The following is a 57,176-nucleotide window of genomic DNA, read 5'->3' as shown; positions in this document are numbered from 1 at the left end:
TGACCGGCAGCCGGCACCTCAAGGCAGCGTTCGGCTATTCGCTGAATGGTGCCTTGAGGTTGCTGCGCGAAACCGCATTCCGCCACGAAATCATTGCCGGCGTGGCAATATTCGCGGCTTTTGCCGCGGTCGGTGCGCGCTTCTCCGATTACGTGATGATGGCAATCGTCATGCTGGGCCTTTTTGCAGCGGAAGCGCTCAACACGGCCATTGAAGAGATCATCGACCGCATCTCGCCCGAATGGTCCGAAACCGGCCGGCATGCCAAGGATCTCGGCTCTTTTGCCGTATTCTGCCTGCTTGTCGTGAACGGTCTGACCGCCGCTTTCGTCATAATCCCGAAACTCATATTGCTATGATGCCGGAGGCAGCTCCTTCCCCTCTCGAATTTTATCCCCCTCCTCTGCTAAACGGTGGGTATAAGATAATATCGCGATGGGACGGAGCAGGCAGTTTGAGGGTTCTTCTGGTTGAAGATGATGCAACGCTTGGAGAAGCGGTCCGCGATCATGTTGCAAGTGGCGATCATGCCGTCGATTGGATGAAGACGATCGACACGGCGACAAGCGCGCTTGCAACGACGAGCTATGGCTTGATCCTGCTTGACCTTCGCCTGCCCGACGGCAGCGGGATTGCTCTTCTGAAGGAATTCCGCGCCCGAGGCGTTACCACGCCGGTGATCATTCTGACGGCGCATGACCAGATATCTGACCGTATCGAAGGCTTGAATAGCGGCGCAGACGACTATCTGGTGAAGCCGTTCAATCTCGGTGAACTGACGGCGCGGATGCTGGCGGTGAGCCGCCGTTACAGCGGCCGGCCGGTGTCTCTGGTGCGCATCGGAGACATAGAAATAGACGCCGCAACCCGCCGGGTGACAGTTGGAGGCGAGGTCATTGATCTATCCAGCCGCGAATGGGCGGTGCTGGACAGCCTTTCGGCGCGCCCGGGGGCCGTGGTATCGAAGCCTCAGATCGAGGAAGCCCTTTACGCCTTCGGTTCCGAAATCGAAAGCAACACCGTCGAGGTCTATGTCAGCCGGCTGCGCAAAAAGCTCGGTCGGGATCACATCGCCACGCTGCGCGGTATCGGCTACCGGCTGGGACGCGAACAATGAGCCTTTTCAGCCGGGCGACCGGCCCGTCCATGACCCGGCGGCTGATCCTGTCGCTGACATTTGCCATGACCTTCCTCTGGCTGCTGGCGGTCGGACTAGGCCTGGTGGTGATGGAAGAAGAGCTTGCCGAAATTTTTGACGGCACGCTTCAGGATACCGCAGAACGGCTCGTGCCGCTGGTCGTCGACGACCTCGAACATCGCGGTATGGCGGGCGGCCCTTCCGACAGCGCCCAAAGTGCAGCACCACAACAACTGCAGACAGCCAGCTCGAGCGGAGATCATGAATATCTGATCTACCAGGTACGCGATCCTTCCGGCCGTGTGTTGATCCGATCTCATGACGCGCCCGAACGGGCATTCGAAACACCGTTAAAAGCAGGTTTCTGGAAAGACCCAACCTATCAGTTCTACACCGCGACAAGCGAGGATCGTAAAATCTTCGTTCAGGTTGCAGATGCCTTCGAGAACCGCGAAGAGGCCGTTAGAGAGGGTGCAATCGCTCTGTTTCTTCCTCTGATACTGCTGATTCCGGTCAGTGGGATGATGATCTGGCTGGTGGTTCGCCGGGCCGTGAAACCGGTCAGCGAACTGCGCCGCGAAATCGAGACCAAGGATGGCGGCAATATGGAGCCGATCGATGCGTCCATCCTGCCGCGCGAACTGCAGCCGATCGCAGTTTCCGTCAACCTGCTGATGATGCGGCTCAGAACAGCACTCGATGCCGAGCGGGAGTTCACCTCCAACAGCGCGCACGAGTTGCGCACGCCGATCGCCGGCGCTCTGGCGCAAACGCAGATGCTGATCGCCGAATTGACCGACAGTTCCAGCCGTCATCGTGCAAGCCAGATCGAGGCATCGCTGACACGTCTCAGCCACCTTGCCGAAAAGCTGCTTCAGCTGTCGCGTGCCGAGGCGGGTATAGGCATTGCCGACAAACCGGCTGATCTCGGTCGCATATTGGAAATGGTTTTGACCGATTTCTGGCGCGGCATGGCCAACCCTTCGCGCCTGATATTCCATCGCGCACCCGATGCGCAGCTGACAGGTCCGTTCAGCGAAGACGCCTTTGCCATTGTCCTGCGAAACCTGATCGAAAACGCGCTGGTACATGGCAGACCGGAAGAACCGGTCGAAGTGTTTCTCGAAGACGGCGGGCCTGTGCGCATCGTCAATGCTGCACCTGCAATGACGGAAACCGAACTTGCCTCGATCCGCAGGCGCTTCAGCCGCGGCAAGACGGAAGCCGCAGGGTCAGGGCTTGGCCTCTCGATTGTCGAAAGATTGCTCGGGCAGATGAACGGCCATCTCGTGCTGCTATCACCCGCGAGTGGCAGGGATGACGGATTCGAGGCAAGGATCGTTCTGTCGTAAAACGACAAGCGCGACCGGATATTCGGCCGGTCGCGCCATTTTCAGCTCAACATGTGAGGCTGTGATTACTTCTTGATGGCTTCGACGTCGATATCGAGCGCGATTTCCGGACCGATACCGAAATCGGTCATCTTGGTGATACCGAAGTCGACGCCGTTAAACGAACCGGTCGCGGAAAAGCCGGTCTTGATCGTGTTTGCATCCCAAGGCAGCGGGGATTCCCCATTCCAGGTAACGTCGAGAACTACCGACTTGGACGTGCCGAGCAGGGTCAGGTCACCGGTTACCTTTGCGGTCTTGTCGCCGGTCTTTTCAATCGAGGTGCTCTTGAAGGTGACCTGTGGGAATTCTTCGGCGTTGAGGAAGTCCGGGCTCTTCAGGTGCGTGTTACGCTTCTCGTCATTTGTGTCGATGCTTGCAGCTTCGAGAGCGATTTCAACCGTGCTCTTGGTGACATCATCCTTGTCGAAGGAGATGGTGCCGGAAACAGCCTTGAATGCGCCGTGGGCCTTTGCCCAGCCGGCATGGCTCGTCTTGAAGCCGACCCATGCATGCGTCGGATCGACTTCATAGCTGTCAGCTGCGAATACCGCACCGGTCATGAACATGCCGGCAAGGGCAGTGGTGAGAATTAGGCGTTTCATGGTTTTTCCTTACATATGTTGATGGTGTTCGTGATGGGATGGTGTCCGGCAAGCCGGATTGGTGAAACTTTGAGCTCAACCGCCGGCAAGCATGGCGACAAGGATGGCAGCGATTGCAGGAATTGCGGTCAGAGCGCCGATGATCAGCGGCTGTAGGAACCGCGCGCGGTTCACAAAACCAAATTCTCGCCAGTTGAGAACCGCGAAGATGGCGACAGGCAGAACCGAAAGAACAAGCGCAGTCGGCGCAGCGCTCGGCGACAGCAGCACAGTCATCGTAGCGCCCATAGCAGCGGTCCAGATGAAGGAAAGTGCTGCAAATTTCCCAAGAACGAAGGCTGCATCATCGCCTCGGATATAGGAAATGTAGCGAACCAGCAGCCAGCCACCGAACAGGGCGGCCAGCGCGCCGTTCATCTGCGCCATGCCGATATAGCCGCCCATGATCGCGGTGAGCGCCGTTCCAATCGCGGTTGCGAGCAGCGCAGCCGGCAAGGCGGCTGGAGAAGACCGCTTGGCCTGCCGCCCCGACACGGCTGCAATCTCGATCGCGACGATGACGAGCACGATGGCGAGCGTCGCCGCTTTCGTCGCATTGGCCGCGAGAACGTTCTTGCCGAGCCACCATGCCGGAGCTGCAAGCGAGACGACGCCGACCAGCGCCACGATCCATCGGTTCACGAATTGTCGCAACAGAACGCCAAGCACTGCAAAGACAACGCCACCGATAACCAGCAACAAGGGCAGCTTCTGTTTCGCCGCAATCGGCGGGAATGGCGGAAGGCCTTCGATCGAAACGCTCGCGATGGCAGCGGCAACTGGTATCAGCAGTGCCGTCAGCAGAACGGCTCGAGAAGTTGCACCCTTGCCGGCCAGTGCAATCACCGCACCGAGAACAAGCGGCAACAGGACGGAAGTCAGAAGAATTTGGGTCAGCATGCGTATCGATCCCGAATATTTGCCGATTTCAGAGAATGTCTTGAGCGGTTTGCCTAGATCGCAGCTGGTAGCCAAGGCAGCAGATCCGCGAACTCCAGAGCCGGGCCAACGGGTATGATCCCGTTCGGATTAAGGCTTTCGATCGAGTAATAGCCACGTTTGATGTGATCGATGCTGACCGTCTCCGCGATGCCCGGAACGGATAGGATGCGGCGCAGATAGTGGCTGAGGTTAGAATAATCCGAGATACGCCGCAGATTGCATTTGAACTGCCCGTGATAGGCGGCGTCAAAGCGCACGAGCGTAACAAAGAGGCGAATATCGGACTCGGTCAGGCGCTCGCCGACGAGGAAGGTCTTCGCCGACAGCAGCCTCTCCAATTCGTCAAGCATGCCGAATACGTCATGAAAAGCCTCTTCATAGGCTTCCTGCGTGGTGGCGAAGCCCGCGCGATAAACGCCATTGTTGAGGCGCGGATAAATGCGCTCGTTCAGGGCATCTATCTCATGGCGAAGAGCTTCCGGATAAAGATCGACACTCTCGTCGGCCAGAGAGCCGAAACCGCTGTTGAACATCCGCACGATGTCGGCCGATTCATTGTTGACGATCGTGCCTGTCTTCTTGTCCCATAGAACGGGAACCGTCGCGCGGCCGGTAATATGCGGATCCACCCGTGTGTAGAGTTCGTGCATATAACGGGCGCCGTTCACCGTATCCTCGGTAGAGCCGGGATAGGTGCCGAACTGCCAGCCTTCCTTTGTCAGCGCCGGCTTCACTACCGAGACGGAGACGAGGTCATCGAGCTTCTTGAGCTTGCGGGCGATCAACGTTCGCGAAGCCCAGGGGCAGATCAGTGCGACATAGAGATGATAGCGGCCTGCTTCAGCTGTGAATCCGCCCGCTCCGGTCGGCCCGGCCGATCCATCCGGCGTGATCCAGTTCCGGAAGCTGGATGTCTGGCGTACGAATCCGCCTTTCGCATCCTTGGCCTGTACCGGTTGCCAGTCAGCAGTCCATTTGCCATCTACGAGCACGGTCTTTTCCCAACGTAGTTACACCGACGGCGCGAAGCCATCACCGGCCACACTATGCATTCGCTCCAGTAACATGATAATCAACTATCCGAGCATTACAGCTCACACCTTGAGAGTGAGATAATCATGCTGGATCGCATCGCCGGAATGGAGGTTTTCGCCAGGATCGCCGCAATCGGCAGCCTGTCCGGAGCCGCAAGAGCGCTCGGCATGTCGCCAACCATGGCCACCAAGCACATGGCAGCGCTCGAAGATCGACTCGGCGTAAAACTTCTGCATCGCACCACCCGCAAGATAACCCTGAACGAAGCCGGGCGGCGCTATCTGGAAAGTGTCGAGCGTATTCTCTCCGAACTTTCGGAAGCCGATGCAACGGCAGCTGCGGAGCGAATGGAAGTCAGCGGAACGCTTCGCGTCAATGTGCCGGTTTCATTCGGCGTTCGGGAAATCGTACCGTTATTGGCGGAGTTCGCCGAACTGCACCCGGCATTGAGTGTCGATCTGGGCCTGAGCGATCGTACCGTCGATCTCGTCGAAGAAGGTTGGGACGTCGCCATCCGTATCGGCAGGATCGAAGACCAGAGCCTGATAGCCCGCAAGATCGCACGCTGTCGCATGCTCGTCGCCGCATCTCCCGCCTATCTTGCGAGGCGATCGATCCCCACATCGGTATCGGAACTGGGATCGCATAACTGCCTCGGTTACACCCTGTCCAGCTCGGTTGGTCCCGATCGTTGGCGATTTGGCCTCGATGGCTCAATCATCGTTCCGGTTACGGGAAACCTCCATGCCAATAACGGTGACGCCCTGGTGGCGGCCGCTTTGGCGGGTCAGGGCATGATCTACCAGCCGACCTTTCTGGTCGGCGATGATATCCGCGCCGGCCGGCTGGTGTCGGTCACGCTCGACGAACCTCTGATGGAATTGCCTGGCGTGTTCGCCATCTATGCAAGCAACCGGCGACCGCCGGCAAAGGTGCGCGCCTTCATCGATTTCCTGGCCGGCAAATTCGCACCTGCACCCCGCTGGGATCGCGATCTTCCAACTTCGGCCGAATAGATTTTAAGCAACCGGTAAAACTCGGCAGTTCGGCAGCGGCCGCCTACCATGCGTTGATGGCGAATGCGTCAAGCGGGATTTTCAGGTAGCTCGTGCCATTGGCTTCGGGAACCGGCATCCGCCCGGCATTAAGGTTGATCTGCAAGGCATGCAGCATCAGGCGCGGAAATGGCAAGGTCGCATCCCGCCCCTCGCGCAGTCGGATAAATGCCTCCCGCCCTTCACCAACATGCGGGTTTTCCGCCTTCTGCTGGCCAACCGTGCTCTCCCACAGGGCCTCGCGTCCGCCCGGACGGTAGTCGTGCCCGGTGAACAGCCGCGTATCGTCGGGAAGAGCAAGAATCGCGTCGACCGAAGACCAAAGACTTGCGGCACTGCCGCCGGGAAAATCTGCACGGGCACTGCCGCTATCCGGCATGAACAAAGTGTCGTGAATAAAAGCCGCATCGCCGACGACATAGGTCACCGATGCCAGCGTGTGGCCCGGCGAATGGATGACCCTACAGACCATGTTGCCGATCCGGAAGTTCTCGCCATCGGCGAAAAGCCGATCCCATTGCGATCCATCCGTCTTCATTTCCGGCATGTTGTAGATTTTCTGCCAGAGTTTTTGAATATCGACCACTTTGGCGCCGATCGCGGTCGGGGCGCCCGTCTTTGTCTTCAAATAGGTCGCCGCGGAAAAATGATCCGCATGAGGATGCGTATCCAGTATCCATTGCGCCGTAAGCTGCTCACCTTCGACATAGGCGAGGATCGCATCCGCGCTCGATGTCTTCGTGCTCCCCGATTTCTCATCGTAATCGAGCACCGGGTCGATGATCGCGCAATCTCTCGTTTCCGGATCGCTCACCACATACTGAATGCTGCCGGTGCGCTCGTCGTAGAAACCTTTGACCAGAGGATTGGCGTTCATTACATGAGTTCCGGACGGTTGAAAAAATCAGTTTCGATATGCCCATTCTTTCGACGACTTTTCCATGCCGAACAAGGCCGGCTTATCTACTCTGCTTCTCGTTTTCACTGTCGTCTGGAAGAGCTGTCAGCGCTTTTATCCCTTCGATGACTGAGCGGAGATAAACGCGTCATACTGCTGAATGAGGGTCTTCATGGCAGCATCGACGAACCCACGATCGATCCCCGCTGCAAACTCGATCCGGCTTTTCTTGCCATCGGTATGTAGCTGCGCGAAAATCTTTCCCTTGTTGTCCTTCAACAGCACAGGCTCTGCAGGCTGGCGTTTTTCGGGCTGGGAGAGATGATTGAAGACGAGCTGGAACCGGTCATCGCTCACGGATGACTGGAAATCGGCACCGGATATCTCGGCCACAGCCGAAGCCTGAGCTGCCTTCGAGGAGAGAAGTTCACCAAGTTTCATCCAGCGATCACGGCCAGCCTTCGGAGCTGCGCCAATCGCCCGAATGAGCGTATCCGGCACAGCCTCGACCACCTGCAGCAGCCGCGACAACTCGCTTTTCTGAACCGACAGTGCTTCACCGATCACCTTCCGGTCAAAACCGCCGGCGAGAAGGTTTTTGGCAAACACAGCGCGCTCGATGAAGGAGAGGTTGCGGCGCTCGGCATTTTCCTTGCCCTGAGCCAAAACCAATTCGTCATCGGACAACGACCGAACGATTGCCTTGACCTCGATCCCGAGGCGCGAAGCAGCGCGAATGCGGCGATGACCATAGGCCGTCTGGTATCGGCCTGGCCTTTCCGGATGATTGCGCAACAGCACAGGCACCTGCTGTCCGCTCTCGCGCATGCTTTCGATAAGGGTCGCGAGGTCCTCGTCGTCCTGATCGTCCAGTCGCAACCGGTCTTCGACGAAGGACGAATCGATCTTCTCAGGATGGATCGAGACGACCCGCTCGCCTTCGCTGAGCGCTTGGCGCAGCAGGCGAGCTTCTTCGGCTTCACGGGTCATGGCATTGAGCGAAAGGCCCATTGCCTTTACCGCGCCGGCGGCGCTACGTCCCGTCGGATTGGCCGCGGGAGCAGGCACTTCAATCGCCGGCTTCGGTGCCGATTGCGCCTCGGGCGCAGGTGCAGCACCGGGCGCAAGCCCGCCTCCGAACAGCGCTCTCAATTCGTTTTTCCGGCTACCTACCATGATCTGAAACCTTTCCTTCTGTCCTAGCGGCCCCAGGCCACGTGGATCAGAGCCTCCACCTCGCTGTTGACGGCATTCATAGCCTCTACTGCGCGGTCATAGGTTGAACGTGTAAAGTTCTCGCGTCCGACCTCATAAAGGGTCTGCTTGGTCAGACCGGCATCGGAAACCGCGGTGGATTTCAACATCGGCGCGGTCAGAACTCGATCCCCGAAGAGCGAGCGCATGAAACCGACGATCTGCGCCTGAGGCCCGTCATTCGGCTCATAACGGGTCACGAGATACCGCAGGAAATCGAAATTGAGCGTGCCGCCTGCCTCGCGGACAACCGACAGAAGATCAGACGTCATGAAAAGGAATTGATTCATGGACGCGACGTCCAGCATCTGCGGATGCACTGTCACGACAACCGACGTTGATGCACAAAGAGCCGACAAGGTCAGGTAACCGAGTTGCGGCGGGCAATCGATGACAACGACATCGTAATCCTGCTCCACGGTCGTCAGTACGGCCTGAATCCGCGCGAAAAACAGCGGACCGCTATCCTTGCCGCTCTGGCGGTTCGCCAGCGCCTGCGGGGTAACGTGCTCGAATTCCTGCAACTCTATATTCCCGGGAACGAGATCCAGACCCGGAAAATATGTTCCGCGAATGACCTCCGAAAGCGGGCGCTGTTCGTCGTCGTACCGGATGGCGCCATAGAGCGTGTCATTCCCGGTAAGGTCCAGTTCCGGCTGGTAACCGAAAAGCGCCGAAAGCGAAGCCTGCGGGTCGAGATCGATCGCAAGCACCCGATGCCCCGTCAGGGCCAGATACTGGGCGAGATGCGCCGCAGAGGTGGTTTTGCCTGAACCACCCTTGAAATTCGTGACAGAGATGACCTGCAGATGCTCGTTCTGCGCCGCATCCCGGCGCGGCAGGTAGGACTTCGCCTTGGCGACATTGCCCTTGGCTACCGCCTGTTCTGCAAGATGACTGCGCAAGGCATTGATGTCCGAGAGCGAGTAGAATCGGCGTCCGCCCGCACCCGTGTCGGGCTGCGGCCCTTCGCCTGCCAGGGACAGCTGGCGCAGATAACCATCGGACACACCAATGAGCTTGGCGGCCTCGCCGGAAGAGAAGCTACGCAGCGTCTTGCTTGCGAGCGGCGGAAAAAGCCGCTCACGCATCGCCTTGAGCTGCTCGGAAAGCGCGCGCGCATCGTTTGCGATGGCCTCGTCGGCAAGCTCTCGCGTTTCCCGCGCGAGATCGCCTTTCGAGTTCCGAATTTTTTCAGCCGATCCGGCCATCCTCAAACTCTCCCTGATGCTGCCTACGGGAGCGACATTCACGGTTACGGTCAACCGCGAATACAACTCGGCTCGGCAGCTCAATACGCCTTTTCGTCAAATCTACACCAAACACCGACAGTTACGCCGAATATCGGAAAATTCTGAAGGCACCGTTACAAGGTGCTTGCATGAGTGATTCGCGTCAAGGAATTTCTACTAAAGGAACAACCGGCGTCCTTTGCCGAAAGAGTGCGTATAAAATGATCTGATTCGGTCAATCGCGATTGGAGACAAGCAATGAAGCCTATCTGGGCGGTCGGACTGATGACCGGAACGGTACTCGACGGCAATATCGACGTCGCGCTCATCAAGACGGACGGAGAAAGCGTCGAAACCTTCGGCGCCTACACGCTTGCGCCCTATGCGGAAGATACCCGCCTTTTGCTCGAAGAAACATTGCGTCAGGCGCGAGGCTGGAATTTTGAAGGTCCGGAACCTCTGATTTTCAAGGATGCGGAAGCAGCGCTGACGCGCGCCCAGTCCACCGCCGTTCACGAGCTTGTCAAAGGCGCCGGACTGACCATAGAGGAGATCGGTGCCGTCGGTTTCCATGGGCAGACCGTGCTGCATCGCGCTCCGACCAAGGCGCGCCTGGGCGATACCCGACAGCTCGGCGACGGCCAGATGATGGCCGATTTTCTCGGAACAAAAGTCGTTTATGATTTCCGGACAGCCGATGTGCGAGCCGGCGGCCAAGGCGCTCCGCTGGCCGCCATTTATCACACCGCTCTATTGCGTGAGGTCGATCGAAGCGGCGACACCGCCATCCTCAATCTCGGCGGCGTCGGCAATATAACTTGGTGGGATGGCGAGGAACTTGTGGTCGCTTTCGACACCGGGCCGGCCAATGCGCCGCTCAACGATTTCATCAAGGGGCTTAGTCTTGGCGAGATGGATCGCGACGGCGCGCTCGGCGCATCAGGCACGGTGGACGAAGTGCGGCTCGAACGCCTTCTGCAGCATCCATATCTGACCGCAGCCTACCCGAAATCGCTGGACCGGTTCGATTTTACCGCCGCCATGGCAGATGGTCTGAACCCTGCCGATGGCGCGGCCACCCTTTCCGCCTTCACCGCATCCGCCGTCGGCAAGGCGCTCGACCTTCTGCCGCACAGGCCCAAGCGCCTGATCGTCAGCGGCGGCGGGCGGCGCAACCCCACGATCATGTCGATGATCGAAGAGAGGGCAAAGGTTCAGGCTGTTTCAGCCGATGGTTTCGGCTGGCGTGGTGATGCCGTCGAGGCCGAATGTTTTGCATTCCTCGCCGTGCGCGCTTTGCGTGGCCTGCCGATCAGCTTCCCGACAACGACCGGCGTTCCAGAAGCGCAGACCGGCGGCCGGATCGCCAATCCTTGAAGATTCTACACCAGTTTTTCTTATCCTGCCGAAAACGTGACCATAGCCAAAAATAAATCGATTTAAATAGCTTGAGGCCTGCGACACATAGTCCTAGTTATCCTGACGATTCTAAAACTGCATCGAGAGGCTTACACATGCAGATCGGAATGATGGGACTGGGCCGCATGGGCGGCAACATGGCAAGGCGCCTGATGCGTGCGGGCCATGAATGCGTCGCATACGACGTCAACCCGGCGGCAGTCGAGGCGCTTGTCGGCGAGGGCGCTATCGGCATCTCGTCCATCGAACAGTTCCTCGAAAAATTGACGCCCCCGCGTGCCGTATGGATCATGCTTCCGGCAGCGATCACGCCCGGCATCGTCGACAAGCTGGCAGCCTTCATGCAGCCCGGCGACATGATCATCGACGGCGGCAATTCCAACTACCGTGACGCGGTCGATCAGAGCGCCAAGCTTGCCGAGAAGGGTATTTCCTACATCGACGTCGGAACGAGCGGCGGCGTCTGGGGTCTTGAGCGCGGCTTTTGCCTGATGATCGGCGGCCCGGACGAGGCGGTCAAACATCTGGACCCGATCTTCGCGACGCTTGCGCCGGGAGCGGATCTGGATCCGTTGCTTCGTCCTGCGGAGCGCGGTTATCTGCATTGCGGCCCGAGCGGCGCCGGCCATTTCGTCAAAATGGTCCATAACGGCATCGAATACGGAATGATGCAGGCCTATGCCGAAGGCTTCAATGTGCTGAAACAGGCAAATGTCGGCAACGCCCATCGCGAGGCGGATGCGGAAACGACGCCGCTACCGGACAAGCAATATTACCAGTTCGACATGGATATCGAGGCGATCAGCGAAGTCTGGCGCCACGGCAGCGTTATCGGCTCGTGGCTGCTCGACCTCACGGCGGACGCTCTGAAGGTGGACCCGTCGCTCAGCAGCTTCGGTGGACGCGTTTCGGATTCCGGCGAAGGACGCTGGACGATGAAGGCCGCGATCGACATGGGCGTTCCGGTGCCGGTTCTGTCTGCCGCCGTGTTCAGCCGTTTCGACAGCCAGGGTAATGCCGAATACGCCAACAAGATGCTGTCGCTGATGCGCAAGTCCTTTGGCGGCCACGTCGAAAAGCCGCATGGCAAGTAAGACTCCCAATAAACAGACCTAAAACATCTGTTGACACGATAAACAATTGTCTGCATGGGTTTCGCAAGGAGCCCATGCAATGACCCATCCGCTTGCACCACAGGAAAGCGCCGTTCTGGCCTTGATCCGCGAAAACCCTTTCGTCGGACAGCAGGAAATTGCCACCGCTCTGGGGCTGGCCCGCTCGACGGTTGCCGCTCATATCGTTCAATTGATGAACAAGGGATATATCCTTGGACGGGGTTATGTTCTTTCGTCCGAAGTCCGCGCTTTCTGCATCGGCGGCGCCGTGCTGGACCGCAAATATCACGCCCGCACCAAGATCGTTCTGGAAACATCCAATCCCGTCGAAAGTACCCGTAGCCTCGGCGGCGTTGCCCGCAATGTTGCGGAAAATCTTGCCCGGCTCGGTTCCGCGACCGGCTTCATATCGATCGTCGGTGATGATGACGGCGGGCAGGCCCTGCTCAAATATATGCGCGAAATCGGGATCGACGTCAGTCAGGTCGTTACGACCAACGAACGCCCGACGGCCGAATATGCGGCAATTCTTGATGCAGCCGGAGACTTGGTTCTCGGCATAGCCGACATGAACATTTTTGACCTGTTCCAGCCGGATCATATCGAGCGTGCCTGGCCTCATCTCGCAGCCTCGAACTGGGTATTTGCAGACTGCAATCTTCCCGCTGAAGCGCTTTTCGCGCTGATAGACCGTTGCAAAAATGCGTCCTGTCATCTGGCGATCGATGCGGTGTCGACCCACAAGGTCATGCGCCTGCCGAAAGACCTGAACGGGATCGATCTCCTGTTCATGAATATCGACGAGGCGAACGCCATCCTCGGCCAGACGAACCCGCACACCTCCGAAGGCGCGAAACAGTCCGCATTGGCGCTGCAAAAAGCAGGCGCCGGCATGGCCGTGGTCAGCGCCGGGGCTCAGGGCATGGCGGTTGCCGGACGGGAAACCGTGGACTTCGTCAATGCCGTCAGGGCTGCCCCCGTCGACATGACCGGCGCGGGCGATGCGATGATCGCCGCGACACTTCATCGGCTGCTCGAAGGCGACGAGATTTTCGATGCGGCCCGCACCGGGGCGCTTGCCGCCACACTCACCACCGAATGTAATGCCAGCGTGCTCCCCGACCTGTCTGCCGAGCTTATCGAAGCCAATCGGCACAGGCTGACGAACTGAAAGGACAAGACGACATGCAACTGCTGAAGCCTAAGCTCAACAAGGAAGTCGCCGACGCGATTGCGAAGGGTGGACCGGTCGTGGCGCTCGAATCCACCATCATCACCCATGGCATGCCCTACCCGGCCAATCTCGAAACCGCCAAGGCGGTCGAGGATGTCGTGCGTGCCAACGGCGCCGTCCCGGCAACGATCGCCGTCATCGATGGCGAGCTGCGCGCCGGTATCGACGCCGACGAACTCGAAAAACTCGCCCAGGCCAAGGATGTCGTAAAGGCCTCCGGCCGCGACCTTGCCGTCGCCATGGTACGCAAGCAGACGGCCGGCACGACCGTTTCCGCAACGATGCTGCTGGCTGATCTCGCCGGCATCGAGATCTTTGCCACCGGCGGCGTCGGCGGCGTCCACCGCGGTGCCGAGCAGACCTTCGACATCTCTGCCGACCTGACCGAGCTCGGCCGCACGAAAACCGCCGTCGTCTGCGCCGGCGTCAAGTCGATCCTCGATATCGCCAAGACGCTTGAATATCTGGAAACCCAGCGTGTTCCCGTCATTGCCTATGGAACCGACGAATTCCCGGCCTTCTTCACCCGCAAGAGCGGCTACAAGGCCGATCACAAGCTGGACAGCGCCGCCGAGATCGCCAAGGCGATGTGGCTGCATCACCAGCTCGGAACCGGCACCGGTCTTCTGATCGCCAACCCGATCCCGGAAGCGGCGGCTCTCACGCCGAAATTCATCGACGGGACGATTGCCGACGCGGTTCGCGAAGCCGATGAACGCGGTATCGGCCGCAAGGAACTGACACCCTTCCTGCTTGCCCGCATCAACGAACTTTCCAAGGGCGAAAGCCTGAAGGCCAATATCGAGCTGGTGAAAAACAACGCGACGCTCGCAGCCAAGATGGCCGTCGCCTATTCGGCCTTCAAGAAGGGCTGACCGTCCGATGCATACGGCTGGGTCTCAACCCAGCCGTATATACGCAACCTCGCCCCGCTCGGCTGCCTCGATCGCATCCTCATAACCTGCGTCGGCATACCGGATGATGCCGAGCGACGTATCGTTGGTAATCGACATGTCGAGCCGCTCTGCCGCAGATTCCGTCCCGTCGGCCACGATCGTCACCCCGGCGCTGGTCATGTAACCGGCATAACCGCCGCCTCCGGAATGGATGACGACGAGATCGGCCATCGACGAGCAAAGCGTCATGGCGTTGATCAGCGGCCAGTCGGCAATCGCATCCGAGCCATCCTTCATGTTCTCGGTCATTATGTTCGGATGCGCCATCGCCCCGGCATCGAGATGGTCCCGCGAGAAGGCAATCGGCCCTTTCAGCTCGCCTTTCCCAACCAGTTCATTGACCGCCAGCGCCAGTTTCGTGCGTTCGCCATGACCAAGCCAGGCAATCCGTGCCGGAAGCCCCTCGAACGGCACATTTTCGCGCGCCAGCCTGATCCAGTTGGTGACGATATGATTGTCCGGGAATAGCTCCAGAACGAGATCGTCGATACGCGCGATATCGCTCTCTTCACCGGATAGCGCCATCCAGCGGAAGGGACCGATTGCGCGGCAGAAAAGCGGCCTCAGATAGGCCTCGGTAAAGATCGGGATATCGAAGGCGTTTTCGACGCCGCCCTCTCTGGCTTGGGTGCGAATGAGGTTACCATTGTCGAAAACCTCCGCCCCTCTTTCCTGCAGGGTCAGCATGGCGCGGACATGATCGGCGATCGAGGCACGGCTCGCCGCCATCAGTTGCCCCTGCCCTTCCTTTCGAAGCCGTCGTACTTCCTCGAGGCTCATGCCTTTCGGAACATAGCCATAGACGAGATCATGTGCGGAAGTCTGGTCGGAGACAACGTCCGGCACGATCCCGCGCTTGACGATCTGCGGATAGATATCAGCCGCATTGCCGACGAGGCCGATCGACACTGCTTGCTTTTCATTCACCGCCGCATCGATCATCGCCAGCGCGGTATCGAGATCGGACGCGACCTCATCGAGAAAACCGATAGCCTTGCGCTTGGCGACACGTTCGGGATCGATATCGACGACCAGGATCGCCGCCCCCGCCATGCGGCCGGCAAGTGGCTGCGCACCGCCCATGCCGCCCAGCCCGGCAGTCAGCACGAACCGCCCTGCAAGCGTACCGCCGAAGCGCTTTTCGGCGATCCGCATGAAGATCTCATAGGTCCCCTGGATCACGCCCTGGCTGCCGATATACTGCCAGGCGCCGGCCGTCAGCCCGCCCCAGCAGATCAGCCCCTTTTTCTGCAGCTGGTAGAAATATTCCGCCTTCGCCCATTGGCCGACGATATTGCAGTTCGCCATGATCACCAGTGGCGCCTTTGCATGTGTCTTCAGCAACCCGACCGGCTTGCCGGACTGGATGATCAGCGTCTGATCCTCGTCCATCTCCTTCAAGGCCCTGACAATCGCATCATGCGCGGCCCAGTTACGCGCAGCCTTCCCGAGCGCCGCATAAACGATGAGATTGTCGGGATCCTCGCCAACCGAGAGAACGTTTTCAAGAAGCCTCAGCAACGCCTCCTGCCGCCAGCCTTTGGCGCGCAGCTTCGGTCCGCCGGGGATCGGAAATTTCGGATGGCGCGGGTTCGGCTTAGACACGGTGTTCTCCTCACCCCAATGCGTAATCGGCGATGCTGATCCCGAGCGCCTTCTCGACGGTCGGGTAGACTGACGGATCCTTGACGCTCGACGAAAGCGGAATGATCGTCTTCGGCACATGCAGCAGAAACACCGGCATTCCGACCTGCAACTGTCCAACGCTCATTGGCTCGCCTTCCGGCGACAAGGTCGAGATGATGTCCGGAAAAGTTGCGAGCCGGTTGCCGCCGGCATCATCCACCGCCATGTATTCGTTCATCACATGCAGCGTCACGGCCTTGTCGCCGCGACCGACCGTGATCGTGCCGACATCGAAAGCCTCGTTCGTATAGACAACCGATTTTGAGCTGACCTCGCCCTCGGCGATGATCGACCCGCCTGTCGTCTTGACGATCGCGTCAATGATCGCATGCCCTCCCCTGGCATCCGCCTCGATGATCGCTTCGCCGAGCTTCAACGCGAGACTGATACCGCCAAGCGCCGCATTGCGGCGAACATAAGAGGCCCGCAGCGGATTGCGGCAGGAGGCGATAAATCCGCCCGACATGTCGGATGCCGTGCGAAGCACCGGCGAGACCTTGGCGGTCGCGCCGCGAATAACCAGTTCGATATAGCGGTTCTCGGCACGATTGCCGCCAACTGCTGTCTGGATCATTTGTTCCGGCGAATTGGCCATGCCGATCGACCCCATGTCGCCGGTCGGATGGGCACGCACGTCACCGACAGCATCGAGCACCTTGGTGCCAAGAATTGCGGACGGAAGCCAACCGTTCAGCGTCGATGACTTGCCGTTCTGGCCGATCATCAGGGCCGAAATCTTTTCTCCCAACGCATCCTGCAGAAGCTGAACGGCCTTGACGTAATCGACACCCTGCATTTCCCATGCGGTCGTGGAAGCGGGTGCACCGATGGCCGCCGCCGTTGCCACCCAGTCGTCATCATCCAGTTCGTCGATCGTGATCAGTTCCGGCTTGCCGATGCTGACCGCGACATAGCCCAGCATGCGGCCATGATCGGACCAGCCGCCGCCGCCGGCCGCATAAACGGAACCGCCGCGAACGGCCGCCTCGACATCCTTCTCCGTCAGTATGCGCCCCATGCCGTCTCCCTATCTTTTATCCAGATCCAGAATTGCCTCGTAAAGAACGGCCGCACCGAGAGTGATCGCATCATTTTCCGACCATTCTTCCGCAGCATGGCTGCGCCCGTCCTTGCTGGCGATGAAGATCATCGCAGCAGGCGCCACCTTTGAAAGGAAGGCGGCGTCATGGCCGGCGCCAGACACCATCGGCCGGGTGGTAGCGCCGATCCGCGCAGCGCTCGAGGCCAGAACATCCGTCACCATCCCGGACATAGGTGTCGGGGCCGCATTGGAAACCCTGCGCGGTTCCGCAATCTTCACATTCCGTTTCGCAGCCGTCTGCGCACAAAGCGCAGACAAGGCCGCTACGAATTCGTCCATGAGAGCAGGATCGACGGCCCGGGCATCGATCAGCATCCGAACATGGGATGGAATGACATTCGCGGCATTCGGCTCCATCGAAAACTCACCAACGGTGCCTGCAAAATAACTCGATCCGAGAGCCAACTCGTTGGCGATACGTTCAATGCCGAGCACAAGGTAGGATGCGGCCCCCAAGGCGTCGTAACGCGCATTCATCGGTGTGGTGCCAGCATGGTCGGCACGGCCTTCGACCAGGATCTCGAAGCGGGAAATCCCGGTAATCGCCCCGACGATACCGATATCGATTCCCTCCCGCTCAAGCACTGTACCCTGCTCGATATGCAATTCCAGAAAGGCCCTGATATCATCGCGCCCGCCGATTTGCGCCGGGTCGCCACCGACCTCGCGAATCCCTTCGGCCAGATCTATACGCCTTCCCTCGGCCTCGGCCGCGCGCTCCAGCCACTCGCCAGGACGAACACCGGTCATGCCTCGGCTGCCGATGCAGGAGACGCCGAAAATCGAGACTTCTTCCGCCAGAAAATCGACGATTTCCAGATCGTGTTCCAGTTCGATCCCCGCATCGCTGAGCGCGCGCGCCACTTCAAGCGCCGCAATCACGCCGGCGATCCCGTCGAAACGACCGCCATTTGGCACCGTATCCGTATGCGAGCCCAGCATCAGCGTGCCGCCACCCGTCTTTCCTTTTCGACGACCAATCAGGTTACCGGCAGCATCGATACGCGTCTCAAGACCCGCATCACGAAATGCCTTTTCCACATAGGCGCGTCCCTTGAGGAACATCGGCGTGAATGCGCGACGCGTCCATGGTCTGTCGGGTTCGGTGATATTGGCCAGAGCGTCGATATCTGCCGCGATACGGCCGGCATTGACGACGAGATTGGAAGTCATATGGCATGATCCTAAAATGAAATGCTGGCCGTAGATCGGGCGAAGCATCCGCGCCGACTCGGCACCTGGCTTCGCTCATCTCCTCGATGAGTATCCAGAGAAGATAGGTTTACGAAACCACGCAAGGCAAGCTGATTTGATCGGAAATCGGCCTACCGATTGCGGCGATCATCAGCCCCGACGCGACACGTGGGAAAGCCCGATTGAAGCCGTTGACGGCTCCGAAAACATCGGTCATTTGTATAGGCAATAAAAAGAACAGCGATAAAATTCGCTGTCACACGGTGGGAACAGCCGAACTGCGGTCCTTAAGGTAGAACAACGCGGAGAAATCACCAATGCTCAAAAGACAAATGATGAAGGCTGTCGCCGCTGGCGCCCTTCTGCTTGCCACGTCGTTTTCGGCCCATGCTGAAGACGTGCTGGCCAAGGCCAAGGCCGCAGGCGTGTTGAAAGTCGGCACGGAAACAGCATTCGCTCCCTTCGACTTCATCGACGCCGGCGAACACAAGGGCCTGAACGTCGATTTCTTCGAGGCGCTCGGAAAGGACCTTGGCGTCAAGATCGAATGGGTCGAACTGCCCTGGGATAGCGTTCTGCCAAGCCTTGAAGCCGGCAAGTTCGATGTCGTTGCCGGTCCAGCAACCATCACCAAGGCCCGTATCGCCCGCTACCGCATGAGCGCCCCGGTCGCCGAAGCTTCCGTCGCGATCCTCAAGAAGGCAGGTGACACCTCGATCACCAAGCCGGCCGACATTGCAGGCAAGGCCGTCGGCGTCGGCAAGGCGACCGCACAGCTGGCACAGTTGCAGGAATATTCCGCAACGCTTCCAGAAAAGGTCAACGTTCGCGAATATGTCTCGTTCAACGACGCTTATGCCGACCTTGCCACCGGCCGTGTCGTTGCTGTCGCGAACTCCCTTCCGAACATCGCCTTCGTTGCCAAGCAGCGCAACGGCGCATTCGAAGTTGTGACCCCGGCTTTCGGCAAGAAGACCTATTTCGGCTTCATCGGCACCAAGGATGACGACCACAAGTCGCTGCTCGATTACATCGACACCGAAATTCTTGCGATGAAGAAGGACGGCCGCCTGGGCAAGCTGCAGGAAAAGTGGTTCGGCACGACGTTCGATACGCCGGACTCGGTGCCTGAGCCGGCATTCTGATCCTCAGTCGATTACGGGGATGTGCTTAGCGCGTCCCCTGATCCCTCGTTCCTTCCGTTTCGCCCTGCGCACCGCGCCGGCGACCAACGAAGCGTAGCCGATGACGCCAAAACTTTTCACGCTGCTTCTGGAGGCGGCTCTCTCGACCCTTGGCATCAGCCTGGTGTCGATCGCGATCGGGTTCGTGATCGCCATGCTGCTCTCTGCCGCGCTGCTGTCGGGCAAGTCGATCTATATCCTGCCGGCAAGGCTGTTCATCAGCTTTTTCCGCGGCGTGCCGCTGCTGGTCCAGCTTCTGCTCATCTATACGCTGTTGCCGGTGATCGGCATCAATGTTCCCGGAATTGTCGCCGCGATCGTCGGCCTGTCACTCTGCACGGCTGCCTATCAGGCTGAAAACCTGCGTGGCGGATTTGCCAGCGTTCCGCCTGGTCTGATTGAAGCCGCCGATGTCGCAGGCTTTACTGGTGCCCAGACATTCATCCGCATCCGCGCGCCCATCGCTCTTAGGCTAACATTTCCGGCACTGGTGAATGAGGCGATCATGATCCTCAAATCCTCCTCGCTCGTGTCGGTGGTGGGGATTATCGAGATCACCAAGATGGCTCAGGATCTTGCCTCCAGCACCTATCAGCCGATCCCGATCTTTGCTTCCGCGGCGCTCATCTATTTCGTCATCAACTCCGCAATCGCGCTTCTTGGCCGCTATGCCGAACGCTCTCTGAAGGGAGCTTCGGCATGATGTTCGACCCGCAAGTCATTATCGAAAAACTGCCGGAAATCGGCAGCGGGCTGTTCGTCACCCTTTGGCTCTGGATCGCCGGCGTGCTCGGCGGGGTCGTGGCAGGCTTCATCGTCGCCACTGCGCGACGCTTCGGCGGCAAGATCGTCAATGCCGTGCTCGGCACGATCGTGGAAGTGCTGCGCGGCACCCCGTTCCTGATCCAGATTTTTCTTCTCTATTACGGCGGCCCGTTCGTCGGCCTGATGCTCGATCCCATCCCCTGCGGATTGATCGGGCTTACCGTCTATAGCGCGGCCTATTACAGCGAGGTGTTCCGCGCCGGTTATGCTTCGGTCCCGGTCGGCCATGTCGAAGCCGCAGCCTGCCTGGGCATGACGCGGTTCCAGACGATCAGCCGGATCCAGGTGCCGGAAATGGCGCTGATAGTTCTGCCGCCCGCCATCAACCTCGCGATCATCCTGCTCAAGGAGTCCGCCGTCTTGTCGATCATCACGGTGCCGGAACTGACCGCCACCGTCAGCGCCATCGGCTCGCAGCAATACGCCTTCCTCGAAGCGATCTTCATCCTGGCGATCGTCTACTGGATCATCGTTGAACTCACAGACCGGCTCGGCCGCGTGGCCGAAAATCGTCTCTCCCGACTGAGGTTTTCGAAAGCATGAGTGTACCAGCCATCGCCATCCGCAAACTCGTAAAGCGGTTCGGAGAAACCACCGTGCTGCAGGACATCGATCTGGAAATCCCGGAAGGCAAGGTTTCCTGCCTCATCGGTCCGTCTGGTTCAGGCAAGAGCACATTGCTGCGCTGCCTCGCTTTTCTGGAAGAAGCAACCAGCGGCATGATCACCATCAACGGAGAGGCCCTGGGCTTTTTCGAGGACGCCAATGGCCGCCGCGAGCGCCTGCCCGCCAACCAGATCCGTGCGGTTCGCACGAAGACAGGCATGGTCTTCCAGCAATTCAATCTCTGGCCGCATATGACCGCGCTCGGCAATGTTAGCGAAGCCCTGAAGCTCGTCCGCAAGGTGCCGAAAGCTGAGGCGGAGGAACGCGCCATGGTGCAGTTGCGCAAGGTCGGGCTGGAAAACCGCGCCGGACATTACCCGTCGCAGCTTTCCGGCGGCCAGCAGCAACGCGTGGCGATTGCCCGGGCGCTCGCGCTGGAACCGAAAATCATGCTGTTCGACGAGCCGACCTCCGCGCTCGACCCGGAATTGACCGGTGAAGTGCTCAACGTTATGCGAGACTTGGCGAGCGAGGGCATGACGATGGTTGTCGTCACCCACGAGATCGGCTTTGCCGCCAGCGTCGGCCAGCAGATCAGCTTTCTCGATCACGGAAGGCTGTTGTTCTCAGGACCGCCAGCGGAAATCTTTGCCAAGCCGCGCCACCCACGACTGGAGCAATTTCTCGACACCTATCTCGATCGCGGCGCCAGCATGCTCGCATGATTGACGCGGATATTACTGCCGACACTATTTCCGAGACGCCGCTTTCGCTTCATCAGCGAATACTTCTCGATATCGAGCAGAATATCCTAACTGGCCGCTGGCAACCCGGCTTCAAGATCGCATCGGAACAGCAACTGGCCTTGCAATACGGCTGTTCGCGCATGACCGTGAACAAGGTCGTGACACAGCTGGCACGCGCCGGGCTGATACAGCGGAAGCGCAAGGTCGGCAGTGTCGTTCTCCCCCAGAAGGCGCAAAGCGCAATTCTCGAAATCTACGACATTCGCGAAGAGGTGAAGGCGAAAGGTGAAATCTATAGCCACCGGATTCTGAGCCGCACGGTAAGGCCGGCGAACAGTGAGGAGGCCGAGCGCCTCGACATCCCGCGTAAGAGAGCGATCGCCGATATTACCTGCCTTCACTATGCGGGCGCACATCCCTTCTGCCTCGAGCAGCGTCTGATAAATCTGGAAGTCGTGCCGGATGCGAGAGGAGAAACATTCGAAACCCTGTCTCCCGGCCCCTGGCTACTCGATCATGTGCCATGGAGCGCCGCCGAGCACCGGATTGCGGCCCGCGGCGCCGGCTCCGCGGAAGCTGATTATCTCACCATCCCTATCGGCAGCCCTGTCATGGTTGTCGAGCGTCAGACATGGCGGCTCGATCAGTCGGTGACGTCGGTTCGGCTGACCTATCCCGGCAAAAGCCACACGCTCACCGCCCGCTTCACCCCATCTCAGGCGGGCTGAAACACGAAGACTATCAAGAGGAGTCGAGGAACCATGGCCCGCGAAGACAAGCTGAAACTTGGAACCTTTGTCTATACGTTCGGCTTCAACCCGGCGAGCTGGCTGCATCCTGCAGCCGATGTCAATGGTGCAAACAAAATCGACCACCTGCTTAATGTCGCCCGCATTTCGGAAGAGGCCAAGCTCGACTTCATGTTCGTGGCGGACTCACCGGCCGCCGCGATCGGCGATCCGGAAGCTCTATCCCGCTCGCCGACAAAGATGAACCGGTTCGAACCCCTGACGCTGATCACGGCCCTTGCGGCCATGACGGAGAAGCTCGGATTCGTGGCGACAGCCTCGACCAGCTACTATGAGCCTTACAACATCGCCCGCATATTTTCGTCCATCGATCATTTAAGCGGTGGCCGGGCCTGCTGGAACGTCGTCACCTCCGACCACGACGAAACCGGCTATAATTTCAATCGCGAGGGGCTCGATCCGCATGCGATCCGCTATGAGCGCGGCGAGGAATTCGTCGATGTCGTTTTCGGCCTCTGGGACAGTTTCGAGCCGGACGCCCTGCTGCTCGATCGTCAGGGCGGCGTCTATTACGACAAGGACAAGCTGCACACGCTGAACCACAAGGGCAAGCATTTCCAGGTTCGCGGACCGTTGAATATCGCCTCGACCCCACAAGGGCGACCTGTCATCGCCCAGGCAGGCGGCTCGGAAGCGGGGATGGAGCTTGCTGCCCGAACCTCGGAAATCGTCTTCAGCCTGGCCTCCAGCATCGAGCGCAACGGTTCATTCTATCGCAATGTCAAAAGCCGCATGGCGAAGTATGGCCGCATCGAGGATGACCTGAAGATGATGCCGGGCATTGTCGTCAATGTGGGAGAAACGAAAGCGGAAGCCCAAGCCAAGGTCGATTTCCTGATCAACAACCTTCACCCTGATGTCGGCCGCTGGATGCTGGGCGAATTTCTGGAAACGGATCTTTCCGGCGCAGAACTCGACAAGCCCTTCCCAATGGAACGCCTGCCGCAGCAGCCGAAGGGCTCGAAGGCATTGTTCGAGGAACTGACCGACTTCATCAAACAGGGCCACACGCTGCGCCATCTGATCCACCACTATGCGGAAAAGAGCACCGGCAACGGTATTACCGGCACGCCAAAGGAAATCGCCGATTTCATGGAAGAATGGTTCGAGGCGCGCGCCGCCGACGGCTTCATTCTGATGTTCCCGACATTGCCGGCAAGCCTGACCGACTTTACCAAACTCGTCTTGCCGGAACTTCGCCGCCGCGGGCTTTTCCGTGAAGAGTACGAGGGCTCAACACTTCGCGAAAATCTCGGCCTTTCAATGCCCGCCAATCGCCACGCTGCGGCCCGCCAGAAGGGTTGAGGAAAGACATAAGAAAAGGCGCCCGCGATGTCACGGGCGCCTTCTCGATCTTCGACCTAATGTCAGTTGAGAATGCGAACGACCGTGTGCGTCTGCGGATCTACGATAACGCGTTGCTGGTTGACCACCGCATAGGCATAGGTCGGATCTTCCGGCACAGGCGTCAACACCACCTGCTGCGGAATGGGGCGACCGACCACCACCTGTTCCTGGACGACGACCGACTGTGCCGGCATCGGCTGGGTCTCTACGTAACGCACGACGCGTTCCGGCGGCGGGTCGATTGCCGTGCCGGCTGCAGCGCCAACGATGCCGCCAACCGCAGCGCCGACCGGGCCGCCGACGATTGCGCCGGTGACGGCACCACCGACGGCACCGTTTACAGTGCTCTGCTGGGCCAGGGCACCGGTGGCGAAGGCTGCAATGGCAGCGGATACCAGGATCATCTTTTTCATCACAGAACTCCTTGCTTGCGATGGCAGGAAAACGTGAAGAATGCGGAGCCGTTCCCATACGGGACCTTTGCGTTTGAGGATGCGACTTTGGTCCCGCCGGACACATTAGTGGTCATGCGATCCCATTGACGCCGTGAAGCCGAGCCTTAATTATCTTCTTCTGATGCAGCCACCGAGGCTTTCGTGCGCCTACCCAACGTTATTGCTTTTTGGACCGGACAGTCGCTCGCCCGCCAGTTTCTGCTTGCCGGCGGGTTAATCTCGATTATCGCGACATTGATCGTGGGTACTTTCGTTGCCAGCCTCATTGAAGAGGCCGTAACGCGGAACTCCGCCGCATCGACTGCTCTTTACGTCGACAGCATCATCGCTCCGATTTTGCCGGACATGACGACCACGGAAAAGCTCGATGAGTCGATAGAACGCGTGCTCGACGAGACACTGTCACAGGGAGCGCTCGGTCAACGCCTCATTTCCTTCCGCCTATGGCGCAAGGACGGCACGATCCTGTACGCCAATGACAAGACGCTTATGGGGAAGAAACTTGCTCCAAGCGAAGACCTGAAGGCGGCGTTTTCCGGTAAGATGGTGTCAGAATTCAACCAAATCGATCCGGAGGAAGCGGAAGCGCTGGGTAACCAGACGCGACCACTCCTCGAAATCTATAATCCCGTGTTGCAGCCATGGTCAGGCGAAGTCGTGGCGGTATCGGAATTCTATGAAGTGGCAACCGATTTCGAGCGCAGCCTCCAGAGCGCAAGACTACGCACCTGGCTGGCGGTCATTGCGGTGATCGCGGCGATCTTCTCGCTGCTGTCGCTGATCGTCTTTCGCGGCAGCCGGCTCATCGAGCTGCAACGCGGCCTTCTCAATGCCCGGGTCGGTGAGCTTTCGCATCTTCTCAAGCAGAACCGGGAACTGCACTCGCGCGTTCAGAAGGCAAGCCAGCAAACGACCGCCATTAACGAACGTTTTCTAAGGCGGCTGGGAGCCGATCTCCACGACGGGCCGGCGCAGCTTATTGCCTATGCATCCCTTCGGATCGACAGCCCCGCCATTCTCGGCGCCCAGGCACTTCGCGAAACGCGCGAGGCAGAGGTCACCTCGATCAAGAAGAGCCTGCAGGAAGCGATGAGGGAAATCCGCAGCATTTGTCACGATCTCATCCTTCCAGAGATCGAGACCGCGAACTTCCAGGATGTGATCCTGCAGGCAGTTCAGCGCCACCGGGAACGGACCGGCGTTTCGATTGCCCTTACAATGGCCGCAGTCGAGTGGCAGCCAAGCCCTGCGGAAAAAATCTGCGTCTACCGCTTTGTTCAGGAGACGCTTAACAATGGCTGGCGGCATGCGGGAGGATCGGGCCAGAAAGTGCTGCAACGTTTGGAAGAGCATTGCGTTGTGGTGGATGTCATCGACACCGGCCCCGGTTTCGATCCGACACAGATCAAGCCGACGAGCCTTGGCATCGCCGGTCTGAGGGAACGGATCGAGAGCCTCGGAGGGCGGTTCGAGATCGTTTCGAATAGCAGCGGTACGACAGTGACGATGACTTTGAAGATTTGCGAAACGGAGAAAACTTGATGACGGATCTGCGGGTTGCCGTATGCGACGATCACCCTCTTTTCAGGGAAGGCGTTGCGCGCACATTGACCGAACTCGGCTTCGACATCGTGGCTGAGGGGGGAAGCCGCGACGATGCAATCGAAATCGCCCAGCGGCACCAGCCCGACATTCTGCTGATGGATATCTCGATGCCGGGTGGCGGCCTTGGTGCAATCGGCCCCATCCTTGCCGAGCGGCCCGACCAGAACATCGTGATGCTGACGGTATCGGAAACCAGCGATGATATCCGCCAGGCGCTACAGGACGGCGCAAAGGGTTATGTGCTCAAAGGGATCGGATCAGGCTCGCTTGCGGAAATCCTCCGCTCGGTTGCCGCCGGTGAAGGATATGTGGCGCCGGCGCTTTCCGCCAAGCTCCTGGCAGAGCCGCCGGCCTCGGCCAACGAGGACAGCCTCTCCGCTGCCATGCGCGACCTGACGATACGCGAACGCGAGGTCTTGGGTCTCGCGGCCGAAGGCCTGAGCAACAAGGCAATCGCCATCGAGCTCGATCTGCATGAGAAGACGGTCAAGCATCACATGACGCGCATCTTCGCCAAGCTTAACGTGACCAACAGAACCGCCGCGGCAATCGCCTGGAATGAGGCGGCACGAGAAATCTCCGGGCGTACGCTCTCCTCGTAGGCGAAACCAGCAATCCGGCGGGCCGTCCGGAAATGATGGCTCGCAGATCACTCACTTTATCAATGAGCGCAATCTGTCGAGATCGGATTTCGTGGCGGCGCGATTGACGATCGTCCTGCCACTTCGATCGCGCATGACATAACGGCCTCGATCATTCACCTCTTCGGCAATACCGCTGCCGTGCCTCACCCGGATGCCACGATTGTCGACATTGACGTCGTCTTTTTGAGAGCGGCTATCCGTTGTTCTCGCCTCCGCCGCGGTATCGGCGCTGCGATCGCGATTGCCCCGGCCACCATTACCCTCTCGGCTCTCAGCACCACCGCTCCTGCCGGAATTACCGGAACTGCCGCCGCCTTCACGGCCGCCTCCGCCTCCTCCGTTTCCACCACCCTGTCCGCCATTACGTGCCATCGCGGACTTCGCGCCAAACAACACAACACCCGGGAGAAAGGCAAGCATCAGGCCTGAAATAATCTGTCGGCGGGAGCGAATGGCAACCTCCATCGGACAAGCGTCAGTAACTGCACCCTACTAGCATTCAACATTTGAGCCCAGCCATAGTTCCGCCATGAGACCTTTGCGAATGCCCGAATTGGACCATGGTCCAACCATGTTTACAGATATCGCGTTTCAATCAACTGCATTCCCACCGCCGCCCTGCTCCTTTTCAAAAAGCGACCATGCCGCAATGAAGAGCGCTGCAATCAGGGGGCCGATGACAAAACCGTTGACGCCGAAAAGAGAAATCCCGCCAACGGTCGAGATCAGCACGACATAGTCCGGAAGCTTCGTTTCCTTGCCGACCAGCGGTGGTCGAAGGATATTGTCGATGAGACCGATCACGAACACACCGACTGCAACGATGACAGCAGCCTTCAAAACCTCGCCCGCGACGGCAAGATAGATCGCCGTCGGCACCCAGACGAGGGCAGCGCCAACGGCAGGCACGAGGGACAAGATGACCATCAGGACGCCCCAGAGAAGTGCCGGCTGCACGCCCAGCAACCAAAAGGTAACGCCTCCAATGACGCCTTGAATGATGGCGATGATGATATTACCACGAACCGTCGCCCGCACGACCGAGGCAAATTTTGCCATGAACTGCGTCGTGTGCTCATCGCTTAGAGGCGCCGCGCTTCGGATTGCAGCCGCCAGCGAGCGTCCATCACGAAACAGGAAGAAAAGCAAATAGAGCATCAGACCAAAGGCAATGAAAAACTCTGCAGTGCTCTGGCCAAAATTCAATGCCCGCCCAGCAAAGAAGCTTCCGCCTTGCATGAGCGATGACGAAAAGCGATCGCGGAGGGCGGCGAAGCCTCCAGTCTCGATGGTCTGCAGCCAGTCCTGCATGAAGGCGGGAAGAGCCGTCACGACCTCGTTAAGCATCCGGTTGAGATCGATCTGTCCGCTCGAGACCCTCTGATAGAGACCGGTTCCCTCCTGAATGAGCGAAGCCAGGATGGCCAGACCCGGCAGGATCACGAGGCAGAGGCAGATCAGCACGGAGAGAACGGCGGCACTATTACGCCGCCCGCCAAGCGCTTCTTCCAGCTTGGCATAGAGCGGGAAAAAGATGATAGCGAAGATTACCGCCCAGAAAACCGCCGAATAGAAAGGGATGAGGATTGCGATGAATGCCAGCGTCACAAAGACAAGCAGAATATAAAAGCTGACACGCTGAACCACGAATATCCCATCCTGCATCTGAACGTTTTTCCGCAGACAGAGATAACGCGTAAAACCGATCCGTCTACAGGTCTTAGTCTGCAGACGGACCGCTCACAGGTCTTTTACATTTCTACAGCCGCAACATTTGCGGCCATCATCAGGCCTGAGTGTAGGCAGTCTTCACCACGGTAAAGAATTCGGCGGCATATTTGCCCTGCTCGCGCGAACCAAACGACGAAGCCTTGCGTCCGCCGAAGGGCACGTGGAAATCGACACCCGCCGTCGGCAGGTTGACCATCACCATGCCGGCTTCCGAGTTGCGCTTGAAATGCGTCGCGTATTTCAGGCTTGTCGTCGCAATGCCGGCCGAGAGGCCGAAAGGCGTATCATTGGCCATTGCCAGCGCCTCGTCATAATCCTTGACGCGAATGAGGCTGACGACCGGGCCGAAGATTTCCTCACGGCTGATGCGCATCTGGTTGGTCGCTTCGGTAAATAGCGTCGGCTGCAGGAAAAAACCGGGCGTGTCACGCTCCAGACGCTCGCCGCCGAAAGCGAGCTTGGCACCTTCCTTGACGCCGATCTCGATATAGTCAGTGTCCTGCTTCAGCTGACGCACGTCGACAACCGGGCCGATATGGGTTTCGGGCCTCAGCGCATGCCCTACCTGAATGCTCTTCATCCGTTCGGTCAGCGCGTCGACGAACTTGTCATGGATGCCTTCGGTGACGATCAGGCGGGAAGACGCCGTGCAGCGCTGGCCGGTCGAGAAGAAGCCGGAGTTTGCCGCGGCCTCCACGGCGACACCAAGATCCGCGTCGTCGAGAACGATCATGGGGTTCTTGCCGCCCATTTCCAGCTGGAACTTGCGGTTATGCTCGATCGAGGCCGCCGCCACACGCTTGCCCGTGCCTGTAGAGCCGGTGAAAGTGATGCCGGCAATGTCCGGGCTGTCGAGCATCGTCTGGCCGACAACCGAACCCGGTCCCATCACCAGATTGAGCACGCCCTTGGGAAGGCCGGCGCGGTGCAGGATGTCGACGATCGCCCAGGAGCAGCCGGGCACGAGTTCCGCCGGCTTGAATACCACCGTGTTGCCGTAGCAGAGCGCCGGCGCAATCTTCCAGGCCGGAATGGCGATCGGAAAATTCCACGGGGTGATGATGCCGATGACGCCGAGCGGTTCGCGCGTGATCTCGACCCCGATGCCGGGCCTTGCCGATGGCAGGACTTCGCCAGCCAGCCTCAGCGTCTCACCGGCAAAGAAGTCGAAGATCTGAGCGGCACGCGTGACTTCGCCGATCCCCTCTGCCAGCGTCTTGCCTTCCTCGCGGGAGAGAAGCGTGCCGAGTTCCTGCTTGCGCGCCAGGATTTCGTCGGCGGTCTTTTTCAGGATCGCATGACGCTCAAGAATTCCGGATCGGGACCATGCCGGAAAAGCAGCCTTTGCTGCAGCAATCGCTTGGCTGACGTCATCGGCCGTTGCCTGCGCGTAAAGCCCGACAATGTCATTGGTATCGGACGGATTGACGTTTTCCGAGCCCGTGCTGCCGACCCACTCGCCGGCGATGAGATTTTGATGGATGGTCATGCTTTTTCCTTCCCAAGCGGCTTTTCAATCCAGCGGATATGGCCGCAACATATGAATGGAGGGCATCCTTGATGCGATGTTATCAATTGTCGTCGGGATGACCAGCGCCGGCGAATGCCCCGCCCTGGTAGATCACCATAGGGTCGTTCGGATCTTGCTCGCCGGTCGCAGCCTCGACTTCTGCGCGCCACTTTTCCGAACTGTCCTGCGGCTCCCAGCCGAGAAAATCGACGTTGCTATTGTCCCACCACGTCTGCTGGTTCGCGGATGCGCCATAGACGATCGTGTGCGCCAGTTTCGGGGTGAGGAACGCCCTCTCGCACAAGGAAACGAAATCGCGATAACTCAGCCAGCTTGCCATCATGCGCGGATTGAGCGGCCTGTCGAAGCAGGAGCCGATGCGCAATGACAGCGTCTCCTGCCCGAACTTGTCGTAATACATGCTGGCGACAGCCTCGCCGAAAACCTTGGAAACGCCATAGAGTGAATCGGGACGCGGGTAGACCGTGTTGTCGATCTTTTCATCCTGGCGGTAGTAACCGACGACGTGGTTGGAACTGGCAAACACGATGCGCGGTTTGCCCTGATGCCTGGCGGCCTCATATAGGTTGTAGAGACCGATAATATTGCCCTGAAGAACAATATCGAAGGACCGCTCGACGGATACTCCGCCAAGATGAATGACGCCGTCCACGCCTTCAAGGAGCCGCAAAACCCCTTGGGCATCAGCTAGATTGCATCTGACGAATGTTTCCTTTGGTCCGAGGTCAAAGACGTCACCAAGGTCTGACAATACGACCTTTTCCGCCAACTGCGACAGCAGCGGGCGGATGTTCTGACCGACTCCACCCGCGGCGCCCGTCAGCAACAATTTCTTCAGCATATATCCTCCCCAGGACAGGCATCACCGACACTTTATCGGCGTTGTCATACATGACAGCCAAATACATACTACAAGTGGGAAGTATGGCGTCAACAAGTTTATCATTGACGCCTTAAATTCATGCGGGCAGTGGGACTTGCCTCCTACCAAAGATCGGCGTGGCGGTTCACGTCCTTGTAGAGGAGGTAACGGAAACGGCCGGGACCACCGGCGTAACATGCCTGCGGGCAGAAGGATCTCAGCCACATATAGTCCCCGGCCTCGACCTCTACCCAATCCTGGTTGAGGCGATAGACCGCCTTGCCTTCGAGGACATAGAGACCGTGTTCCATGATATGGGTTTCCATGAACGGAATGACGGCGCCAGGCTCGAATGTAACGATGTTCAGGTGCATGTCGTACCGAACATCCGACGGATCGATGAAACGCGTCGTCGCCCAGCGGCCCTCGGTATCCGGCATCGGATCCATGACGCATTCGTCCTCATGCGTGAAGATAGCCGGAGGCGCCTCCAGCCCTTCCACCACCTTGAATGCCTTGCGCACCCAGTGAAAACGGCAGGGCTTGTCGCCTTCACCGTGCAAGGTCCATTTCGAACCGGCAGGAAGATAGGCGAATGATCCCTCGCGCAGACGATGCGAGACGCCCTCGAAGTCGATCGTCAGATCGCCGGTTACCACGAATATAGCTGCGGAGGCCCGGATATCCGGCTCAGGGCGCAGGCTGCCACCACCGGGCAAAACCTCGACGATATATTGCGAGAATGTCTCGGCAAAACCGGACAGCGGACGACTGATGATCCACGCCCGCGTCTTTTCCCAATGCGGCAGAACGCTGGTGACGATGTCGCTCATCACCGTCTTCGGAATGACCGCGTAGGCAGTGGTGAAAACGGCCTTGCTGGAGAGAAGTTGCGTCTGAGGCGGCAGTCCGCCCACCGCACTGAAATACTTGCTGTCAGTCATGTCTGTTTCCTGATTATGCTGACTACGGTTTAAGCGCACCTCCCCGATTCATCAATCGGCAAACCACCTCCCCTTCGCGCTTGCTAAGAGGTTGCCAGGTCCGAAACAGCATCTCAAGCGGGCTGAACAAGATTGGCCATGAGCCGGAACGCGCCCGGAACGAGGCGATCCATCTGGTGATGCAAGGTGAGACTGACATGCGTGTGCCTGCCCTTGCCAATCTCGGCGGAAAGCAGTGCGCCTTTCAGTGGTTGTTCATTGACATCATGCATGGAGAGAAGCGGCTCGTAGCACTCGTCCCAGCTCGACGCAAAATATAGGCCGCGCTCCTTGTTCCATCCCTCCCAATCTTCAGGGTGGATGAGGTTCGGGCCGGAGAGCAGCAAATGGTCAGGCGAAAGCACCGTAACTTCGGCGCGGGGGTCGGTAACCCGCCAACGGACGGAAGGAGATCCGATCTGCAGACGAAGAACCGGTGTCTCATCAGGATGCCAGCCGTCAGAGGGACGATGGTACAGCGTAACCAGGTGCCCACCGTTTTCCACGAACTGATGCAGCCGCTGCGTTATCGCTGCCAGATCCTTGCGAAGGCCGAAGGCGAATATGCCGACGACGATTGTGGTGAATTGCGAAAGATCTCTCGCAAGACCGACGGCATCGAGGTCGACTACATCAAGCCCCATGCGGGCTAGCCAGAGACCAACCTTGTCGGCACCACCACCGACATAGGCAATGCGGGCTCCTTCCGGCAGTTGCAAATCCAGCGCCAGTATATTGAGCGCCGCTGGTCGGCGGAATTCTGCCCGGCTGATATGCGGATAAGACATGGTCTCGACCTCGAATGCCGGATGACCGCCAACGCTAACCCCGACACCGGTAAAGCCAGGTGCAATTCTCTCCGGGGCCGTCAGGGTCCAATCTTCGCCAGAAGCCACCATAGCCCAGCCGGCAGGTGAATCGAACGAAAGCGTTGCCGCTTCCCCTGTCAAATCAGCCTTGACCTGCCATCCCCGGCATCGCGTGTCGAGCGGTACAAGCAGGGCATCGGGGCGAAGCTTTATCGCGTGCGCGGCAGAAACGATAAACGGCTCCTCCAGATCAAACACCCCGGTAACGCTACGCCCCTCTATCTCTGCAGAAGCCCGAACATAAGCATGACCGTTGCCTCCAAGGCATGACCAATCAGGCAGAAATTGATCGGAAAGCCTGGCATTGGCGGATGCGGTCAGCAGAAAAGTTCGCGATGAGCCGTATGATGTGTGTTCCGCGCTCACGCCGGATGGCAGGACAAGCGAGATATCGACATTGTATCTGCGAGCTCCTTCCCCCAGTTCCGCGGTCAGCACCGTGCTTCCACCCGGAGCAATGGAAGGGTGACCGACAGACACAAATTCGAATATGGAGGCCGCCTCCAGGATCGCGGCGTCTATCTCGATGCGTTTGCGTTCGATGCGATGGCCGTGCAATGCCAGAAACTCTTCGGAAGCATTCGCGACGACGTTCTCGAGGTGCCCGGCCGCATGTGTCAACATGGAAACGATGGTTTCACGATGTGGGAAAGCCTCGATGGCTGCGGCTATTGCAGTGTCCGCGGAAATGAGCGCCGCCGCGACCTCGTCCGGCAGGTCAGGAAACGCCGCAAGCTGCTCAAAGGAATTTGGCAGTCCATCGGAAATGAACCGCTCTTCGTTAGCGGCAATCGAAGTCAGCTTGAGGTGTAGTGGCCAGACTGATTTTGCCTGCATCGGCCAATCGCCCATGCCCTGCGACGCGTGAAAATAACGTGACCACTCGCCGATCCGGCCATATTCCGCACCGGTAGCCTTATCGCGACTGCAAGCCTCCACAGTAATGGTCGCATCAGGTGGCGGCAGCACATCGTCATATGTCCCGCCCCCGCCGGACCATGCTGGCAGATAGTATTTGGCGACCCTCCAGGGTTTTAGGCCTTCAGCGAGATGTTCGGGAAACGCGGTCGCATCCGCAGCAAGCACAATGGCGGCCTCGGCTGCGCGGGTCATAGCCCTATGGTGGCCGTGCTGTCCCGGTACGTCGAGAAAGGTCGGGATGACGATATCCGGCCGCTCTTTGCGATAAGCTCGCACCAGGCGCTCGACGATACGCGCCTCACCCCAACGGGCGAAGGTCGCATCCCCGTCCTTGGAAAACCCGAAGTCGTGGATCGTATCGTCCGGACCATGCCCAAGCCAGGCGACATCTGCATCAATGATCCGCGCCGCCTCCTCCATCTCGCGCGAGCGCAGGACGCCGAGAGCACCACGTCGCTCCGATCCGAGTGCATTCTGCCCTCCCTCGCCACGCGTCGAGCAGGCAACGATCACCCGCATGCCGTGTTCGAGTCGCAAAAAGGCGAGCAGGCCGTTCTGCTCGTCGTCAGGATGGGCGCCGGTATTCATCACCGTGACAGTCGATTTCAACCGGGAAAGCTTGCGGTGGAGCCGGACCAGAGCGGGAGCGGCCATCTGTTTTTCGATACGTTCGCGCGCGCTCAGCATTGGGCTATCACCTCATTATACGTTCAGGCTAAAATCGTGTTTCCGGGTGAAATTTCGAGTTTCGGTGTGACGATGTCGAACAGGGGAATGGCTGCGGCGCCGAGGGCCGCTGTCAATTGCCCGGTTTTTCCGCGCATGACGCGCGGCAGTTCGCGCTGCCTGCGGCTGGCTACGGATGTCGGAAGCGACCCCATGCGAACCACGATCTCGTCGATGATCGCATCCGGCAAAGCGCCCCCGAGAATGACGGTCTGCGGGTCGAGAATGTTTTCCAGCATGGCAACCATCGGACCGAAATAGGTGGCTGCGTCCTCTATCCATGCCATGAGGGTCGGATGGCCTTCCGCGTGCAGTCGCTCAAGGTCGGAGAATTCGCTATCGGCGATCCCGACCGCGGCCAGCTGCTGCTTGAGCACATAGACCGAGGCATAGGCTTCAAGACAACCACACTGGCCGCAGGACGGGCACAGCCGCCCTTTCGGCACAACGGTCACGTGACCGATTTCTCCGGCATTGCCAAAGGCGCCGCGATAAGGCGCACCGTCCTGGATGATGCCAAGACCGAGGCCGACACCGAAATAGATCATGCAGAAATTGGAAATCGAGAGACCGGATCCGAACAGCCGTTCGCCGACTGCTGCAGCCGTCGCATCATTCTCCACCACAACGGCATGGCCGCAAGCTTGGCTAAGCGCCTCAGCGGCATCGACACCTGCCCAACCTGAAAGCGTGGTCGGCCCGACGGAAGTCATGCCGTCGATCTCGAAGGGACCAGGCATGACCGCACCGACACCAAGTAATTTGCTACCAAGCGATCCTGCCAACCCAGAGAACTCTCGCGAGAAGGCAGATATGATGGAGCCGGGCGTCGTGTCCTTGAGTGGCGCAATTCGCTGTCCGCGGAGCCGGCCGGCAAAATCGAGTGCGACCGTCACCATATGGTCTGCCGCGATCTCCACACCGATCGTGACACCACCATCCGGATTGACCGCAAACTGGATCGGCGGCTGACCTCGGCCGGAACGCAGCCGGCCGGTCTCCATCAGAAGGCCCTCGCCCATCAGCTCATCGACTATGTTAGCGACAGCCTGCGGCGTCAGTTGCGTAAGTTTGGCGATGTGAGCTCGACCAAGCGAGCCGTGACGACGCACAATATCGAGCACCACCCGGCGATTGTGATCGCGGCTTCGCTCGGGATTTTTCCCGATGGCCACTGGATGAGCGCCGATTGTGTGAATCGTCATTTCTGCAACCTCTTCCGCTTTCAAACCACAGGATCTCCGCCGACGCCACCGCAAATACAATAACTCAAGTAAATTATCTTATTGACAAACCCAGCCGCTCAGGGAACCTTTACGGCAGCCGGGGCAGTCTCCGCGATACAGGATGACCTGTTGGATCCGTCCGCACAGATGACAACGCATCGGCCGTAACGCGGCCGAATGCAGGGAACAATCAAACCCCGAAAACCGGAAGAACCGGTGGGGTAAATGGAGGCTCACATGCGCAAGTCAGTTCTGCTGGCCGGGCTCGTTGCCGGATTCAGCACTTTCGCGTTCAACGCGGCACAGGCAGTGGAAATCGAATACTGGCAGTATGTTTTCGAGACACGCGTAAAGGCGATGGATCAGCTCATAGCCGACTTCCAGACCAAGAACCCTGACATAACGGTCAAGCAGGTTACCTTCCCCTATGCCGACTACCAGACGCGCGTTATTGCCGCCAACATGGCCAGCAATGGCCCGGATGTGATGCAGCTTTTCTATGGCTGGCTCGACAAGTTCGTGGCCGGCGGCATTCTTCAGCCCCTGCCGGCAGATACGTTCCCGCATGACAAGATCGAGAAGGATTTCTTCCCGATCGTCAGCGCGATGAAGCGCGACGACAACTATTACGGCCTGCCGACCGCCGTGCGCTCGCTCGCAGTCTTCTATAACAAGAAGCTGTTTACCGAAGCCGGTCTTGACCCTAACAAGCCGCCGCAGACACTGGATGAATTCGTTGCCGCGGCCGAGAAGATCGCCAAGCACGATGCAACAGGCAATGTCACCGTTGCCGGTTCAACGCTGGACATGACCGGCCAGGATCACCAGTGGTGGCGCGAAGTGCTGGTCCGTCAGTTCGGTGGAGAACCTTATACCGACAACGATACAAAGGTCGCCTACAACAGCGATGCAGGTGTTCAGGCGCTGAAATTCTACACCAGCTTGCAGACGGAAAAGAAGATCGGCGCGGCTGGCTTTATGGACGAGGGGCAGGCCGCGTTCCGAGCCGGCAAGGCCGGTATGACGATCGACGGCACCTTCCGTCTTGGCGCCTTCTCGACGATCAAGGATTTCGAGTGGGGCGTGACCGAACTGCCGGCCAACAAGGACGGTTTGCGTTCCAACTATGCCAGCTATTTCGCCAATGGCATCGGCGCCAAGACGAGCGGGGAAGAGCTGGAAGCCTCGAAGAAATTCCTCACCTATCTCACCTCGCCGGAAGCGATGGCCATCTGGCTAAAGGTTGTCGGCGAACTGCCGGCCCTGCGCTCGGCGGCCTTGACGGACGCCAACCTCAAGGACCCGATCTACGGACCGTTCCTGAAGGGGCTGGATTACGCTCATACGACGATGTTCAAGGATGAGCTAGGCCAACGCCAGAACGCCATCGACATGGTCAACCGCGTTCTCCTCGAAGGGCAATCGCCCGAGGCTTCTCTCAAGCAGGCGGCAGAAGCCGAGCAGGAAATGATCGACGCGGCAATGCCATAAGCGCCGATCAGAGAAAGCGGAGTTGATGATGGATACGGACAATCTGCAGGGGGCGGCGAGCGGCCGCCCCGGCGGGACTGCGGCGGCCATGCCGGCAGACCCCCTCTCGATGCGCACTAAAAGGCTGCTCTGGGTATGGGGATTTCTGGCAATCCCTGTCCTGTTTTACGCCGTCATCCGCTTTTATCCGACATTTCAGGCCTTCTACCTGTCGATGACCAATTGGGATCTGGTGCGGCCGGCAAAATTTGTTGGCTTTGCCAATTACGTCAAACTGTTCAAGGATCCGCAATTCTGGAAGGTGTTTCGCAACACCTTCACCTATCTCATCATCGGCACGCCACTCAGCCTGCTGATTGCGTTCACAGTCGCGTTCTTCCTCGACCGGGTGCGGTTCATGCACAATTTCATCCGGGCTCTGTATTTTCTGCCTTACCTGACCACCGCCGCGGCCATGGCCTGGGTATGGCGCTGGTTCTACCAGCCTCCACCGATCGGCGTGATCAACGACCTCTTGGCTCTGATCGGCATTCCGCAACAGCCCTTCATCCGATCGACCGACCAGGCGCTGTTCTCCATCATGGTCACGGCGATCTGGGCCGGGCTCGGTTTCCAAGTCATCATCTTCATGGCCGGACTGCGCGCCATTCCGACAACCTTCTACGAAGCAGCCCGGATCGATGGCCTCGGTGAATGGGCGATCCTGCGTAAGATCACCCTGCCGCTTCTGAAACCCACCACCGTTTTCCTCGTGGTCTTTTCCTCGATCGCGTTCCTGCGGATTTTCGATCAGGTCTACAACATGACCACGAACGATCCCGGCGGTCCGCTCGGCTCGACCAAACCGCTGGTGCTGATGATCTACCAGACTGCCTTCGGTTCCTACGCCATGGGTTATGCGGCTGCACAAACGGTCGTGCTCTTCACCATCCTGCTGATCGTGTCGCTACTGCAGCTCTGGATTCTGAGGGAAAAGAAATGACCGATACGCCAGCACTTTCCCACGCCAATATCCGACCGGGGCGGATCATCACCTGGACGCTGCTCTTCATCGGCGGGCTGATCATGATCTCGCCATTGCTGTTCATGTTCTCCACCTCGTTGAAGACCGCCGATCAGGTCTATGACCTCCGGCTGATTCCAGCTGCGCCGACGCTTGCGAACTATATTTCGGTGCTGGCCGATGGCCGGTTCATGCGCTGGTTTCTCAATTCCATGTTTGTGGCCGTCACCGTCACCATTTCCAACTGCTTCTTCGACAGTCTTGTCGGCTACACGCTTGCAAAATTCGAGTTTCGTGGCCGTTATTTCGTCTTCATCGCCATTCTCTCGACGTTGATGATCCCGACCGAGATGCTGGTCATTCCGTGGTACCTGATGTCCAGCCAGCTAGGCTGGCTGGACAGCTATTGGGGCATCATGTTTCCCGGCATGATGACCGCGTTCGGCACGTTCCTGATGAAGCAGTTCTTCGAGACCGTTCCCAATGATTTCATCGAGGCTGCGCGCGTCGACGGCCTCAATGAATTCCAGATCTGGTGGAAAGTGGCGATGCCTCTGGTGACGCCGGCACTCTCGGCGCTTGCCATCTTCACCTTCCTCGGCAACTGGACCGCCTTCTTCTGGCCGTTGATCGTCACCACCAGCAAGGAACTCTATACTCTGCCGGTCGGCCTCTCGAGCTTCGCCGTCGAACAGTCAATCCAGTGGGAAATGATCATGACGGGTGCTGCGATCGCCACCCTTCCCACCCTCATCGTCTTCCTCGTCCTGCAGCGCTACATCGTCCGCGGTGTGATGCTCGCCGGCCTGAAAGGATAAAGTTATGGCGGACAAAGACCCGCGCCTTTCCGACACCAGCAAGTTTCCCGATCCGGTCTACAAGGAAACGGTACTGCGCCCCCTCTTCGATGGCGCCAAGAACCATCATGTCGACGGCTTTCGTCGCATCGATCGCGCCCATCTGGTGATGCTTGCCGAAACCGGCATCCTTGATCGGGCAATCACAGCGAAGATCGCTGAAGCCCTTATTGCAATAGACAAAGAGGTCGACCCGGCGAAGCTGGTCTATACCGGCGAAGTCGAAGACTTCTTCTTCCTGATCGAGAAGGAGCTTAAAGCGCGCATCGGCGTCGATATCGCCGGTCGCCTGCATACTGCCCGCTCGCGCAACGATATCGACCACACGCTCTTCAAGATCGGCCTGAAAGAGAAGATCGATGTGCTGATGTCGAAGGCAAGGACACTTCTGGCCGCGATGATCGATGCGGCGGACCGGCAGAAATCGACACTTATTGTTGCCTATACCCACGGTCAGCCGGCGCAGCCGACGACGTTCGGACACTATCTTTCCGCCGCAATCGAGGTGCTGATCCGCGATATCGAGCGATTTGCAGACGCACGTCGCATTGTCGATCTGTCGCCTATGGGTGCTGCAGCAATCACCACCTCGGGCTTTCCGATCGACCGGGCGCGGGTAGCGCAACTGCTCGGCTTTTCCGCACCCTTGCGCAATTCCTATTCCTGCATCGCGGCGGTGGACTACACGACATCGACCTATTCGGCGATCGAGCTGATGTTCCTGCATCTCGGCCGTCTCATTCAGGACTTCCAGTTCTGGACGAGCTTCGAGGTCGGCCAGATCTACGTGCCGAACGCACTGGTGCAGATTTCCTCGATCATGCCGCAAAAGCGCAATCCGGTCCCGATCGAGCATCTGCGGCACCTGGCTAGCCAGACCTTCGGTCGCGCCCGAACCGTGCTCGACGTGATGCATAACACGCCATTCACCGACATGAACGACAGCGAGGGCGAGACCCAGGGCATGGGCTACGAAGCCTTCGCCTCCGCCGCCCGCGTGCTCGACCTTCTAGCCGCACTGATCGCCCAGATCAGCATCGACCCGGAGCGGGTGGACCAGAACATCCGCCGATCCTGTATTACCATCACCGAACTTGCCGACTCTCTGGTTCGCATCGAAGGCCTGTCCTTCCGTGAGGCACATGAAATCGCCGCAGCCACGGCCAAAAGCGTCGTCGCGGCGAAGGGCAGTCTGGTGGAGGATGGCTACGCTCCGTTCACGGCAGCCTTCGAACATTCGACTGGCCGTAAGCCATCCCTCTCCCCCGGTAAATTCGAAGAAATCGTCTCGCCAGAGCATTTCGTCGCCGTTCGCAACCGCTTCGGCGGCCCGGCGCCCGAGCCGATGCAGGCAGCGCTTGCCGCCTATCGCGAGCGCCTGTTGTCCTTCGAGACGGAGGCGAAACAGATCGAGCGTGACGAGGCCGCCGCTGCCGCCGAACTTGAAGAGAAATTCGCCGCTCTGATGGGAGACCGCTGATGTCGACGATTGAACTGACAAAACTGATCAAGCGCTACGGCAAGGTCGAAGCAGTCAAGGGCATAGACCTTGTCATCGCCGATGGCGAATTTGTCGTCTTCGTCGGACCGTCCGGCTGCGGCAAGTCGACGACGCTCAGAATGATTGCCGGGCTTGAGGAAATCTCCCACGGCACGCTGAAGATCGGCGACGAAGTGGTCAACGAGCGCGAGCCGAAGCAGCGCAACATCGCCATGGTCTTCCAGAATTACGCGATCTATCCGCATATGACGGTGCGCCAGAATATCGGCTTCGGCCTTTACACATCCAAGCTCGACAAGGCCGAGAAGAACCGGCGGATCGAGGAGGCTGGGCGCATTCTGGGGCTGGAGGCCCTGCTCGATCGCCGCCCTGCGGCACTCTCAGGCGGCCAGCGACAGCGCGTCGCGATCGGCCGCGCCATGGTGCGCAATCCATCGGCTTTTCTCTTCGATGAGCCGCTTTCCAACCTCGATGCGCAGCTCCGCTCGCAGATGCGCATCGAGATAAAGCGTCTGCATCAGCGGCTGAAAACAACCACTGTCTACGTGACCCACGACCAGGTCGAGGCAATGACAATGGCCGACCGGATCGTGGTGATGAGAGACGGACATATCCTGCAGGTCGGCACGCCCACAGAGCTTTACGAGAGCCCGGTCGACGTGTTTACCGCCCGCTTCATCGGCAGTCCGTCGATGAACCTGCTGCCGAGCAGCAAGGGTTCCGCAATGGCCTCAGCAGCAACGGAACGCGACATCCTTATCGGCGTTCGCCCGCATGACCTTATCGCCCGCGCGACAGCATCGGACGAGAAGACGGACCTTAATTTGACGGGAACGGTTACCGCAGTCGAGCCGCTCGGTCCCGAGACGCTGGTTCATCTGGACATCGATGGCACGGCAGTCATCGCAACGGCAAAGGACAAGTTCATGCCGGCGGTGGGCAGCACCCTCACCTGCACGGCCGCACGCGGTAGCCTTTACCTCTTCGACGCCAAGACAGAGAAACTCCTGAGCCGCTCATGATGACCGATACAGACAAGCGGTCCGCGGTGTTGAGCATCGGGCGGATCTATTGCGACCTCATCTTCACCGGTCTCGAGGAGCTTCCAGTGCTCGGGCGCGAGCTCTTTGCCGACGACATGAGGATAGCAGCCGGTGGTGGCGCCTTCATTTCGGCCGCCCATCTCGCTAATGCCGGACGTAAGGCCGCGCTCGTGGCGAGGCTTGGAACCGACGCGCTTTCTTCCGATGCAGGCAGACAAATCCAGGCAAGTGGTGTGGATCTGCGTTTTGTCGAACATTCCGCTGACGCGGGTCCACAGGTGACGGTGGCAGCTGTCATTGACGAGGAACGGGCGTTTCTAACCCGTCGGGCGGGTACAGCCATGCCTTCAACACTGGATGAAGCCCTGAACTGGCCTGAAGCGAAGCACCTGCACATCGCCGAATACGCAACGCTGCATGAAATCCCTGCACTTGTCCGTTTGGCAAAAGACAGAGGCCTCAGCGTCTCGCTCGATCCGAGCTGGGACGCTGCGCTGATCTATGACAAGAGCCTGCTTCAGGCCTGCACCGGTGTCGATCTTTTTCTGCCCAACATAGAAGAGGCGGAAGCCATCACGGGCTCGGCCTCTCCGGAAAAAGCAATGCTCATGCTCTCCGCCACTTTTCCACACGTCGCCCTGAAGGGTGGCGCGCAAGGGGCATGGAGCATATCGGACGGCGTGATACTTCATGCGGAGGCCGAAGCGGTACCTGTGGTGGACACAACCGGCGCCGGCGATGCATTCAACGCCGGGTTTATTCATGCATGGCTGGACGGCAAACCTCTGCTCTCCTGCCTGACAGCCGGCATCCAATCGGGGAGCCTTGCAGTGCAATCGGCAGGCGGCTTCGACATGTCGCTCGGCGAGCCGTAGCGACGAAGTGCGCATCGTAGCCATCTCAGGCGCATGCTACAAAGTTACTGTTGAAGAGGTACGCTACAGGAGGAAAAAATGGGTGTTCGAGTCAAGGATATCATGACGCGGAACGTGGTCACGGTCCCGCCGGACGCTACGTTGAAGGAGATCGCGGGGCTTCTCGTGAAGCACTCCGTCAGCTCTGTCCCGGTCTGCGACGAAGCTGGACGGGTTGTCGGCATCATCAGCGAACGTGATCTTCTGCGCCCCTTTGGCAAGACTATCGCCCAGCGCCGGGACTGGTGGATTTCGGCCCTTGCCCAAGGCAATGATCTTGAGCCCCAGTTCGAAACGCTGATCGGTGTCGACCAGCATCGTGCAGCCCTTTTGATGACACACCCGGTGAGGACGACCGAAGAAGAGACCGAACTCAGCGAGCTCGCCGAAATAATGTCGCAGCATGATATCAAACGCCTACCGGTCCTTCGTGACCAACGCCTCGTCGGCATTGTAAGCCGCGCAGACGTGGTCAGAGCGATTGCAGGTCTTGATGCTGTGTAAGCCAGCGATATTCAGCAGTCATTTTGGCGGACGGTCTGCCGAACCGCTCAGCGAAACGCACTCAGCCGCTTGATCTCATCGACCAGACGCTGCGGATGATAAGGTTGATCCAGCGGTCCCTGTTCGCAGAGATCGCCGGCGACCTGCGCAGTTTTAATCAGAGATTGCGTCAGAATGATCTCGATATTTAGGTGTCTTGAACGGATATAGGTAGAAAGATCGAAGCCGGTCCCATCCTGCATCTGGGTATCGGAAACAACGACATCGACCTCGTAATGTCCGATCGCGATTTTCGCATCGTCAAAACCAGTCGCCTCGATGACGCTATAGCCGCATTCACGCAGATATTTCGCGATAATCGAGCGCTGCAGGGCATCGCTGCTCGCAACCAGGATCGTCTCGACTTCGTCAGCCTGCATTTCGGTCTGCCTCCATCAGCTTAATCAGAGTATCACCCACATTCCAAAGTGGCTTTACCACCATGAGTTCAAACAAATGCGGGTCTATCGGCCGATCGCCACGATCTTCCGACATGATCACTATTTTCATTTCAGAGTGTGCTGATCGCACATAACGCGCCAAATCCAGCCCGTCTGCCTGTCCCGGCATATCGATGTCGGTCACAAGAAGATCAAAGGTCACTCTGTAGCGCAGCAGTTCCATAGCCTCGTCAGCGGAAGATACTTCCACGACTTCCCAGCCCAGCCGCCGCATGCTGTCGGCGGCATCAAGGCGAAGGAGAAATTCATCTTCGGCAATGAGAACGCGTGTAACATCTTTCACCGCCCCCACTGGCCCGGAAAAAAAAGCAGGTAACATTCCGCCTAGCCCTCACGTTCAGGTATCAGAATTCCCGAAACCATCTTTGGTTCCTAAACTTCGCGACCGCGACTATCGCGGGAATGACGTTGCCCCTGCAGTGAGCCGGGACGTGGATCAGTAGGGCACGATCATCGGCCGCCCGGTTAACGGATCCGGCATGACCAAAGCTTTCAGCCCGAAAGCAGCTTGCAGATTGTCCGGCGTGATGACAACTTCCGGAGTGCCTTCCGCCACCAATCCATTCCCACCGAAAAGAACAAGATGGTCGGAAAACCGCACGGCCAGATTAAGATCATGGAGAACGGTGACAACGGTCGTTCCATAATCGCGATTACGTTTTTGCAACAGGGAAAGGACTTCCAGCTGATGCGTAAGGTCAAGCCAGGTCGTTGGCTCGTCGAGCAGGAGATAAGGCGTGTTCTGTGCCAGCACGAGCGCGATCCATGCCCGTTGGCGCTGGCCGCCGGACAATTCGTCGATAGGCCGCTCGGCCAGATCGCTCAGCCCGACCTGTTCCAGTGCCTGCGCGCAGATCGCGGCGTCCTCCTCGCTCCATGGCGCAAGCAGCCCGCGCCAGGGTGTGCGGCCGCGTCTGACAAGATCCGAGACGGTAATACCTTCCGGCGCCTTGGGCGATTGCGGCAGGATGGACAGACGGCGCGCCAGTGTACGTGTATCGATCTTGCCGATATCGTGTCCTGAAAGACGCACATGACCGGAAGCCGGAGCAATAAGCCGCGCGAGGGCCTTGAGAAAGGTCGACTTGCCGCAACCGTTGGGTCCGAGGATGGACGTCACCCGCTGATCAGGCACCGCAATCGAAAGCTCACGGATAACCACCCGCTCGCGATAACCAAGGGTGAGGGATGTGGTGGTCAGCCCGTTTCCGGTCATAGTTCTCCTGCCTCCACTTCTTTCCAGAGGAGCCACAGCAGATATGGCGCCCCCATTATTCCGGTCATGACGCCGACGGGCAATTGCAGTCCGGGAATTGCCGAACGTGAGATGACCTCCGCAAGAACTGTGATCGTTGCCCCCGCGATGGCTGCCGCCGTGAGGCGCGAAGCCGGATGTCTGACACCGGCAATCCGCATGCCGAGCGGTCCGGCCATCATCGCGACGAATGGCACAGGCCCCGCAACTGCGACACCAACAGCAGCAAGCAGAACGCCAGTGCAGATGAGCCCGTATCGGGCTCGCTCGACATGCGCACCAAGACCTGCGGCGAGTTCATCGCCAAGCTCAAGAAGCGCCATGGCCCGAACCTGCAATGCGAGCACCACAAAGAGCAGCGCCCCCAGCCCGAATACCTGCAGGACATGACCCCAATTGCGTGCCGTCAGAGAACCGGCGAGCCAGCGCTGCGCATCAGCGGCCTCCTGAGGCGGCATCCGAAGCACCAAGAAACTGCTCACCGCCGACGCGAAGAAACCGATGCCGATACCGACCAGGATCAATGTCAGCGGCGACTGCCTGCCACTTCGGTGAAACGCCAGTCCAGCAACCAGCAGAGCCGCGACAAGCCCTCCCATTGCAGCAAGGATGGGCAAGGGAATGAGCAGTCCGAAGGCAACACCCGCAACCACGGCACAGCCTGCCCCGGACATGAAGCCCATCACATCCGGGGCTGCCAGTGGATTGCGCAGCAGGATCTGGAAAATCGCTCCCGACACGCCCAGCACCGCCCCGGCTCCAACGGCTGTCAAGGTGGAGGGACCGCGCAATACTCTCAGCGTCAGCGAACCCGGTCCGGTTCCGGTCATCAACCCGCGCAGAAGCTCGGCCGGTGTTATCATGATCTGTCCGACCATCAGCGACAGAAGAATGGCAACAGCCAGAAGGCCGCCGAGCAGCAACCATCCTCCCACGACCTTTCTCGCGGAACCTTCGTCACTCATGTCAGTGCTCCGGGTCTAAGGCGGCGTACGACAAAGATGAACACAGGTGCCCCGACGAGTGCGGTCATAATCCCCACGCGAATTTCTGCAGGCGCAACCACGAGCCGACCGGCTGTATCCGCGAGCATCATCATCGATCCTCCAAGAACCGCAGACACGCCAAGCTCGTGACGCAGCACGTGTCGCCCGATACGCCTGGCCAATGGAGGCACGACCAGGCCGACAAAGCCAATTGGCCCGGCCACGGCCACCGCAGCTCCAGTCATCAGCATGATTGCCAAAAGCGCGCAAAGCTGCACGGCGCCCGGCTTGGTTCCAAGACCGCGCGCCAGAGAGGAACCGAGGGCAAGCGCTTCGATGCGTGGTGCGATGATCACGGCTATGGCAGCACCCAGAACAAGCGCGACGAACATCGCTTCGAGCGGACGGGTATTCGCCTGCGCGAGCGAACCGGTAACCCAGAAGCGAAAAATCTCGAGTGTCTCGTTGCGGGAAAGAATGATCGCCGACACGAGAGAAAGCAGCAGCGCGTTGATCGCGACGCCCGCCAGCGTCAAGCGCACGGGACTGCCTGCGCCGCTTCGAGCGCCACCGACAAGGAATACGGCGACAGAGGCAATCGCGGCTCCCGGAAAGGCGAGAGCTGCCATCATGCCGCTGTCGGCATAACCGGTCAGCAGCGCCCCGACAACGACCGCGAATGCGGCACCGGCATTGACACCGAGCAGGCCGGGATCAGCCAGCGGATTGCGTGTTACGGCCTGCATCACCGTGCCCGCCATTCCGAGACCTGCACCGGCGATAAGACCGGCAACAAGGCGAGGCACACGAACGGAGCGGATCACGGCATGCGTGGGATCGTTGGCGTCGAAAGCAAAAAACGCATTCCAGAGATCGGAAATCCCGGCATCACGAACTCCCACGACCAGCGTCAATGCCATCGCAATGAACAACAGGAGCGCAAGCCCGACAACAGCCTTCAAGGCGCCAGCCCCGCCGCAGTACTTGAGGCAACCGGCGTTTTCGCGTCGCCATCGAGCGCCAGAACTATATCATCCTGCAAGCCATCGAGAGCATAGGGCAAAGAGAGGATGCTGCCGAAGCTCAACGCCGCGGCCATCACTTCACCGGCAAAGACCTCGCGCCCCTCAATATGAGCACGAAGGCTCTTGCGCAGCGGCAGTGCTTGAATATCGGGCACCGTGTCCGTGGTAGACACCCAGATCAGCAGGTCCGCATCAAGCGGCGACAAATCCTCAGGCGACAGGCGCGCATAGAAACCCTGCGTTTCGGAAAGCGACTGGATCTTCTGTGTCGGCTTGAAACCGAGCTCGGCCAGGAACGTCGCGCGGGTATCGGAACCGATGAAGGCTCCGGTCTCTCCACCAAAATTATAGGCGCATACCGCGGTCATTCCACTCCATTCAGGATGCGCGGCACGCACCGTCTGAAATTTCGCGTCAACCTCCGCAATGCGTTGTTCGGCAAGGTCCGTTTTACCTACGGCCTTGCCAACCATCCGGGTCAGTTCATCCCAGGTCGTACCATAAGCTGGCCTGCCCTTCGGCTGCATCAGCACGGGCGCGATCTGCGACAGGACATCATATTCGTCCTTAGATATGCCGGCCCCGACAGCAACAATCAGATCGGGCTGCAGGCTAGCCACCACTTCCATCGAGACTTCGCCGGAAATCAGCTGGGGCTTGGCATCACCGAGATGGGATTGCGCCCATGGCCATACACCGTAAGGCTGATTGCCGAACCACTGCCGGATGCCGACAGGCACGACATCAAGCGCCAGAAGCGCATCGTGGACGTTGTATCCCAAGGATACCACCCGTTCCGCCGGCTTCGCCAGAACGGTCTCGCCATAAACATGTTCGAAACGCAGTTCCTCGCCTGCGGCATAGGCCGTACGGGCAGAAAGGACGAACGGCGTCACACCGGCGCCCACAGCAACCGCTCCAGATACGCCTGCGGCCATGCGCCTCAAGAATTCACGGCGTTTCATGTCGTTGCCGGCATACCGCTCGCCTTCGCCAGAACCGACCTTTCGCATCGCTCTTCCTATCATCATCTGCCGCGACGTGATCGTTTCCCTTGGCAGCAACACCAAAATCGCATCGCAAAAATAAAGGCATCCCTCGACTGCGCCGAGGAATGCCTGAACTTGAGCGGATTTACCAGGTATATTTCAACGTTGCCAGAACCTTGCGGCGGTCGCCGTAATATGCGCTGTAGCTATAGTTATCGACCTGGCTGATATATTCCCTGTCGAACAGGTTTGTGGCGTTCACCGCGAGAGTCGTGCTCTCCGTCACGCTATATTTGACGGCCGCGTCGAATACGGTGCGCGACGGCAGCGAGATCTGGTTCGACTTTCCGGGGCGACTCAGGGTCGCGTTATCGGCATATGTCTGCCCGATAAATCGTGCACCAAGACCAAAGGTCAGGTCACCCAAAATACCATTTCCGGGGATCGTATAGTCGGCCCAAAGCGACGCCATGTGCTTTGGAACGAGCGCAGGACGTGTTCCGATGTTTTCTGAAAGAATGTCGTCCTCGATCTCCGCATCCCAGTACGAATATCCTGCCGTAAGGTTGAGACGATCAGTCAGCGCCATCTTGCCTTCAAGTTCGACACCGCGAACGTTGATTTTTCCAACCTGATACTGCGCATAGGAAGCGTCATATTGCGGTACGTTCGTCTGCGTCAGGTCGAAGAGAGCTACCGTGAACATCGCATCCATGCCTTCTGGCTGGTACTTTGCTCCGATTTCGTACTGGGTACCTTCCTGTGCCTTGGGCTCTCCGACGATAGACGATCGGCTTGCGCTGATAGGCAGGAAAGACTCCTGATAACTGGCATAGAGAGACAGTTCGTTGGTGGCCTTGTAGGTCAAGCCCGCGCGTTTGGTAAACTGCTCGTCGACTGATGTGTCGTCCGACAGAGAAGGCGCAAAGCCGTAATATGTATAGAGGCTCTGGGCTCTGGTTTTCACATGATCATATCGAGCACCAAGCGTTGCAATCCAGCGATCATCGAGCGTTAGCTCTTCCTGCAGATAGATGCTCTTGGCAGCTTGGGAGCCATTATCATCGAAATCCCGATAAAAGCCGGAGATCACATCATCGCGACCGCTATAAGTGGGATCATATGGATCTATACCACTCAGAGTTCCATCGTAACGACGCTCTTCCAACTTGGTTTTCTGATAACTGACGCCAAGCAACGTCTTGCTGTCGAAGCGACCAGCACTTGCTTCATATTGAAGCTGATTGTCGACATCGAAACGCCTGGAATGACCATAGATGGCAAGCGAACTTCTGCTTGCGCCGATGCTTGTAGCGTCGTTGATACCCGTCGCATAAGGTGCAAAAACACCTTCGTAAGTCAGGTCGAGGTCGGTATAGCGCGCGTTCTGCCGAAACTCGAAACCATTTCCGAAATCGTGCCGGAATTCGTAGCCGATATTCCGCTCGATAGTATCCATGTTGTCGAAGTCGGGTTCACCCAGATAGGTTTCCGAATCGATCTGGCCGCGCAACCCATAAGGCGTCCCATGCGACGTGCTGCCATTTCTCTTGTTGTAGCTCATCAGCAAAGTGAAGTCGGTATCCGCAGACGGGCTGAAGGTAAGCGCTGGCGCGATATAGACGCGGTCATCGTTGCTGTATTCGATACCTTGCTTGGCATCCTGCCATTTGGCGGTCAGACGGTAGGACCAAATCCCATCCGGGTCGATCGGACCACCGAAATCGGTTCCCGTTTCGATATGGTCTTCACCGAATGTCGTGTAGACCTCGCCGAACTTGTAGTCCTGTGGACGCTTGCTGATCGCGTTGACGACACCACCCGGCTGCGACATGCCAAACAGCGTGGAATTAGCGCCCTTTAAAACCTCAAGACGTTGCAAGCCATAGGGCTCCATCCGACTGCCGGTGAAGTTGTCGCTACGCACCTGTAGACCGTCCTTGAACGTGCTCTGCCCGGTGGAGTAGAAACCACGGATCAGATAGTGGTCATAACGATTGTCCGAACCGTAGATATCGGTGGAAACACCCGGAGTATAAGACAGCGCCTCATCAAACGTCTTCACGCCGCGCTCATCCATCTCCTTCTGTGTCACCACGGAAACGGCTGCCGCTGAATCGAGGATCGGCGTGTCGGTCTTCGAACTCGTGCGCGAGCTTTTTGCAACGATCGTCGAATCGGGCCCGACCGGCGAACCATCGCCCTGCAGGATAATCGGCTTCAACATCGTGCCGGCATCGGTCTCTTCGGCATTCTGAGCAAGAGCTTGCAGCGGCAGAACAATGGCGCAGCTGGACAAAAGCACGAGAAAACGACCGCGATTGCCGGTCTTTTTTGCGAAAGCATTGAAAACGGTAGAGCCAGACATAAAGTGCTCCTTCAGCATACGCGAGCAAAATCAGAGGCTTCGCGGCATCAAACGCAAAGCCAAAAAATATGATTGATAAAATCAGGAATTATCGGTCACCAGAAAGTGAGTCAATGCGCGAAGACTTACACCGGCAGCGTATCAACAATATCTGCGGCCGATATGCCACAGGCTGATCGATCAGCCTTCGCCGGAAGACACGTCCGGCGTTTTCAGATAGCTGACGACCGCATCCGAAATCATCTGCTTGTGGCGCGCCATCAACCCCTCCTCGGAAAGATCGCGCCTGAAAATCGCGCCGAACGTGTAGCGATTGGAGACACGGAAGAAACAGAAGGCGCTGATCAGCATGTGAACATCGATTGCATCCGTGCGGCGCAGGAAAACACCATCTCGCCCGCCCCTGTCGATGATTTTTTCCAACATCTCGATGATTGATATGTTCAGATCGAGAAGCGTTTCCGACCTGCGCATATGAGCGGCGCAATTGATGTTCTCGCTGCTGACGAGGCGGATGAAATCGGGATGCGCTTCGTCATAGTCAAACGTTTCGGAAATGAGCACGCGCAATGCATCTTCGGCTGAAAGATCATCAAGCTGAAGATCCGCCTCCAGCGTTCTGATCTGTCTGTAGGAACGTTCCAACACAGCGAGGTAGAGATCTTCCTTGCCGCCGAAGTAATAATAGATCATCCGCTTGGACGTGCGCGTCTTCTCGGCGATCGCATCGATGCGGCCACCGGCCAAACCATGTGTCGCGAACTCTTCGGTCGCAGCATCGAGAATGTCCGCCTTCGTTCGTTCGGGATCGTTTTTTCGGCGCTGTTGCGGTCTGGCAGACATGGAAACGTAACTCCGGAGCTCCACCGGCCGGAGCGAATTCATACCCGTCTCGTACTCCGCTTGAAACGGTCATTCAACACTGCCCTCTTGCAAGTCCTGCATCATCTGATCTATCAGGGGCCGAACAGGGGTGCTCCGTATTGCCGGGGTTGAGATTCGGTCGTCATGACCGTGGACCCTTAAGCTGATCTGGATAATGCCAGCGGAGCGAGGTATAAGATGTTTTCCGGCGCGCAGATTTCCCTTTACCCGATGTCCGACGATTTCGTCGACGTCATCCTCGGTGCCTTGTCCGCGCTTGATCCCTATCGGGATCAGTTGAGGATCGAAACCGACGATATTTCGACGCTTCTTGTCGGTACGCCCGATATTGTCATGGCCGCGATGCGCGATCTCTTCGTTGCCGCCGCAAAATCCGGCAAGCATTGCGTCATGCACGCGACGCTGTCGCGCGGCTGCCCCGGCGAGCCGGACGATCCGATCTGCCATGTTCCCGAGATGACCGGGCCGCTCGCCCCGCTGGATGAGCGCAAGGCGCAGGCATTGACTGCCGTCTCCTCCATCCCGCTTGCCGGACAGCCGACTGCCGCGCAATTTTCTCTCTACACACTCGGCATCGGCCAGCACATGGACGAGATCTATGGCTGCATCGATTTCATCAAGTCGTCAGGCGTGTTCGACAAGTCGAAAAACTTCTGCACGAAACTGCGTGGCGATGCCGCTCCGGTTTTTGCAACCGTGGGAGAGGCCTTCGTTCGTTTCGGGCCACCGCAGGGCCATGTGACGATTGATCTGACCGTTTCAGCCAACAGCCCGAGCGCCATCTAACGCCCTTACGGACAAGCCGATGTCGTCGAGCACTTCGCCCATGCGCGGACCTATGCTCCGCAATCACGCCTTCCGGGCCTTGCCGGCTCTCATTGCCGCGAGCTGTCTGCTGTTCGCATGGGAGATCTATTGCCGCTCCTCAGGCATTTCTGAGACGACGCTGCCCGCACCATCCCAGGTGCTTCTTCAGGCATGGCTCAATCGCGACGCCCTCTGGGCCAATACCGTGCCAACGCTGCGTGCCACCCTGCTGGGCTTCTCGCTATCGCTGGTTCTCGCGTTCCTGCTATCGATGGCGATCGATTTCTCCACCCTAATGCGGCGGGCGCTTTTTCCGATCTTCATCGCCAGCCAGACTTTGCCGCTGGTGGCAATCGCACCGCTGGTCGTACTCTGGTTCGGTTTCGGCCTTTTGCCGAAAATCCTGCTCGTGGCGCTCGTCACCTTCTTTCCGATGCTGGTCGCCTTGGCCGAAGGGTATGCCGCCACCGAAAACGAAGTCGAAGACCTGCTTGTCTCGATGGGCGCATCCCGCTGGAAGCGCTTCCTGCTTGCCCGCCTGCCCTCAGCGCTCCCCTATTTCTTCGCCGGATTGCGCATCTCGATTACCTATGCCGTCGTCGCGGCCATCTTCGCTGAATATGCGGGAGCGGCGAAAGGCCTCGGCATCTACATGCTCAATGCGAAGAACAATTTCCGGCCGGACCTCGTGCTCGCCGCCGTGCTGGTCAGTTCGCTGCTGACACTGCTTCTGTTCAGCGCCACCTGGGCCGTGCAGCGGCTGGCCGCACCGTGGATCGACAGTGGAGCGGGGCGACGCCCATGACCGAACCGCTGCTTTGCCTCGACAAGGTTTCGCTGAGCTACGGTGATATCGATGTGCTGCACGATATCTCGCTGGATGTCATGCCCGGCGAATTCGTCTCGATCCTCGGGCCTTCGGGGGCGGGAAAATCGACCATATTCAAGCTTCTCACCGGCGCGGCGAATGCCGACAGCGGCGAGATCCGCTTTGCCGGCAAGCCGCTTCTGCCGACAGATCGACCATTCGCCTTCATGCCACAACGCGATGCACTCATGCCCTGGCGGCGGATCATCGACAACACGATGCTTGGCCTCGAAGTTCAGGGAATGCCGCGAAAAGAGGCGCGAAAGCGTGTCGCGCCATTGTTTGAGGAATTCGGCCTCGGCGGCTTCGAGCAGCATTACCCGCAAGCGCTCTCCGGCGGCATGCGCCAGCGCGCGGCACTGCTGCGCACCGTCGTTCAGGAAAAGCCGGTCCTGCTGCTCGATGAGCCGTTCGGGGCGCTGGATGCGCTCACCCGCAACCAGATGCAGATCTGGCTCGAGGCTATGTGGCTCAGACATCGCTGGACGATCATCCTGATTACCCATGATGTACGGGAGGCCGTGATGCTTTCCGACAGGATCCACCTGCTGTCGCCGCGCCCTGCACGCGTTGAGCAGACGATCGCGGTTCCCCTGCCGCGTGCACGCTTCAGCCACTCCACGGCCCGTGCCGAGGCTGCAACCATCGAAACGTCGATACTCGATTTTCTTCTCTCTCCCCAGATCAATGATCAGGAAGGACACTTGCCATGAACCAATTACTGCTGAGCCGCCGCGCCACGCTCGCGGCACTCGCCACCCTCGCCCTGCCGGCGCTGCCTGCCCGGTCCCAGGCCGCGTCAAAGGTTACGGTCGCCCTCGACTGGACCCCGAACACCAATCACATCGGCCTTTTCATCGCCCGCGATAAAGGCTTCTACAAGGACGAGGGTATCAACGTCGAAATCCTCCCCTACACGGACACCTCGGCCGGAACGCTGGTTGCCAATCACGTGGCCGACTTCGGCATTCTCGGCTCGATCGCCCTTCTTACCCAACGCACGGCGGGTGCCGATCTCGTCGGCACCTATGCCATCGTGCAGACCGAAACGGGCCGCCTGGTGCTCAAGGGAGGCCGTTCCGACATCACCCGCCCGAAGGATCTCGATGGCAAGACCTATGGCGGTTTCGGCTCCGCCTGGGAAAATGCGCTGATATCCTCGATCATCCGCCATGACGGCGGCAACGGGGAATTCGAGACGATCACTCTCGGCACGTCCGCCTATCAAGCCCTGGAAAACGGCGCCGTCGATTTCACGCTGGAAGTCTATACCTGGGAAGGCGTAAAGGCTGAACTCGAAGGCTTGAAGCAGGGCGCGTTCCGTTATGCCGATTATGGCGTGCCGGACGAGCACACGACCCTGATCGGCTCCAGCCGCAAATTCCTGGACGGCAACCCCAAGGAGGCTGCAGCCTTCCTTCAGGCGACCCGCAAGGGCTATAAGTTCGCCATCGAAAATCCGGACGAGGCGACCGACCTGCTGATTTCGGCCAACAAGGATGCATTGACCGATCGCGCCTTGATCCGCGCGTCGCTCAAGGCGCTGATCGACGGCAAATATCTGCAAAGCGCCGAGGGCGTGATCGGCACGATCGATCCTTCGAAATTCGAAGCGATCGGCGCTTACGCCTATCAGGCCGGCATCCTTAAGGCCGCCGGCGGCAAGCCTCTCGAAGCGAAACCGGATTTTAAGGGCTATTACGCCAACGACTTTCTGAAATGACACCGAAGTGTCGAGGGTGCCGGCTGACCGGCGCCCTTGATCCACGCCCTTGGCCGCCAGCCTTCCGGCAGACAGGATATGGCATCAGATGATGCCCCAGGCACGAAACCGTCCTCGTCCCGTCAGCTCTCTCAGATGCAATTCCGAAGCGATCTTCAGCGCGCCTTGCGGCGTCACCGAAAGAGACTTTGCGATCATGCCCGAAGACACCATCGGTCGGGATAACACGAGGTCGACAAGTTGCGGCAGTTTCGATGACTGACGTCGTCCGGCGATCCGGTGCTGCATCTGCTGCTGCGCCAGCACAAGGCGGTCATGTTCCTTCAAGCCTGTCAGGCTGGCTTCGGTGATCGCCTCGAGAAAGGCCAGAATACGAACCTCCTGCCTGGGACTTGTCCTCAGTTCTCGCCCGACCTGTTTCAGCCCCAGATTGAAAGCCGCCAGATGCGCCGTTGTGACACCCTCCTTCCTCAGAAGCGATGCGGCCAGCAACCGACCCAGCCATGGAGCGTGCTGCAACACCTGCAACTGGTTCCAGGCATCCAGCAAAAGCACGGCCCTGAGGACCGGCGGCAGGTTCGCACTTCTTTCGACCACATCCTGCCATTCGGCAAGCCGCTCATCCTCGTCCCAATCCGGCTCATAAAGAAGTGCAGCCCGTTCCTTCGGGTAAGTCGGCTCGGATGGCCTCATGACCTGCAACAGTGCGGCCTCGCTTCGAGCGACGACTGCGTCGATCTCCGCCAGATAGTGCGCCAGCGGATCCTCTTCATCCCGCAGCTCGGCGGATTTGGTTTCGAGCGGGCTCTCGATCGGAATGGCAGGCTGAAGCTCTGCCGCCTTTCCCCGCAATTGGCTGAGCCCTTCCCGGCTCAGAGCCCAACCGGGCTCGTTTTCGATAATGCGCCGTCTGGTGCGCAGGATATCGTACGCAATCGTCAGCTCATGCGTCGGTGCGCGAATGCCCATCGCCGCATCGTGCAACACCAGATCTTCCAGATGTACAAGCTCGCCATCGATCCAGAGCGACGCGACCGAATCGACGAAATGCGAACGTTCGATCCAACCTTGCCCTACCGTCGATCGAAAGACACGTTCATCAAGACGCGTGATCGCGGCAGTCGCCCGGCAGACCGGCTCCATCAGCCGATGCAACGGCAGATCTGCGAAATTGTAGCGCATGCTATTTACCGATCCCAGAATCGTTACGATCATCATAGCGAATGAAGCGTGCTGTAAGAACAATCCTGTCGGGAAACCGGATGCCGGCTGTCTCGCCCCGCCCACACCCGGCCCTCTCACCACTCAGTGATTGAACTATGACATCGGCCTAACGTGATAGACGCGCGGTTATCAAGGCGTTATCACCTCCATAACCCGTGCCACGCGAACCATGATCACGGCACGATCCGAAGGAGGAATACCATGGATATGTCGTCTCCTCGTCTGACCGAGCTTGCCCATGGCGGCGGTTGCGGCTGCAAGCTTGCGCCCGCCGTCCTGCAGAAATTGCTGGCAGGCCAGCCGGCCGCGCAGCCGTTTGCACAACTTCTGGTCGGAAACGAGATGTCAGACGACGCCGCTGTCTGGCAGATCGACGACAATACATGCGTGATCGCCACCACAGACTTCTTCATGCCGATGGTGGACGACCCCTACGATTTTGGCCGCATCGCCGCCACCAACGCCATTTCCGATGTCTATGCCATGGGCGGCAAGCCGATCATGGCGCTTGCGATCCTGGGTATGCCGATCAACAAGCTGGAGCCGGAGAAGATCTCGAAAATCCTCGAAGGTGGCGCATCGATCTGCGCTGAAGCCGGTATCCCGGTTGCGGGCGGTCATTCCATCGACAGCGTCGAGCCGATCTATGGTCTTGCCGTGATCGGCATCTGTCACCCCAGTCAAGTGCGCCGCAATGGCGGAGCAAAGGCCGGCGACAAGCTCATCCTCACCAAGGGCATCGGCATTGGCATCTATTCCTCTGCTATCAAGAAGAATGCTCTGCCGAAAAAGGCGTATGACGAGATGATCGCCTCGACGACACTGCTCAACAAGGTCGGCACAACGCTTGCCGCCGATATTGACGTTCACGCCATCACCGACGTTACCGGCTTTGGCATTCTCGGCCACGGTTTGGAAATGGCGCGTGCCTCCGGGTTGACCTTGCGGCTGAACCTTGCCGACATCCCGTTTCTGGCGAAGGCCGAGGAACTGGCGCAACAGGGCTTCATTACCGGGGCGTCCGTCCGCAACTGGGCGAGCTATGGCGATGCGATTACGCTGCCGGAAAATATGCCCGAATGGCAGAGGATGTTGCTCGCAGATCCGCAAACCTCTGGCGGCCTGCTGGTTGCCGTTGCTGCCGATAAGGCGGATGCGATGGTAAAGCAGGCGCGGGATGCGGGTTATCCGCTGGCAACCATTGTCGGCACGGTCGAAGACGGCGCAGCCGGGATCGTCGTCAACGGCTGATCGACTTCGTCTGATCCGGTCATCCAACCGGATTATCCAAGGGAACTCGCCTTTGTGCACATGCGTTGTGGGCGATGGAAGGAGTTCCCATGATGCCCGTCTTTCACGCCAGATTTCTGACCTCTCTTGCCGTCTCTGCCATGATGATGGCAGTTGTTCCGGTGGCAGCCCAAACGCAAAATAGCGGCTCTCCGCCTTCCGCCCAGAGCCTTGAAGGCAAAGGCGACTGCAATTCGGCCAATAAGGCCGAAGCGGCAACCGCGCCGGATCGCCGGAGTGCCGATGGCACCGCGCCCGGAAATATAGGTTCGACCGGCTGGACCGGCGGCACAGGTGGCGCCCATATGGGAACCAATCCCCAAGGCGCCCTGCCCGAATCCAGAACCTGGCAGCCACCAACTGCGCGCGGTCTTGATCTCGCCATGGCAGTACCCAGCGAGCAGCCCGCAGTCGGTGCGGCAGAGGCCAGACAGGGTTGCTGATTTCCGAGGGAACCGCTCAAAAAAGCTTGAAAACTACAATTCCTGTTTCGCCGACTGCGATCGTGTCCCATGGAGTGGTGTAGCTGGATTTCATAGCCATCGGTGATTTCCGGTAGGGTCGGGTTGCTTAGAGCC

General features: G+C 58.9%; 55 protein-coding genes (1 of these 55 running past the window's edge). 29 read left to right on the top strand and 26 right to left on the bottom strand.

What is annotated here, in order from left to right; translation table 11 throughout:
• The 3 genes from JZX87_RS25030 to JZX87_RS25020 all read left to right on the top strand — a co-directional run.
• A protein-coding gene (locus JZX87_RS25030; RefSeq protein WP_148145009.1) for a diacylglycerol kinase crosses the window boundary here: on the top strand, positions 1 to 359 show its 3' portion. The gene continues 109 nt to the left of window position 1, outside the view; 359 of the gene's 468 nt are visible here — the last part of the coding sequence; its start codon lies beyond the left edge, outside the window; it ends in the stop codon at positions 357 to 359.
• Between the two features lie 95 nt (positions 360 to 454).
• Positions 455 to 1,117, top strand: coding sequence for a response regulator (locus tag JZX87_RS25025; protein ID WP_148145010.1), 663 nt, complete (start codon positions 455 to 457; stop codon positions 1,115 to 1,117).
• Positions 1,114 to 2,490 carry a sensor histidine kinase gene (locus tag JZX87_RS25020; protein WP_286195037.1) on the top strand — a complete coding sequence of 459 codons (1,377 nt, stop codon included), beginning with the start codon at positions 1,114 to 1,116 and terminating at the stop codon, positions 2,488 to 2,490. The genes JZX87_RS25025 and JZX87_RS25020 overlap by 4 nt, the downstream gene beginning before the upstream one ends.
• Before the next feature lie 65 nt (positions 2,491 to 2,555).
• On the opposite strand, the gene JZX87_RS25015 is transcribed toward JZX87_RS25020, so the two are convergent.
• The 3 genes from JZX87_RS25015 to JZX87_RS25005 all read right to left on the bottom strand — a co-directional run bounded on the left by JZX87_RS25015 (position 2,556) and on the right by JZX87_RS25005 (position 5,107).
• Complete coding sequence (locus JZX87_RS25015) at positions 2,556 to 3,134, bottom strand: YceI family protein (RefSeq protein WP_148145011.1); 579 nt, start codon at positions 3,132 to 3,134, stop codon at positions 2,556 to 2,558.
• 75 nt (positions 3,135 to 3,209) lie between these two features.
• Positions 3,210 to 4,073, bottom strand: a complete 864-nt coding sequence (locus JZX87_RS25010) for a hypothetical protein (RefSeq protein WP_148145012.1) — start codon at positions 4,071 to 4,073, stop codon at positions 3,210 to 3,212.
• Between the two features lie 53 nt (positions 4,074 to 4,126).
• Positions 4,127 to 5,107 (bottom strand): glutathione S-transferase family protein, encoded by a 981-nt coding sequence (locus JZX87_RS25005; RefSeq protein ID WP_148145013.1) that lies wholly within the window; start codon positions 5,105 to 5,107, stop codon positions 4,127 to 4,129.
• Between the two features lie 126 nt (positions 5,108 to 5,233).
• Here JZX87_RS25005 and JZX87_RS25000 point away from each other — a divergent pair, with 126 nt between their 5' ends.
• Positions 5,234 to 6,166 (top strand): LysR family transcriptional regulator, encoded by a 933-nt coding sequence (locus JZX87_RS25000; protein WP_206828643.1) that lies wholly within the window; start codon positions 5,234 to 5,236, stop codon positions 6,164 to 6,166.
• Between the two features lie 43 nt (positions 6,167 to 6,209).
• Here JZX87_RS25000 and JZX87_RS24995 read toward each other — a convergent pair whose 3' ends face one another.
• From JZX87_RS24995 to repA, 3 genes are all read right to left on the bottom strand, one after another.
• Positions 6,210 to 7,082, bottom strand: coding sequence for an MBL fold metallo-hydrolase (locus JZX87_RS24995; protein ID WP_148145015.1), 873 nt, complete (start codon positions 7,080 to 7,082; stop codon positions 6,210 to 6,212).
• 135 nt (positions 7,083 to 7,217) lie between these two features.
• Entirely contained in the window at positions 7,218 to 8,279 is a 1,062-nt protein-coding gene (gene repB / locus JZX87_RS24990) for a plasmid partitioning protein RepB (protein ID WP_206828635.1), read from the bottom strand.
• Positions 8,280 to 8,302: 23 nt separating this feature from the next.
• Positions 8,303 to 9,568 (bottom strand): plasmid partitioning protein RepA, encoded by a 1,266-nt coding sequence (repA, locus tag JZX87_RS24985; RefSeq protein WP_206828634.1) that lies wholly within the window; start codon positions 9,566 to 9,568, stop codon positions 8,303 to 8,305.
• Between the two features lie 279 nt (positions 9,569 to 9,847).
• On the opposite strand from repA, the gene JZX87_RS24980 reads away from it, so the two are divergent.
• From JZX87_RS24980 to JZX87_RS24965, 4 genes are all read left to right on the top strand, one after another.
• On the top strand, positions 9,848 to 10,966 hold the full coding sequence (locus tag JZX87_RS24980) for an anhydro-N-acetylmuramic acid kinase (protein WP_148145018.1): 1,119 nt from the start codon (positions 9,848 to 9,850) through the stop codon (positions 10,964 to 10,966).
• Between the two features lie 137 nt (positions 10,967 to 11,103).
• Positions 11,104 to 12,102, top strand: coding sequence for a phosphogluconate dehydrogenase (NAD(+)-dependent, decarboxylating) (gene gnd / locus JZX87_RS24975; protein WP_148145019.1), 999 nt, complete (start codon positions 11,104 to 11,106; stop codon positions 12,100 to 12,102).
• Positions 12,103 to 12,181: 79 nt separating this feature from the next.
• Entirely contained in the window at positions 12,182 to 13,294 is a 1,113-nt protein-coding gene (locus tag JZX87_RS24970; RefSeq protein ID WP_148145020.1) for a carbohydrate kinase, read from the top strand.
• 14 nt (positions 13,295 to 13,308) lie between these two features.
• On the top strand, positions 13,309 to 14,232 hold the full coding sequence (locus tag JZX87_RS24965) for a pseudouridine-5'-phosphate glycosidase (RefSeq protein ID WP_148145021.1): 924 nt from the start codon (positions 13,309 to 13,311) through the stop codon (positions 14,230 to 14,232).
• 24 nt (positions 14,233 to 14,256) lie between these two features.
• Here JZX87_RS24965 and ertB read toward each other — a convergent pair whose 3' ends face one another.
• The 3 genes from ertB to JZX87_RS24950 are packed head-to-tail and all read right to left on the bottom strand — an operon-like array spanning position 14,257 to position 18,274.
• Entirely contained in the window at positions 14,257 to 15,918 is a 1,662-nt protein-coding gene (gene ertB, locus JZX87_RS24960; RefSeq protein WP_206828633.1) for a thiourocanate hydratase, read from the bottom strand.
• Between the two features lie 10 nt (positions 15,919 to 15,928).
• Positions 15,929 to 17,017, bottom strand: a complete 1,089-nt coding sequence (gene ertC / locus JZX87_RS24955; RefSeq protein WP_206828632.1) for a thiohydantoin desulfurase — start codon at positions 17,015 to 17,017, stop codon at positions 15,929 to 15,931.
• 9 nt (positions 17,018 to 17,026) lie between these two features.
• A complete protein-coding gene (locus tag JZX87_RS24950; RefSeq protein WP_206828630.1) occupies positions 17,027 to 18,274 on the bottom strand; it encodes a Zn-dependent hydrolase in 1,248 nt (415 codons plus the stop codon).
• Between the two features lie 338 nt (positions 18,275 to 18,612).
• On the opposite strand from JZX87_RS24950, the gene JZX87_RS24945 reads away from it, so the two are divergent.
• The 6 genes from JZX87_RS24945 (at position 18,613) to JZX87_RS24920 (ending at position 23,770) form a co-directional block, all read left to right on the top strand.
• Complete coding sequence (locus JZX87_RS24945) at positions 18,613 to 19,440, top strand: transporter substrate-binding domain-containing protein (protein WP_183825765.1); 828 nt, start codon at positions 18,613 to 18,615, stop codon at positions 19,438 to 19,440.
• A 100-nt stretch (positions 19,441 to 19,540) separates the two neighbouring features.
• Positions 19,541 to 20,182 carry an amino acid ABC transporter permease gene (locus JZX87_RS24940; RefSeq protein ID WP_148145026.1) on the top strand — a complete coding sequence of 214 codons (642 nt, stop codon included), beginning with the start codon at positions 19,541 to 19,543 and terminating at the stop codon, positions 20,180 to 20,182.
• Complete coding sequence (locus JZX87_RS24935) at positions 20,179 to 20,847, top strand: amino acid ABC transporter permease (protein WP_148145027.1); 669 nt, start codon at positions 20,179 to 20,181, stop codon at positions 20,845 to 20,847. The genes JZX87_RS24940 and JZX87_RS24935 overlap by 4 nt, the downstream gene beginning before the upstream one ends.
• Entirely contained in the window at positions 20,844 to 21,635 is a 792-nt protein-coding gene (locus tag JZX87_RS24930; RefSeq protein WP_148145028.1) for an amino acid ABC transporter ATP-binding protein, read from the top strand. The genes JZX87_RS24935 and JZX87_RS24930 overlap by 4 nt, the downstream gene beginning before the upstream one ends.
• The gene (gene hutC / locus JZX87_RS24925; protein ID WP_206828628.1) at positions 21,632 to 22,384 is read left to right on the top strand and encodes a histidine utilization transcriptional repressor HutC; all 753 of its coding nucleotides are present in this window, start codon (positions 21,632 to 21,634) and stop codon (positions 22,382 to 22,384) included. The genes JZX87_RS24930 and hutC overlap by 4 nt, the downstream gene beginning before the upstream one ends.
• A 33-nt stretch (positions 22,385 to 22,417) precedes the next feature.
• Positions 22,418 to 23,770 carry an LLM class flavin-dependent oxidoreductase gene (locus JZX87_RS24920; RefSeq protein WP_148145030.1) on the top strand — a complete coding sequence of 451 codons (1,353 nt, stop codon included), beginning with the start codon at positions 22,418 to 22,420 and terminating at the stop codon, positions 23,768 to 23,770.
• A 62-nt stretch (positions 23,771 to 23,832) separates the two neighbouring features.
• On the opposite strand, the gene JZX87_RS24915 is transcribed toward JZX87_RS24920, so the two are convergent.
• Positions 23,833 to 24,225 (bottom strand): DUF1236 domain-containing protein, encoded by a 393-nt coding sequence (locus JZX87_RS24915; protein ID WP_148145031.1) that lies wholly within the window; start codon positions 24,223 to 24,225, stop codon positions 23,833 to 23,835.
• 183 nt (positions 24,226 to 24,408) lie between these two features.
• On the opposite strand from JZX87_RS24915, the gene JZX87_RS24910 reads away from it, so the two are divergent.
• Complete coding sequence (locus JZX87_RS24910; protein ID WP_148145032.1) at positions 24,409 to 25,809, top strand: sensor histidine kinase; 1,401 nt, start codon at positions 24,409 to 24,411, stop codon at positions 25,807 to 25,809.
• A complete protein-coding gene (locus JZX87_RS24905) occupies positions 25,806 to 26,474 on the top strand; it encodes a response regulator (protein WP_148145033.1) in 669 nt (222 codons plus the stop codon). Before JZX87_RS24910 ends, JZX87_RS24905 begins: the two co-directional genes overlap by 4 nt.
• 51 nt (positions 26,475 to 26,525) lie before the next feature.
• Here JZX87_RS24905 and JZX87_RS24900 read toward each other — a convergent pair whose 3' ends face one another.
• From JZX87_RS24900 to JZX87_RS24870, 7 genes are all read right to left on the bottom strand, one after another.
• Positions 26,526 to 26,888: a hypothetical protein gene (locus tag JZX87_RS24900; RefSeq protein WP_206828626.1), complete on the bottom strand. Its 363-nt coding sequence runs from the start codon at positions 26,886 to 26,888 to the stop codon at positions 26,526 to 26,528.
• Between the two features lie 219 nt (positions 26,889 to 27,107).
• Positions 27,108 to 28,181 (bottom strand): AI-2E family transporter, encoded by a 1,074-nt coding sequence (locus JZX87_RS24895; protein ID WP_206828624.1) that lies wholly within the window; start codon positions 28,179 to 28,181, stop codon positions 27,108 to 27,110.
• Positions 28,182 to 28,302: 121 nt separating this feature from the next.
• Positions 28,303 to 29,736 carry an aldehyde dehydrogenase family protein gene (locus tag JZX87_RS24890; protein ID WP_148145036.1) on the bottom strand — a complete coding sequence of 478 codons (1,434 nt, stop codon included), beginning with the start codon at positions 29,734 to 29,736 and terminating at the stop codon, positions 28,303 to 28,305.
• Positions 29,737 to 29,818: 82 nt separating this feature from the next.
• A complete protein-coding gene (locus JZX87_RS24885) occupies positions 29,819 to 30,619 on the bottom strand; it encodes an NAD-dependent epimerase/dehydratase family protein (RefSeq protein ID WP_148145037.1) in 801 nt (266 codons plus the stop codon).
• Between the two features lie 143 nt (positions 30,620 to 30,762).
• Positions 30,763 to 31,584 (bottom strand): bifunctional allantoicase/(S)-ureidoglycine aminohydrolase, encoded by an 822-nt coding sequence (locus JZX87_RS24880; protein ID WP_148145038.1) that lies wholly within the window; start codon positions 31,582 to 31,584, stop codon positions 30,763 to 30,765.
• A gap of 113 nt (positions 31,585 to 31,697) precedes the next feature.
• Positions 31,698 to 34,100, bottom strand: a complete 2,403-nt coding sequence (locus tag JZX87_RS24875; RefSeq protein ID WP_206828622.1) for a PIG-L family deacetylase — start codon at positions 34,098 to 34,100, stop codon at positions 31,698 to 31,700.
• A 23-nt stretch (positions 34,101 to 34,123) separates the two neighbouring features.
• Positions 34,124 to 35,344 (bottom strand): ROK family transcriptional regulator, encoded by a 1,221-nt coding sequence (locus JZX87_RS24870; RefSeq protein WP_206828620.1) that lies wholly within the window; start codon positions 35,342 to 35,344, stop codon positions 34,124 to 34,126.
• Between the two features lie 246 nt (positions 35,345 to 35,590).
• On the opposite strand from JZX87_RS24870, the gene JZX87_RS24865 reads away from it, so the two are divergent.
• From JZX87_RS24865 to JZX87_RS24835, 7 genes are all read left to right on the top strand, one after another.
• Complete coding sequence (locus tag JZX87_RS24865; protein ID WP_206828618.1) at positions 35,591 to 36,856, top strand: sugar ABC transporter substrate-binding protein; 1,266 nt, start codon at positions 35,591 to 35,593, stop codon at positions 36,854 to 36,856.
• 88 nt (positions 36,857 to 36,944) lie between these two features.
• Positions 36,945 to 37,838, top strand: a complete 894-nt coding sequence (locus JZX87_RS24860) for a carbohydrate ABC transporter permease (protein ID WP_404945648.1) — start codon at positions 36,945 to 36,947, stop codon at positions 37,836 to 37,838.
• Complete coding sequence (locus tag JZX87_RS24855; protein ID WP_206828616.1) at positions 37,835 to 38,677, top strand: carbohydrate ABC transporter permease; 843 nt, start codon at positions 37,835 to 37,837, stop codon at positions 38,675 to 38,677. The genes JZX87_RS24860 and JZX87_RS24855 overlap by 4 nt, the downstream gene beginning before the upstream one ends.
• A gap of 4 nt (positions 38,678 to 38,681) precedes the next feature.
• Complete coding sequence (argH, locus tag JZX87_RS24850) at positions 38,682 to 40,196, top strand: argininosuccinate lyase (RefSeq protein WP_148145044.1); 1,515 nt, start codon at positions 38,682 to 38,684, stop codon at positions 40,194 to 40,196.
• Positions 40,196 to 41,239, top strand: coding sequence for an ABC transporter ATP-binding protein (locus JZX87_RS24845; RefSeq protein ID WP_183685757.1), 1,044 nt, complete (start codon positions 40,196 to 40,198; stop codon positions 41,237 to 41,239). The genes argH and JZX87_RS24845 overlap by 1 nt, the downstream gene beginning before the upstream one ends.
• A complete protein-coding gene (locus JZX87_RS24840) occupies positions 41,236 to 42,135 on the top strand; it encodes a carbohydrate kinase family protein (protein ID WP_206828614.1) in 900 nt (299 codons plus the stop codon). The genes JZX87_RS24845 and JZX87_RS24840 overlap by 4 nt, the downstream gene beginning before the upstream one ends.
• 78 nt (positions 42,136 to 42,213) lie before the next feature.
• Positions 42,214 to 42,678, top strand: a complete 465-nt coding sequence (locus tag JZX87_RS24835; RefSeq protein WP_148145047.1) for a CBS domain-containing protein — start codon at positions 42,214 to 42,216, stop codon at positions 42,676 to 42,678.
• 47 nt (positions 42,679 to 42,725) lie between these two features.
• Here JZX87_RS24835 and JZX87_RS24830 read toward each other — a convergent pair whose 3' ends face one another.
• From JZX87_RS24830 to JZX87_RS24795, 8 genes are all read right to left on the bottom strand, one after another.
• On the bottom strand, positions 42,726 to 43,097 hold the full coding sequence (locus tag JZX87_RS24830) for a response regulator (protein ID WP_148145048.1): 372 nt from the start codon (positions 43,095 to 43,097) through the stop codon (positions 42,726 to 42,728).
• Positions 43,087 to 43,497: a response regulator gene (locus JZX87_RS24825; RefSeq protein ID WP_148145049.1), complete on the bottom strand. Its 411-nt coding sequence runs from the start codon at positions 43,495 to 43,497 to the stop codon at positions 43,087 to 43,089. Before JZX87_RS24825 ends, JZX87_RS24830 begins: the two co-directional genes overlap by 11 nt.
• Positions 43,498 to 43,614: 117 nt before the next feature.
• Entirely contained in the window at positions 43,615 to 44,394 is a 780-nt protein-coding gene (locus tag JZX87_RS24820) for an ABC transporter ATP-binding protein (RefSeq protein ID WP_206828612.1), read from the bottom strand.
• A complete protein-coding gene (locus JZX87_RS24815; protein WP_148145051.1) occupies positions 44,391 to 45,398 on the bottom strand; it encodes a FecCD family ABC transporter permease in 1,008 nt (335 codons plus the stop codon). Before JZX87_RS24815 ends, JZX87_RS24820 begins: the two co-directional genes overlap by 4 nt.
• Positions 45,395 to 46,381: a FecCD family ABC transporter permease gene (locus JZX87_RS24810; RefSeq protein ID WP_206828610.1), complete on the bottom strand. Its 987-nt coding sequence runs from the start codon at positions 46,379 to 46,381 to the stop codon at positions 45,395 to 45,397. The genes JZX87_RS24815 and JZX87_RS24810 overlap by 4 nt, the downstream gene beginning before the upstream one ends.
• Positions 46,378 to 47,457 carry an iron-siderophore ABC transporter substrate-binding protein gene (locus JZX87_RS24805; RefSeq protein ID WP_206828608.1) on the bottom strand — a complete coding sequence of 360 codons (1,080 nt, stop codon included), beginning with the start codon at positions 47,455 to 47,457 and terminating at the stop codon, positions 46,378 to 46,380. Before JZX87_RS24805 ends, JZX87_RS24810 begins: the two co-directional genes overlap by 4 nt.
• Before the next feature lie 121 nt (positions 47,458 to 47,578).
• The gene (locus JZX87_RS24800; protein ID WP_286195035.1) at positions 47,579 to 49,801 is read right to left on the bottom strand and encodes a TonB-dependent siderophore receptor; all 2,223 of its coding nucleotides are present in this window, start codon (positions 49,799 to 49,801) and stop codon (positions 47,579 to 47,581) included.
• A gap of 180 nt (positions 49,802 to 49,981) precedes the next feature.
• Positions 49,982 to 50,644 carry a TetR/AcrR family transcriptional regulator gene (locus tag JZX87_RS24795; RefSeq protein ID WP_206828606.1) on the bottom strand — a complete coding sequence of 221 codons (663 nt, stop codon included), beginning with the start codon at positions 50,642 to 50,644 and terminating at the stop codon, positions 49,982 to 49,984.
• 219 nt (positions 50,645 to 50,863) lie between these two features.
• Here JZX87_RS24795 and JZX87_RS24790 point away from each other — a divergent pair, with 219 nt between their 5' ends.
• From JZX87_RS24790 to JZX87_RS24775, 4 genes are read left to right on the top strand one after another with little or no spacing between them, the layout of a single operon-like run.
• Positions 50,864 to 51,472, top strand: a complete 609-nt coding sequence (locus JZX87_RS24790; protein ID WP_206828604.1) for a YkoF family thiamine/hydroxymethylpyrimidine-binding protein — start codon at positions 50,864 to 50,866, stop codon at positions 51,470 to 51,472.
• A 19-nt stretch (positions 51,473 to 51,491) separates the two neighbouring features.
• Positions 51,492 to 52,298: an ABC transporter permease gene (locus tag JZX87_RS24785; protein WP_206828602.1), complete on the top strand. Its 807-nt coding sequence runs from the start codon at positions 51,492 to 51,494 to the stop codon at positions 52,296 to 52,298.
• Positions 52,295 to 53,074, top strand: a complete 780-nt coding sequence (locus tag JZX87_RS24780; RefSeq protein WP_148145056.1) for an ABC transporter ATP-binding protein — start codon at positions 52,295 to 52,297, stop codon at positions 53,072 to 53,074. The genes JZX87_RS24785 and JZX87_RS24780 overlap by 4 nt, the downstream gene beginning before the upstream one ends.
• Entirely contained in the window at positions 53,071 to 54,084 is a 1,014-nt protein-coding gene (locus tag JZX87_RS24775; protein WP_206828600.1) for an ABC transporter substrate-binding protein, read from the top strand. Before JZX87_RS24780 ends, JZX87_RS24775 begins: the two co-directional genes overlap by 4 nt.
• An 84-nt stretch (positions 54,085 to 54,168) precedes the next feature.
• Here JZX87_RS24775 and JZX87_RS24770 read toward each other — a convergent pair whose 3' ends face one another.
• Positions 54,169 to 55,266, bottom strand: coding sequence for an RHE_PE00001 family protein (locus JZX87_RS24770; RefSeq protein ID WP_206828598.1), 1,098 nt, complete (start codon positions 55,264 to 55,266; stop codon positions 54,169 to 54,171).
• A gap of 243 nt (positions 55,267 to 55,509) precedes the next feature.
• On the opposite strand from JZX87_RS24770, the gene selD reads away from it, so the two are divergent.
• Both selD and JZX87_RS24760 read left to right on the top strand, forming a co-directional pair.
• Positions 55,510 to 56,559, top strand: a complete 1,050-nt coding sequence (gene selD, locus JZX87_RS24765) for a selenide, water dikinase SelD (RefSeq protein ID WP_206828596.1) — start codon at positions 55,510 to 55,512, stop codon at positions 56,557 to 56,559.
• Positions 56,560 to 56,648: 89 nt separating this feature from the next.
• Entirely contained in the window at positions 56,649 to 57,041 is a 393-nt protein-coding gene (locus JZX87_RS24760; RefSeq protein WP_286195034.1) for a hypothetical protein, read from the top strand.
• Positions 57,042 to 57,176: the final 135 nt, after the last annotated feature.

The sequence above is a fragment of the Agrobacterium sp. Ap1 genome, assembly GCF_017313375.1.
Classification (GTDB): Bacteria; Pseudomonadota; Alphaproteobacteria; order Rhizobiales; family Rhizobiaceae; genus Neorhizobium; species Neorhizobium cellulosilyticum.
The sequence above is the reverse complement of the archived record's forward strand: the minus strand, read 5'-3'. Positions and strand labels throughout refer to the sequence as shown.

Coding starts and splice junctions, on each gene's coding strand:
- JZX87_RS25020 (WP_286195037.1), top strand. CDS start 1,114: ATGAGCCTTTTCAGCCGGGCGACCGGCCCGTCCATGACCCGGCGGCTG.
- JZX87_RS25015 (WP_148145011.1), bottom strand. CDS start 3,134: ATGAAACGCCTAATTCTCACCACTGCCCTTGCCGGCATGTTCATGACC.
- JZX87_RS25010 (WP_148145012.1), bottom strand. CDS start 4,073: ATGCTGACCCAAATTCTTCTGACTTCCGTCCTGTTGCCGCTTGTTCTC.
- JZX87_RS25000 (WP_206828643.1), top strand. CDS start 5,234: ATGCTGGATCGCATCGCCGGAATGGAGGTTTTCGCCAGGATCGCCGCA.
- JZX87_RS24995 (WP_148145015.1), bottom strand. CDS start 7,082: ATGAACGCCAATCCTCTGGTCAAAGGTTTCTACGACGAGCGCACCGGC.
- repB (WP_206828635.1), bottom strand. CDS start 8,279: ATGGTAGGTAGCCGGAAAAACGAATTGAGAGCGCTGTTCGGAGGCGGG.
- repA (WP_206828634.1), bottom strand. CDS start 9,568: ATGGCCGGATCGGCTGAAAAAATTCGGAACTCGAAAGGCGATCTCGCG.
- JZX87_RS24980 (WP_148145018.1), top strand. CDS start 9,848: ATGAAGCCTATCTGGGCGGTCGGACTGATGACCGGAACGGTACTCGAC.
- gnd (WP_148145019.1), top strand. CDS start 11,104: ATGCAGATCGGAATGATGGGACTGGGCCGCATGGGCGGCAACATGGCA.
- JZX87_RS24970 (WP_148145020.1), top strand. CDS start 12,182: ATGACCCATCCGCTTGCACCACAGGAAAGCGCCGTTCTGGCCTTGATC.
- JZX87_RS24965 (WP_148145021.1), top strand. CDS start 13,309: ATGCAACTGCTGAAGCCTAAGCTCAACAAGGAAGTCGCCGACGCGATT.
- ertC (WP_206828632.1), bottom strand. CDS start 17,017: ATGGGGCGCATACTGACGGAGAAGGATGTCGAGGCGGCCGTTCGCGGC.
- JZX87_RS24950 (WP_206828630.1), bottom strand. CDS start 18,274: ATGACTTCCAATCTCGTCGTCAATGCCGGCCGTATCGCGGCAGATATC.
- JZX87_RS24945 (WP_183825765.1), top strand. CDS start 18,613: ATGCTCAAAAGACAAATGATGAAGGCTGTCGCCGCTGGCGCCCTTCTG.
- JZX87_RS24940 (WP_148145026.1), top strand. CDS start 19,541: ATGACGCCAAAACTTTTCACGCTGCTTCTGGAGGCGGCTCTCTCGACC.
- JZX87_RS24935 (WP_148145027.1), top strand. CDS start 20,179: ATGATGTTCGACCCGCAAGTCATTATCGAAAAACTGCCGGAAATCGGC.
- JZX87_RS24930 (WP_148145028.1), top strand. CDS start 20,844: ATGAGTGTACCAGCCATCGCCATCCGCAAACTCGTAAAGCGGTTCGGA.
- hutC (WP_206828628.1), top strand. CDS start 21,632: ATGATTGACGCGGATATTACTGCCGACACTATTTCCGAGACGCCGCTT.
- JZX87_RS24920 (WP_148145030.1), top strand. CDS start 22,418: ATGGCCCGCGAAGACAAGCTGAAACTTGGAACCTTTGTCTATACGTTC.
- JZX87_RS24915 (WP_148145031.1), bottom strand. CDS start 24,225: ATGAAAAAGATGATCCTGGTATCCGCTGCCATTGCAGCCTTCGCCACC.
- JZX87_RS24900 (WP_206828626.1), bottom strand. CDS start 26,888: ATGGCACGTAATGGCGGACAGGGTGGTGGAAACGGAGGAGGCGGAGGC.
- JZX87_RS24895 (WP_206828624.1), bottom strand. CDS start 28,181: ATGCAGGATGGGATATTCGTGGTTCAGCGTGTCAGCTTTTATATTCTG.
- JZX87_RS24890 (WP_148145036.1), bottom strand. CDS start 29,736: ATGACCATCCATCAAAATCTCATCGCCGGCGAGTGGGTCGGCAGCACG.
- JZX87_RS24885 (WP_148145037.1), bottom strand. CDS start 30,619: ATGCTGAAGAAATTGTTGCTGACGGGCGCCGCGGGTGGAGTCGGTCAG.
- JZX87_RS24880 (WP_148145038.1), bottom strand. CDS start 31,584: ATGACTGACAGCAAGTATTTCAGTGCGGTGGGCGGACTGCCGCCTCAG.
- JZX87_RS24875 (WP_206828622.1), bottom strand. CDS start 34,100: ATGCTGAGCGCGCGCGAACGTATCGAAAAACAGATGGCCGCTCCCGCT.
- JZX87_RS24870 (WP_206828620.1), bottom strand. CDS start 35,344: ATGACGATTCACACAATCGGCGCTCATCCAGTGGCCATCGGGAAAAAT.
- JZX87_RS24865 (WP_206828618.1), top strand. CDS start 35,591: ATGGAGGCTCACATGCGCAAGTCAGTTCTGCTGGCCGGGCTCGTTGCC.
- JZX87_RS24860 (WP_404945648.1), top strand. CDS start 36,945: ATGCCGGCAGACCCCCTCTCGATGCGCACTAAAAGGCTGCTCTGGGTA.
- JZX87_RS24855 (WP_206828616.1), top strand. CDS start 37,835: ATGACCGATACGCCAGCACTTTCCCACGCCAATATCCGACCGGGGCGG.
- argH (WP_148145044.1), top strand. CDS start 38,682: ATGGCGGACAAAGACCCGCGCCTTTCCGACACCAGCAAGTTTCCCGAT.
- JZX87_RS24845 (WP_183685757.1), top strand. CDS start 40,196: ATGTCGACGATTGAACTGACAAAACTGATCAAGCGCTACGGCAAGGTC.
- JZX87_RS24840 (WP_206828614.1), top strand. CDS start 41,236: ATGATGACCGATACAGACAAGCGGTCCGCGGTGTTGAGCATCGGGCGG.
- JZX87_RS24835 (WP_148145047.1), top strand. CDS start 42,214: ATGGGTGTTCGAGTCAAGGATATCATGACGCGGAACGTGGTCACGGTC.
- JZX87_RS24830 (WP_148145048.1), bottom strand. CDS start 43,097: ATGCAGGCTGACGAAGTCGAGACGATCCTGGTTGCGAGCAGCGATGCC.
- JZX87_RS24825 (WP_148145049.1), bottom strand. CDS start 43,497: ATGTTACCTGCTTTTTTTTCCGGGCCAGTGGGGGCGGTGAAAGATGTT.
- JZX87_RS24820 (WP_206828612.1), bottom strand. CDS start 44,394: ATGACCGGAAACGGGCTGACCACCACATCCCTCACCCTTGGTTATCGC.
- JZX87_RS24815 (WP_148145051.1), bottom strand. CDS start 45,398: ATGAGTGACGAAGGTTCCGCGAGAAAGGTCGTGGGAGGATGGTTGCTG.
- JZX87_RS24805 (WP_206828608.1), bottom strand. CDS start 47,457: ATGCGAAAGGTCGGTTCTGGCGAAGGCGAGCGGTATGCCGGCAACGAC.
- JZX87_RS24800 (WP_286195035.1), bottom strand. CDS start 49,801: ATGTCTGGCTCTACCGTTTTCAATGCTTTCGCAAAAAAGACCGGCAAT.
- JZX87_RS24795 (WP_206828606.1), bottom strand. CDS start 50,644: ATGTCTGCCAGACCGCAACAGCGCCGAAAAAACGATCCCGAACGAACG.
- JZX87_RS24790 (WP_206828604.1), top strand. CDS start 50,864: ATGTTTTCCGGCGCGCAGATTTCCCTTTACCCGATGTCCGACGATTTC.
- JZX87_RS24785 (WP_206828602.1), top strand. CDS start 51,492: ATGTCGTCGAGCACTTCGCCCATGCGCGGACCTATGCTCCGCAATCAC.
- JZX87_RS24780 (WP_148145056.1), top strand. CDS start 52,295: ATGACCGAACCGCTGCTTTGCCTCGACAAGGTTTCGCTGAGCTACGGT.
- JZX87_RS24775 (WP_206828600.1), top strand. CDS start 53,071: ATGAACCAATTACTGCTGAGCCGCCGCGCCACGCTCGCGGCACTCGCC.
- JZX87_RS24770 (WP_206828598.1), bottom strand. CDS start 55,266: ATGCGCTACAATTTCGCAGATCTGCCGTTGCATCGGCTGATGGAGCCG.
- selD (WP_206828596.1), top strand. CDS start 55,510: ATGGATATGTCGTCTCCTCGTCTGACCGAGCTTGCCCATGGCGGCGGT.
- JZX87_RS24760 (WP_286195034.1), top strand. CDS start 56,649: ATGATGCCCGTCTTTCACGCCAGATTTCTGACCTCTCTTGCCGTCTCT.